General features: G+C 39.9%; 50 protein-coding genes and 2 tRNA genes. 16 read left to right on the forward strand and 36 right to left on the reverse strand.

Translation table 11 applies throughout. The features are described from left to right. Positions 1–38: 38 nt before the first annotated feature. The 3 genes from R5R67_RS12430 to tpiA all read right to left on the reverse strand — a co-directional run bounded on the left by R5R67_RS12430 (position 39) and on the right by tpiA (position 1,316). A tRNA-Leu gene (locus tag R5R67_RS12430) sits at positions 39–123 on the reverse strand. Positions 124–179: 56 nt separating this feature from the next. Further along, entirely contained in the window at positions 180–509 is a 330-nt protein-coding gene (gene secG, locus R5R67_RS12435) for a preprotein translocase subunit SecG (RefSeq protein WP_000555570.1), read from the reverse strand. Positions 510–521: 12 nt separating this feature from the next. Beyond that, a complete protein-coding gene (gene tpiA, locus R5R67_RS12440) occupies positions 522–1,316 on the reverse strand; it encodes a triose-phosphate isomerase (protein ID WP_318754865.1) in 795 nt (264 codons plus the stop codon). A 290-nt stretch (positions 1,317–1,606) separates the two neighbouring features. Between tpiA and pilB the strand changes: the two genes are divergently transcribed. The 4 genes from pilB to coaE are packed head-to-tail and all read left to right on the forward strand — an operon-like array spanning position 1,607 to position 6,033. After that, positions 1,607–3,319 carry a type IV-A pilus assembly ATPase PilB gene (pilB, locus tag R5R67_RS12445; RefSeq protein ID WP_001274980.1) on the forward strand — a complete coding sequence of 571 codons (1,713 nt, stop codon included), beginning with the start codon at positions 1,607–1,609 and terminating at the stop codon, positions 3,317–3,319. Positions 3,320–3,348: 29 nt separating this feature from the next. Beyond that, on the forward strand, positions 3,349–4,575 hold the full coding sequence (locus R5R67_RS12450) for a type II secretion system F family protein (protein ID WP_000279216.1): 1,227 nt from the start codon (positions 3,349–3,351) through the stop codon (positions 4,573–4,575). Continuing rightward, positions 4,575–5,435, forward strand: a complete 861-nt coding sequence (locus tag R5R67_RS12455) for a prepilin peptidase (RefSeq protein ID WP_001152282.1) — start codon at positions 4,575–4,577, stop codon at positions 5,433–5,435. Before R5R67_RS12450 ends, R5R67_RS12455 begins: the two co-directional genes overlap by 1 nt. A 1-nt stretch (position 5,436) precedes the next feature. Continuing rightward, complete coding sequence (gene coaE, locus R5R67_RS12460) at positions 5,437–6,033, forward strand: dephospho-CoA kinase (RefSeq protein ID WP_000874125.1); 597 nt, start codon at positions 5,437–5,439, stop codon at positions 6,031–6,033. Here coaE and R5R67_RS12465 read toward each other — a convergent pair. The 4 genes from R5R67_RS12465 to R5R67_RS12480 form a co-directional block, all read right to left on the reverse strand. Further along, on the reverse strand, positions 6,030–6,944 hold the full coding sequence (locus R5R67_RS12465; RefSeq protein ID WP_000075017.1) for a DMT family transporter: 915 nt from the start codon (positions 6,942–6,944) through the stop codon (positions 6,030–6,032). The genes coaE and R5R67_RS12465 overlap by 4 nt on opposite strands. 35 nt (positions 6,945–6,979) lie before the next feature. After that, positions 6,980–7,729, reverse strand: coding sequence for a 23S rRNA (guanosine(2251)-2'-O)-methyltransferase RlmB (gene rlmB / locus R5R67_RS12470; RefSeq protein ID WP_001118149.1), 750 nt, complete (start codon positions 7,727–7,729; stop codon positions 6,980–6,982). Positions 7,730–7,830: 101 nt separating this feature from the next. Continuing rightward, the gene (locus tag R5R67_RS12475; protein WP_000099685.1) at positions 7,831–8,157 is read right to left on the reverse strand and encodes a pyrimidine/purine nucleoside phosphorylase; all 327 of its coding nucleotides are present in this window, start codon (positions 8,155–8,157) and stop codon (positions 7,831–7,833) included. A gap of 76 nt (positions 8,158–8,233) precedes the next feature. Further along, positions 8,234–9,544 (reverse strand): tetratricopeptide repeat protein, encoded by a 1,311-nt coding sequence (locus R5R67_RS12480; RefSeq protein ID WP_000753288.1) that lies wholly within the window; start codon positions 9,542–9,544, stop codon positions 8,234–8,236. Positions 9,545–9,658: 114 nt separating this feature from the next. On the opposite strand from R5R67_RS12480, the gene recN reads away from it, so the two are divergent. From recN to ruvX, 3 genes are all read left to right on the forward strand, one after another. Continuing rightward, the gene (recN, locus tag R5R67_RS12485; RefSeq protein WP_000955429.1) at positions 9,659–11,326 is read left to right on the forward strand and encodes a DNA repair protein RecN; all 1,668 of its coding nucleotides are present in this window, start codon (positions 9,659–9,661) and stop codon (positions 11,324–11,326) included. Between the two features lie 126 nt (positions 11,327–11,452). Beyond that, positions 11,453–12,007: a YqgE/AlgH family protein gene (locus R5R67_RS12490; RefSeq protein ID WP_001979301.1), complete on the forward strand. Its 555-nt coding sequence runs from the start codon at positions 11,453–11,455 to the stop codon at positions 12,005–12,007. Beyond that, complete coding sequence (gene ruvX, locus R5R67_RS12495) at positions 12,007–12,447, forward strand: Holliday junction resolvase RuvX (RefSeq protein WP_000127527.1); 441 nt, start codon at positions 12,007–12,009, stop codon at positions 12,445–12,447. The genes R5R67_RS12490 and ruvX overlap by 1 nt, the downstream gene beginning before the upstream one ends. Before the next feature lie 57 nt (positions 12,448–12,504). Here the strand turns inward: ruvX and R5R67_RS12500 are convergent, their stop codons facing one another. Genes R5R67_RS12500 through R5R67_RS12510 form a run of 3 tightly spaced genes read right to left on the reverse strand, consistent with a single transcriptional unit; the run spans position 12,505 to position 15,844 of the window. Further along, positions 12,505–13,506 carry an HlyD family secretion protein gene (locus R5R67_RS12500; protein ID WP_001072475.1) on the reverse strand — a complete coding sequence of 334 codons (1,002 nt, stop codon included), beginning with the start codon at positions 13,504–13,506 and terminating at the stop codon, positions 12,505–12,507. Between the two features lie 39 nt (positions 13,507–13,545). Continuing rightward, a complete protein-coding gene (locus tag R5R67_RS12505) occupies positions 13,546–13,752 on the reverse strand; it encodes a DUF1656 domain-containing protein (protein WP_000503613.1) in 207 nt (68 codons plus the stop codon). Then, on the reverse strand, positions 13,745–15,844 hold the full coding sequence (locus tag R5R67_RS12510) for an FUSC family protein (protein WP_000925021.1): 2,100 nt from the start codon (positions 15,842–15,844) through the stop codon (positions 13,745–13,747). Before R5R67_RS12510 ends, R5R67_RS12505 begins: the two co-directional genes overlap by 8 nt. A gap of 495 nt (positions 15,845–16,339) precedes the next feature. Between R5R67_RS12510 and R5R67_RS12515 the strand changes: the two genes are divergently transcribed. Then, a complete protein-coding gene (locus R5R67_RS12515; RefSeq protein ID WP_001018361.1) occupies positions 16,340–17,113 on the forward strand; it encodes an IclR family transcriptional regulator in 774 nt (257 codons plus the stop codon). A gap of 194 nt (positions 17,114–17,307) precedes the next feature. On the opposite strand, the gene R5R67_RS12520 is transcribed toward R5R67_RS12515, so the two are convergent. The 7 genes from R5R67_RS12520 to lpxO all read right to left on the reverse strand — a co-directional run bounded on the left by R5R67_RS12520 (position 17,308) and on the right by lpxO (position 24,064). Further along, positions 17,308–17,919 (reverse strand): alpha-ketoglutarate-dependent dioxygenase AlkB family protein, encoded by a 612-nt coding sequence (locus tag R5R67_RS12520; RefSeq protein WP_000171254.1) that lies wholly within the window; start codon positions 17,917–17,919, stop codon positions 17,308–17,310. Further along, entirely contained in the window at positions 17,916–18,770 is an 855-nt protein-coding gene (locus R5R67_RS12525) for a methylated-DNA--[protein]-cysteine S-methyltransferase (protein WP_001178154.1), read from the reverse strand. Before R5R67_RS12525 ends, R5R67_RS12520 begins: the two co-directional genes overlap by 4 nt. A gap of 122 nt (positions 18,771–18,892) precedes the next feature. Next, entirely contained in the window at positions 18,893–19,480 is a 588-nt protein-coding gene (gene pgsA, locus R5R67_RS12530) for a CDP-diacylglycerol--glycerol-3-phosphate 3-phosphatidyltransferase (RefSeq protein ID WP_000206941.1), read from the reverse strand. A gap of 118 nt (positions 19,481–19,598) precedes the next feature. Further along, positions 19,599–20,393, reverse strand: a complete 795-nt coding sequence (locus R5R67_RS12535) for a thioesterase family protein (RefSeq protein WP_000054630.1) — start codon at positions 20,391–20,393, stop codon at positions 19,599–19,601. A 120-nt stretch (positions 20,394–20,513) separates the two neighbouring features. After that, positions 20,514–22,313, reverse strand: coding sequence for an excinuclease ABC subunit UvrC (uvrC, locus tag R5R67_RS12540; RefSeq protein ID WP_012300759.1), 1,800 nt, complete (start codon positions 22,311–22,313; stop codon positions 20,514–20,516). A 133-nt stretch (positions 22,314–22,446) separates the two neighbouring features. Continuing rightward, positions 22,447–22,977 (reverse strand): peptidoglycan hydrolase, encoded by a 531-nt coding sequence (locus R5R67_RS12545; protein WP_000929595.1) that lies wholly within the window; start codon positions 22,975–22,977, stop codon positions 22,447–22,449. Positions 22,978–23,149: 172 nt separating this feature from the next. Beyond that, on the reverse strand, positions 23,150–24,064 hold the full coding sequence (gene lpxO, locus R5R67_RS12550) for a lipid A hydroxylase LpxO (RefSeq protein WP_000598899.1): 915 nt from the start codon (positions 24,062–24,064) through the stop codon (positions 23,150–23,152). Between the two features lie 572 nt (positions 24,065–24,636). Between lpxO and fadB the strand changes: the two genes are divergently transcribed. Next, entirely contained in the window at positions 24,637–26,790 is a 2,154-nt protein-coding gene (gene fadB / locus R5R67_RS12555) for a fatty acid oxidation complex subunit alpha FadB (RefSeq protein WP_000580945.1), read from the forward strand. Positions 26,791–26,802: 12 nt separating this feature from the next. After that, entirely contained in the window at positions 26,803–27,975 is a 1,173-nt protein-coding gene (gene fadA / locus R5R67_RS12560) for an acetyl-CoA C-acyltransferase FadA (protein ID WP_000212712.1), read from the forward strand. Positions 27,976–28,018: 43 nt separating this feature from the next. On the opposite strand, the gene R5R67_RS12565 is transcribed toward fadA, so the two are convergent. Then, the gene (locus R5R67_RS12565; RefSeq protein ID WP_001010135.1) at positions 28,019–28,510 is read right to left on the reverse strand and encodes a hypothetical protein; all 492 of its coding nucleotides are present in this window, start codon (positions 28,508–28,510) and stop codon (positions 28,019–28,021) included. A gap of 275 nt (positions 28,511–28,785) precedes the next feature. Between R5R67_RS12565 and R5R67_RS12570 the strand changes: the two genes are divergently transcribed. Further along, positions 28,786–29,502, forward strand: a complete 717-nt coding sequence (locus R5R67_RS12570; RefSeq protein ID WP_001009587.1) for a hypothetical protein — start codon at positions 28,786–28,788, stop codon at positions 29,500–29,502. Between the two features lie 69 nt (positions 29,503–29,571). Here the strand turns inward: R5R67_RS12570 and R5R67_RS12575 are convergent, their stop codons facing one another. Beyond that, positions 29,572–30,216 (reverse strand): RBBP9/YdeN family alpha/beta hydrolase, encoded by a 645-nt coding sequence (locus tag R5R67_RS12575; protein WP_085943463.1) that lies wholly within the window; start codon positions 30,214–30,216, stop codon positions 29,572–29,574. Between the two features lie 71 nt (positions 30,217–30,287). On the opposite strand from R5R67_RS12575, the gene R5R67_RS12580 reads away from it, so the two are divergent. After that, a complete protein-coding gene (locus R5R67_RS12580) occupies positions 30,288–30,653 on the forward strand; it encodes a MerR family transcriptional regulator (RefSeq protein WP_001046657.1) in 366 nt (121 codons plus the stop codon). A 21-nt stretch (positions 30,654–30,674) separates the two neighbouring features. Here R5R67_RS12580 and R5R67_RS12585 read toward each other — a convergent pair whose 3' ends face one another. Next, on the reverse strand, positions 30,675–31,433 hold the full coding sequence (locus R5R67_RS12585; RefSeq protein WP_001255248.1) for a hypothetical protein: 759 nt from the start codon (positions 31,431–31,433) through the stop codon (positions 30,675–30,677). Positions 31,434–31,610: 177 nt separating this feature from the next. Here R5R67_RS12585 and R5R67_RS12590 point away from each other — a divergent pair, with 177 nt between their 5' ends. From R5R67_RS12590 to R5R67_RS12600, 3 genes are all read left to right on the forward strand, one after another. After that, positions 31,611–32,315 (forward strand): DsbA family oxidoreductase, encoded by a 705-nt coding sequence (locus tag R5R67_RS12590; RefSeq protein WP_001261850.1) that lies wholly within the window; start codon positions 31,611–31,613, stop codon positions 32,313–32,315. Positions 32,316–32,673: 358 nt separating this feature from the next. After that, entirely contained in the window at positions 32,674–33,813 is a 1,140-nt protein-coding gene (locus R5R67_RS12595) for a hypothetical protein (RefSeq protein ID WP_000846676.1), read from the forward strand. Positions 33,814–33,934: 121 nt separating this feature from the next. Then, positions 33,935–34,837, forward strand: a complete 903-nt coding sequence (locus R5R67_RS12600; RefSeq protein WP_002014580.1) for a hypothetical protein — start codon at positions 33,935–33,937, stop codon at positions 34,835–34,837. An 83-nt stretch (positions 34,838–34,920) separates the two neighbouring features. Here the strand turns inward: R5R67_RS12600 and htpG are convergent, their stop codons facing one another. The 5 genes from htpG to R5R67_RS12625 all read right to left on the reverse strand — a co-directional run bounded on the left by htpG (position 34,921) and on the right by R5R67_RS12625 (position 40,797). Further along, positions 34,921–36,840, reverse strand: a complete 1,920-nt coding sequence (gene htpG, locus R5R67_RS12605; protein ID WP_001294942.1) for a molecular chaperone HtpG — start codon at positions 36,838–36,840, stop codon at positions 34,921–34,923. 102 nt (positions 36,841–36,942) lie between these two features. Further along, a complete protein-coding gene (locus R5R67_RS12610; protein ID WP_001080205.1) occupies positions 36,943–37,296 on the reverse strand; it encodes a lysozyme inhibitor LprI family protein in 354 nt (117 codons plus the stop codon). Between the two features lie 184 nt (positions 37,297–37,480). After that, entirely contained in the window at positions 37,481–38,062 is a 582-nt protein-coding gene (locus R5R67_RS12615) for an OmpW/AlkL family protein (RefSeq protein ID WP_000472948.1), read from the reverse strand. 327 nt (positions 38,063–38,389) lie between these two features. Then, complete coding sequence (locus R5R67_RS12620) at positions 38,390–39,814, reverse strand: Na+/H+ antiporter family protein (RefSeq protein ID WP_000994938.1); 1,425 nt, start codon at positions 39,812–39,814, stop codon at positions 38,390–38,392. 104 nt (positions 39,815–39,918) lie between these two features. Then, entirely contained in the window at positions 39,919–40,797 is an 879-nt protein-coding gene (locus R5R67_RS12625) for an alpha/beta fold hydrolase (protein WP_160945177.1), read from the reverse strand. Positions 40,798–40,914: 117 nt separating this feature from the next. Here R5R67_RS12625 and R5R67_RS12630 point away from each other — a divergent pair, with 117 nt between their 5' ends. After that, positions 40,915–41,412 (forward strand): DUF4442 domain-containing protein, encoded by a 498-nt coding sequence (locus R5R67_RS12630; RefSeq protein ID WP_000996189.1) that lies wholly within the window; start codon positions 40,915–40,917, stop codon positions 41,410–41,412. A 28-nt stretch (positions 41,413–41,440) separates the two neighbouring features. Here the strand turns inward: R5R67_RS12630 and R5R67_RS12635 are convergent, their stop codons facing one another. The 11 genes from R5R67_RS12635 to R5R67_RS12685 all read right to left on the reverse strand — a co-directional run bounded on the left by R5R67_RS12635 (position 41,441) and on the right by R5R67_RS12685 (position 54,826). Next, on the reverse strand, positions 41,441–41,797 hold the full coding sequence (locus R5R67_RS12635; protein WP_001034851.1) for a YMGG-like glycine zipper-containing protein: 357 nt from the start codon (positions 41,795–41,797) through the stop codon (positions 41,441–41,443). A gap of 213 nt (positions 41,798–42,010) precedes the next feature. Beyond that, a complete protein-coding gene (locus tag R5R67_RS12640; protein ID WP_000738603.1) occupies positions 42,011–42,376 on the reverse strand; it encodes a hypothetical protein in 366 nt (121 codons plus the stop codon). 167 nt (positions 42,377–42,543) lie between these two features. Further along, complete coding sequence (gene rpoC, locus R5R67_RS12645; protein ID WP_000653927.1) at positions 42,544–46,737, reverse strand: DNA-directed RNA polymerase subunit beta'; 4,194 nt, start codon at positions 46,735–46,737, stop codon at positions 42,544–42,546. A gap of 86 nt (positions 46,738–46,823) precedes the next feature. Then, positions 46,824–50,912, reverse strand: coding sequence for a DNA-directed RNA polymerase subunit beta (gene rpoB, locus R5R67_RS12650; RefSeq protein ID WP_000331899.1), 4,089 nt, complete (start codon positions 50,910–50,912; stop codon positions 46,824–46,826). A 305-nt stretch (positions 50,913–51,217) separates the two neighbouring features. Further along, complete coding sequence (rplL, locus tag R5R67_RS12655) at positions 51,218–51,589, reverse strand: 50S ribosomal protein L7/L12 (RefSeq protein WP_001229360.1); 372 nt, start codon at positions 51,587–51,589, stop codon at positions 51,218–51,220. A 42-nt stretch (positions 51,590–51,631) separates the two neighbouring features. Continuing rightward, positions 51,632–52,138 (reverse strand): 50S ribosomal protein L10, encoded by a 507-nt coding sequence (gene rplJ / locus R5R67_RS12660; protein WP_001196213.1) that lies wholly within the window; start codon positions 52,136–52,138, stop codon positions 51,632–51,634. A gap of 319 nt (positions 52,139–52,457) precedes the next feature. Continuing rightward, positions 52,458–53,153, reverse strand: a complete 696-nt coding sequence (gene rplA, locus R5R67_RS12665) for a 50S ribosomal protein L1 (RefSeq protein WP_001096694.1) — start codon at positions 53,151–53,153, stop codon at positions 52,458–52,460. A gap of 3 nt (positions 53,154–53,156) precedes the next feature. After that, positions 53,157–53,585: a 50S ribosomal protein L11 gene (rplK, locus tag R5R67_RS12670; RefSeq protein WP_001074682.1), complete on the reverse strand. Its 429-nt coding sequence runs from the start codon at positions 53,583–53,585 to the stop codon at positions 53,157–53,159. Positions 53,586–53,693: 108 nt separating this feature from the next. After that, on the reverse strand, positions 53,694–54,227 hold the full coding sequence (gene nusG / locus R5R67_RS12675) for a transcription termination/antitermination protein NusG (protein ID WP_000832994.1): 534 nt from the start codon (positions 54,225–54,227) through the stop codon (positions 53,694–53,696). A gap of 7 nt (positions 54,228–54,234) precedes the next feature. Then, positions 54,235–54,675 carry a preprotein translocase subunit SecE gene (secE, locus tag R5R67_RS12680; RefSeq protein WP_032010126.1) on the reverse strand — a complete coding sequence of 147 codons (441 nt, stop codon included), beginning with the start codon at positions 54,673–54,675 and terminating at the stop codon, positions 54,235–54,237. Between the two features lie 75 nt (positions 54,676–54,750). Continuing rightward, positions 54,751–54,826, reverse strand: a tRNA-Trp gene (locus tag R5R67_RS12685). Positions 54,827–54,886 lie beyond the last annotated feature (60 nt).

Raw genomic sequence — 54,886 nt, forward strand, 5'->3', positions numbered from 1 at the left:
AAACAAAACTGCTTGCACTCAACTTTCTGGTTCAAAGTTGGTGCGGAAGGGGGGACTTGAACCCCCACGCCCGAAAGCACTACCACCTCAAGGTAGCGTGTCTACCAATTCCACCACCACCGCAGCTTGTGGGACGCATTCTAGTCCTTTCAATTCCAAAAGGAAAGTCTTATTTCCAATTATTGGCCAGTTTTTGGTGCATTTGGTGAAGTTTCAGGCGATGTAGTCTGCGCTGGCGCAGTCGTTTGTACAGTTTTCAAACTATATGCTTCAGTCGTTTGCTTTTTGGCAAAAACAGCCAGAGTCAAACTGGTCACAAAGAATAAAGCTGTCAAAATTGCAGTCACGCGAGTCAAGAAGTTACCTGAACCAGACGCACCAAATACTGTTGCTGCGCCACCTCCACCAAAAGAGGCACCTGCATCTGCGCCTTTACCATGTTGCACTAAAATTAATGCAATCATCAGTACTGCTAAAATAATATGTACAACAAGTACAAAAGAGTGCATACCCTATCCTCGTTATTTGCTTTGCGCGAAGGCTTGTACAATTTGATAAAAAGATGCTGCATTTAATGAAGCACCACCCACCAACGCACCATTGATATCTGGACATGCAGCTAACTCAACAGCATTTTCAGCTTTTACACTACCGCCATATAAAATAGCAATATTTGAGCCTGCTGGTGTAAGTTGGCATAAGCCTTCACGAATTTTAGCATGCATCGCTTGCGCATCTTGCGGAGAAGCTCTTTTTCCTGTACCAATTGCCCAAATAGGTTCATAGGCAATAACCACTTGGTTTTGCCATTGTTCTGCAGTCACTACAGGTGCAATATCACAAATTTGCTGTAAAACAACTTGCTCGGCCTGACCTTGCTCACGTTGTTCAAGGCTTTCGCCCACACAATAAATGACAGTCATACCCGCATTTAATGCATTTTGGAGTTTTGCCTTCAAAATTTCAACGTTGTCACCAAAAATATCACGACGTTCAGAGTGTCCTACCAGTACGAAATTAATTTGGCTATCTTTTAATAGTTCTGCACTGACTTCACCAGTATAAGCACCTGTACCAGCAACACGTGATACATCCTGTGCAACCGTATATACCGTTCTTGCAGCATCCTGTAATTGCGCTTGTACCGTTGTAAGGGCAATAGAAACAGGGGCAACGCCCACATGGCAGTTTTCATCTGCAATTTGGTTTTGTTGCAATAATTGTTTAAATTCTTCTATAAGTTGGTTGGCGTTGGCACGCATTGGATTCATTTTCCAGTTACCAACTACCCAAGGCGTAATCGTCGAACCCGACATACTGCTCACCTTTCATCAAAAATGCAGCACATTCTACACGCATTTATACAAATTTCAGATACTTTTCTTTAACGCGATTACTCATATCTTTTCTAGTGTTTGAAATTAAGAAAAAACTTTACTTTATTAAAAGTCCGACATTCTAAAAATTAATAAAGAAAAACTTCGACTGGTTCAAGCTTTAACAGGCTGAGTAGGACCCGAGCAACACTTTCTAAGGTAGTAATTTTACATAACAAAAGTATAATTTTTCATATACCAATTATAAACACATTAACATAGGCAGGCAGATGTCAGCATTACATACATCTCCAAAATTTACGGGGTTTTTTCGACGTTTAGTCGAAGAAAAGCATGTGTCGGCAGCGACCATGCAAACTGCATTAGATGCAGCAAAAAGAGCTAAGCAGGACACAGTCGCATATTTAATTGAAGAGGTTCATCTCTCCCCTTCATTATTGGCTGAAACAATTTCTGCTGAGTTTGCTGAACCATATTTCGATCTGGATGTTTATGACACTTCTCAGATTCCTAAAGATCTGGTCGATCAGAAACTGATTTTAAAACATCGAATTTTGCCGCTCATTCAAAGAGGGCAAATTTTATATGTTGCGACCAGTAATCCAAGCAATATCGAAGCGATTGATGCAATCCGTTTTAATAGTAAATTGCTGGTTGAGCCTGTAATTGTGGAGCACCATAAACTCGATAAAGTTTTAGGCCAGCATTTTGCAGAAGAAAGCAGCTTTGACTTCAATGATGAAGAGTTTGATCTCGATGTTAATCTTGATGGTCCTACCGCTCAAGAAGATGAAGAAGAAGCTCCTCAAGGCGATGAAGCCCCGATTGTTAAATATATTAATAAGTTATTAATTGATGCCATTCGTATGGGTGCTTCAGACTTACATTTTGAACCGTACGAAAAATCCTATCGGGTGCGCTATCGTGTCGATGGCGTGTTACGTCAAATTGCCAATCCCCCTCTACAGCTTGCAAACCGCTTGGCATCACGCTTAAAAGTAATGTCTCAAATGGACATTTCTGAAAAACGCGTCCCACAAGATGGTCGTATCAAGCTCAAGCTGTCAAAAAGCAAAGCGATTGATTTTCGTGTGAACTCCCTCCCGACTTTGTTTGGTGAAAAGTTAGTTCTACGTATTCTTGACCCATCAAGCGCAATGCTAGGAATTGATGCACTAGGATATGAAGAAGATCAAAAAGCTTTGTTTATGGAGGCATTAGATAAACCTCAAGGCATGCTTTTAATTACCGGACCAACAGGTTCTGGTAAAACCGTATCGTTATATACAGGTTTAAATATTTTAAATACTGAAAGCTCCAATATTTCTACTGCCGAAGACCCGGTAGAAATTAACCTTGAAGGAATTAATCAGGTTAACGTAAACCCCAAGGTAGGACTTACTTTTGCGGCCGCACTTAAATCATTTTTACGACAAGACCCTGACATTATTATGGTGGGTGAGATTCGTGACTTGGAAACAGCAGAAATTGCGATTAAGGCGGCTCAAACCGGCCACATGGTGATGTCAACACTACATACTAATAGTGCTCCGGAAACATTGACCCGTCTACGCAATATGGGGGTCCCTTCTTTTAATATTGCAACATCAGTAAACCTAGTTATTGCACAGCGTTTAGCACGTCGTCTTTGTTCTCAATGCAAAATACCTGCTGATATTCCTAAACAAAGCTTATTAGAAATGGGCTTTACCGAACAAGATTTAGCGCACCCAGATTTTCGGGTTTTTCAGCCCGTAGGTTGCCCTGAATGTCGTGAAGGCTATAAAGGCCGTGTCGGTATTTATGAGGTAATGAAAGTTACACCTGAAATTTCCAAGATTATTATGGAAGATGGCAACGCTTTAGAAATCGCAGCTGCTTCTGAAAAATTGGGGTTTAATAATCTACGTCGTTCAGGTTTAAAAAAGGTGATGCAAGGGGTGACCTCTTTACAAGAAGTCAACCGTGTCACCAGTGAATAAGACACTATTTAAAAAATAAGGATAATCTAATGGCTGTCAAAAAGGCACAAATGATGCCGACTTTTGCTTATGAAGGGGTTGACCGTAAGGGCGTAAAAATCAAAGGAGAACTTCCGGCTAAAAACATGGCTTTAGCCAAAGTAACCTTACGCAAACAAGGGGTGACTGTTCGAAATATACGTGAAAAACGTAAAAATATTCTTGAAGGTTTATTCAAGAAAAAAGTCACCACACTCGATATTACGATTTTTACTCGACAACTGGCGACTATGATGAAAGCTGGTGTACCACTCGTACAAGGCTTTGAAATTGTAGCTGAAGGTTTAGAAAACCCGGCCATGCGTGAGGTTGTACTCGGTATTAAAGGTGAAGTCGAAGGTGGTAGTACTTTTGCCTCAGCTTTAAGAAAATATCCTCAACATTTTGATAACTTGTTTTGTTCACTTGTTGAGTCTGGTGAACAATCAGGCGCACTCGAAACGATGCTGGACCGCGTTGCAATTTACAAAGAAAAAAGTGAATTGCTCAAGCAAAAAATCAAGAAAGCAATGAAATACCCGGCAACAGTTATTGTAGTAGCCATTGTGGTGACCATTATTTTGATGGTTAAAGTAGTTCCCGTTTTCCAAGATTTATTTGCGTCTTTTGGAGCAGATTTACCTGCATTTACGCAAATGGTTGTGAATATGTCGAAATGGATGCAGGAATACTGGTTCATTATGATTATTGCGATTGGCGCAGTCATTGCTGCCTTTCTGGAAGCAAAAAAACGCAGTAAAAAGTTTCGTGATGGCTTAGATAAACTGGCGCTTAAGTTACCTATTTTTGGGGACTTGGTTTATAAAGCAATTATTGCCCGCTATAGCCGCACGCTTGCTACAACATTTGCCGCAGGTGTTCCACTTATTGATGCATTAGAATCGACTGCTGGCGCAACCAATAACGTGATTTATGAAAAAGCTGTGATGAAAATTCGTGAAGATGTCGCAACGGGTCAACAGCTTCAGTTTGCTATGCGGGTCTCTAATCGTTTTCCATCTATGGCTATACAAATGGTGGCAATTGGTGAAGAATCGGGTGCACTAGACAGCATGCTCGATAAAGTTGCCACTTATTATGAAAATGAAGTGGATAATGCCGTTGATGGTTTAACTTCTATGATGGAACCTTTAATTATGGCAATTTTAGGGGTGCTCGTAGGCGGTCTGGTAATTGCTATGTATCTTCCAATTTTCCAAATGGGCTCAGTTGTATAATGCAAGACATCATTGCGTATTTTATTCAAAACTTAACTGCACTTTATATTGCTGTTGCACTCGTGAGCCTATGTATCGGTAGCTTTCTTAATGTAGTGATTTACCGCACGCCAAAAATGATGGAGCAAGTTTGGCAGCAAGAATGCCAAATGTTACTCAATCCTGAGCAACCGATTATTGATCATGAGAAGTTAACTTTAAGTAAGCCTGCTTCATCGTGCCCTGCATGTCAGCAACCGATCCGTTGGTATCAAAATATTCCTGTTATAAGCTGGCTTATGTTAAGAGGAAAGTGTGGCCATTGCCAGCACCCAATCAGTATTCGCTATCCAGCCATCGAACTACTCACCATGCTATGTTCATTAGTAGTCGTCATGGTGTTTGGTCCAACCATACAAATGCTTTTTGGACTCGTCCTCACATGGGTACTGATAACCCTTACCTTTATTGATTTCGATACACAATTATTGCCTGATCGCTTTACCCTACCTTTAGCTGCGCTCGGCTTAGGTATTAATACCTTTAATATTTATACCTCACCCAACTCAGCCATTTGGGGTTATCTCATTGGTTTTCTATGTCTTTGGATTGTCTATTACTTATTTAAAGTGATCACTGGCAAAGAAGGTATGGGCTACGGCGACTTTAAATTGCTTGCAGCATTAGGAGCATGGATGGGGCCATTGATGCTGCCGTTAATTGTGTTATTGTCATCGTTACTTGGCGCAATCATTGGCATCATTTTATTAAAATTAAGAAATGACAATCAGCCTTTTGCTTTTGGGCCATATATTGCCATTGCTGGTTGGGTTGCCTTTTTATGGGGTGATCAGATTATGAAAATTTATTTGGGAGGTTAAGATGGCTTTTATTCTGGGAATCACAGGTGGTATAGGCAGTGGTAAATCAGCTGCAACACAATGGTTTGAGTCCCAAGGAATCCAAGTCGTCGATGCCGATATTGTTGCTCGCGAAGTAGTTGAAAAAGGGCAACCTGCCCTTCAAAAAATTCAACAAACCTTTGGAGATTGGGTGCTTCAACCCGATGGCAGTTTGGACCGCCGTGCCTTACGTGAATATATTTTTCAAAATCCACAAGCGCGTCATACACTCGAGCAAATTACCCATCCCGCAATCCGTCAATCTATTATTCAACAGCTACAAAATCCTAAAAGTCCGTATGTGATTTTAGTTTCACCACTACTTTTTGAAACAAATCAACATGAACTAGTCAATCACACGCTACTGATTGATGCGAGTGAACAAACTCAAATTCAGCGTGCAAGCCAGCGCGATGGACAAAATCAAGAACAAATCCAGAAAATTATTGCTGCACAAATGCCACGCGAACGAAAACGTGAGCTTGCAAATGACATCGTGTTTAATGACGGATTACTCGAACATTTATATCAGCAATTAGAGCCTTTACATCAAAGTTATTTGAAGCGTGCAAACTAATTTCGTGTATTTTGCTGCTTAATCTTTTGTGTCAGGCTATCTTGTCTAAACCAGCGCCAAGGCTGTAAAGCGCCTATTCCCATACCTACTAAGCCCACTACAATTGATGGGCTTAATGACTCACCAAGTAAAGGTACAGCTAAAATAGCAGCAATAAACGGGGCCAAAGTTACAATACTTCCCGTTTTAAATGCGCCAAGACGCTGAATAGCAGCAACATAGGTTAATGTCGCAATAATAACGACAAACACGCCATGGAAAATACTTTGTACAGCTAAGTGCAAAGGATCTACATCCGTAAAGTGCTTAGGTAAGAACAACAGATAAATCGGCAAATAAATAATTGCAGACCAGATTGCGACGCTTGCCATAGAATGCCAAGCAGAGAGCTTCCACTGTTTAAGTAGTACAGTAAAAATCCCCCACCAAATCGCACTGATAAACAGAAGTAAATCTCCAATTCCAAAAGCAGAGGTACTACTTTGCAACATTAATGCGCTCATGAGGGCCAAGGCAGTAATCATAATTGCCAGACTCACCCATGTATGTTTATCAAATGGCTGTCTAAATAAAATATAAGCAGCTATAGCGGTACAGATAGGAATACAGCCATTTAAAAATATTGCAGCATGTGCAGCTGGTGCATAAAGAAAAGCTGTATAAACCGTAAGGCAGTAAATGACTCCACCAATCAATGCCAAAATAACCGCATGCTTACTCCATAAAAAAGCGAGATCTTTTTTATAAATTAAGATAGGCATCAAAATTAGGAAGGCTATAGCAAAGCGTAGTGCGGCAATATCCCAAGCACTGATGTGCCATTGTGCATTTAAGCGGGCAAAAAGCGTAAACCCGCCCCAAATACACATGGTCACCAATACAAAAAAATAACCTTGCGTACGGGGAGACATATCAAGACTGCATAAAAACTAGGAAGGCAGCTAAATTATACCTCAGAACGCTGACGACAAGCTTCATAAAGTGCCATACCCGTTGCCACACTTACATTTAAACTTTGTAAGTTACCTGACATTGGAATATAGGCTTTTTGGTCACACTGTGCTTGAGTAATTGGACGTAAACCTGTGTCTTCTGCACCCATTACAATCACTACAGCACCCGAGAAATCACACTTCTGAATAGGTAATGCATTTTCATCAAGCATCGTACCGATCACACGGACATGAGTTGTCTCTTTAAGATGCGCTAAAGTACGAGCCAAATTAGTCACTTGAATAAATTTAACTTTTTCGGCCCCACCCGCTGCGACTTTACGAGCAGTTGGAGTTAAGCTTGCTGAGCGATCGCGAGGCACAATCACTGCCTGAACACCCATTGCAGCGGCAGTACGGATACATGCCCCTAAGTTATGTGGATCTGTCACCTGATCTAATGCCAGCAATAAGGCATCTGGAGTTTCAGCCAAGAGCTGGTCTAGATCTTTTTCATTTAAAGTCGGGTGCGGACGTACTGCTGCAACTACGCCTTGGTGAAATGGCAAACCCGCAAGCTTTTCGAGGCTATCACGGCTTGCTTTTTGTACACTAATCCCAAAAGGCTCGGCCAATTGCAGAATCTTCTGCAAACGCTGATCGTCGCGACCTTTCAATGTAAACAGGGTCAGCACGCGCTCCGGCTCAAGTTCTAACAATGACTCCACTGAGTGAACGCCATAATAATATTCCGGTTTTGCCATGCATGACCTCTAACAACGTTTGAGCAAAAAATAAAAATCCTGTAAAGCCAACTTCACAGGATTTCTTTGGGCATAGTGTACCCGATTTAAACAGTAATTTCTTAGCCTTCTAAGTGGCAAACATAATCAAGCACTTCATCAGTCTCGATTTTGAAAACGCTATTGCCTGGTACATAAAAAGATTGCCCAGCGCGGAACAATTCACTTTCATTGCTGTCTGCAATTTTAACGCGACACTCACCTGAAATAATTTCCATACGCTCAGGAACATGGGTTTCAAATGTTAAAGGCTGTTCAGTCGGCAAAATAACACCTAATGTTTTTTTCGTTCCATCTTCAAATTGCACGGTATGGCTGATACATGCTCCACCAAAATAAACATTTGATTTTTTGATGACCGTTACATGATCAAATTGGGTTGAACTCATGCACACTCTCCAGATAATGCCGCATTTATATAAATTATGATGAATGTAGTTTAATTGTGCCTAAATAACTAATCAATCAGTTTTCATACGGATAGACTTGTAATTTCCACTGCTGTAACTGAATTTTTTTAGCAAAAGCGTGGGGTAAATTCACTTCAATATTTCGACTCTTCGACACAATTGCATCATATCTGCAAACTTCATCGTGATTTTCATCGAATAAAATCCAGTAAACTTTTTCTGCCGTTGGATGATTAACCGCAGTTGTAACGACTGGTGAACCATTATCCATCCCTACATGAAAATTGTCTTGGTCATTTTGCATTGAAGTTAGATCATAAACCGGAAAATCGGCCCTATTTTCATCAAATTGCTGGCTATCATGTACAAGCACACTTTGTTTTAAAGTCGGCCAAATACAATAACGCAGGTAATGTTGATCTATGACTCGATTGTCCGGATACCTTCCAGTGGCAACATAATCCCTGATATGTGCTTCAATATTATGAAAAATACCTGTGCAACCGCCCCACATACCTGCCAAAATTAATTCAGTATGAGAATAGCTATCTCTCATTAAATGGAACCATTGATCACTCTTAAGCCAAGCATCAACAGCGGCTTTTTCACGATAAGACACGATAGAGTCGGCATCACGTACTAAAAACCGTTTAACTACCGGATCATCCATAACTAAAAAGCGCCAAAATAAACCTGATAACTGTTTTTGAGTGGGACTAACATGTACAACTTGTGCGCCATTTGCTTGTAACCGCTGTTGTACAAGTTCGGGAACGCTCTCATCCACATAGAATCGACACGTCCATTCAGGATAGATTTCTTGAGCTAACTTAGTATTTAAAATGGAAGTTTCACAGTACCGCGGATTTGCTCCAAATAGAGAAAAAGCAATAATATTTTCTTGTGGATTTGGGCTAAATGGCGCGGGTTTATGAGTGGGTATATTTAAAGTAGGCTCATTCTTTGTGAGTTCTTTTTTTGTAGAAATAGCTAAACGCCCAAATTTAATCTTCTCTTCTTTTTTATTTAAATGATGGCAAACTTCAGTTAATCCATCGTATAGATTTGTATTAACGTTAGAACCACTTGCTTTAATGGCTTGCATATAATGTTGATATGCATCGTCATAACGGCGTAACCGTAGCTCAGTATAAGCTAAATCAGACAATGCTCCGGGATGTCCGGGAACCAGACTTACTGCTTTTTTTACATGTTGATATGCTTTGACATAATCACCTTGTGCAGCAGCCTGTTTAAATGCAGTAAAATGCTGATTTAAAATTTTATTCATTTCAGCAGGATTAATTTTTTTATGGCGGTTGATCATCCCTATTGGTGCTTTCGGTAAGCTTAATGTTTTTTTCATTGTAAAGATCCGCAATCTTGCTGTTCTATAATTTCAGTTAGAATAATAGATCACTTGTAGCAAATTCAAAACTTCTCTATCTTTAACCCATAATTTGGCGCGTTGGATGCGTTTATGCTCACACATTTAACTTTAATCAATTTTGCATTAGCTGATCATTTAGCTATTGATATAGAACAAGGATTTAATGTTCTAACAGGTGAGACAGGTGCAGGAAAATCATTATTACTGGATGCACTATCTGCCTGCTTAGGGGAACGTACAGATACAAATTATGTCCGCTATGGTTCGGACAAAGCGGATGTAACCGCAGTTTTTACTTATCAGGACAATAGCCCTGAAGCAAAATGGTTAAAAGAACATGAACTAGATGATGATTCAGGGGAAATTCATTTACGTCGGGTTATTTTCGCAACTGGCCGTAGCAAAGCATGGGTAAATGGCCGCCCAAGTAGTCTCTCTGAGCTTAAAGAATTAGGCCGCTTATTGGTTCAATTGTATAGCCAGCACAGCCAACAACAGCTACTTGAACCGCCTTATCCAAAGCATTGGCTAGACCGTTACAGTAATTTTTACGCCGAAGCAAATGATGTTCGTGAAGCATATAGTACATGGCAGCGTAATATCCGCCAGCATCAGGCTGCGCTCGACGCTCAAGCGACCCGTCTACAACGTATTGCGACCTTAGAGTTACAAATTGAAGAGCTTGAGGAAGTCATTCAAACCGATTACAAAGAAATCGAGCAAGAGTTCGATCGCCTTAGTCATCATGAACATATCATGCAAGACTGTAGCTATAGTCTAAATGCGCTTGATGAAGCTGAACAAAACATTACTCAAGAAATGTCGTCGATCATTCGCCGCCTAGAGTCTCATGCGGGGCGTAGTGAGCAGCTTTCCGAAATTTATAATTCGTTATTAAATGCGCAAAGTGAAATTGATGATGCCACATCAAATTTACGTCAATTTATTGACCGTCAGAGTTTCGATCCTGAACGGATGGAAGAACTGAACTCCAAGCTAGAGGTTTTCCATCGACTTGCTCGTAAATACCGTACTCAACCAGAAACACTTAAAGAAGAGTACGAAACTTGGCAAAGTGAGCTTGAGCAATTACATCAGTTAGAAGACCCTGAAACTCTGGCTGAACAAGTAGAAAAGTCACATCAAGAATTTTTAGAAAAAGCCCAGCATTTAGACAATATTCGTCGTGAAGCTGCTGCCCCACTTGCAAAACAATTAACTGAACAGGTTAAACCTTTAGCGCTGCCTGAGGCACATTTTGAGTTTAAGTTTGAACCATTAGAACAACCAAATGCAGAAGGTTTAAGTTTTATTCAACTTTTATTTACTGCCAATAAAGGCATACCTCCTCAACCATTGGCACGTGTAGCATCTGGTGGTGAGCTTTCTCGTATTGCACTCGTTATGCAAGTCATGAATGCTGAAAAGACCGAAGCAGAAGTTTTGGTATTTGACGAGATTGATGTCGGAATTAGTGGTGGTACAGCTGAAGTGGTTGGACGTTTATTGGCCGACTTGGCTCAGCATGTCCAACTTCTATGTATTACCCACCAAGCACAGGTGGCTGCACAATCCGATCAACATTTGTTAGTCAAAAAACAACAAACTGATCCGGCAAGTAGTACTATTGTACAACTTGATGAAAATCAAATTATTTCCGAGTTAGCGCGCATGTCAGGAGGTGTTGAAATTAATGAAACAACCTTGCAGCATGCTAAACAATTACGTCAACTTAAATTTCAGGCTTCTTCAACTTAATAAAGAAAATGAGAGAAAAAGATTGGCGAAATCCGATTAACTCTTGTATGTTGATAAAAAGAACCTATATAGATAAAAAGGGTCGAGAGACCCTATAGCGACATTTTTTGAGGGAGAACCGCTTAGGTGACCAAACAATATATGACTCACCGTTGTCTGATTGCCCCGCCAGAAATGGCAGATGACTTTTTTGCAAATACAGTAATTTATCTTGCCCGTCATGACGAAGAAGGTGCCCAAGGTATTATTATCAATCGCCCTGCCGGTATCCAAATTAAAGAGCTACTCAATGATTTAGACATTGATGCAGACAATGTAAATCCGCATGAGGTTTTACAAGGTGGTCCTTTACGCCCTGAGGCGGGCTTTGTTCTTCATACAGGCCAACCAACATGGCACTCTTCTATTGCTGTGGGTGAAAATGTCTGTATTACTACCAGTAAAGATATTCTCGATGCGATTGCGCATAACGAAGGTGTTGGCCGCTACCAAATCGCCCTTGGTTATGCGAGTTGGGGTAAAAACCAGCTAGAAGATGAAATCGCTCGTGGTGACTGGCTTATCTGTGATGCCGACATGGATCTGATTTTTAACTTGCCGTACGATGATCGTTGGGATGCAGCCTATAAAAAAATTGGTGTAGATCGTACATGGCTGGCTTCTGAAATCGGGCACGCCTAATGACCGCAACGCAATCAAAATCAATTATGGCTTTTGACTTTGGCACTCAGAAAATGGGAATGGCGATTGGTCAGTCTGCCATTGAAAGTGCTAACCCATTACCACTTTTTGTGATGAAAGATGGTATTCCCAACTGGGACCAACTTTTAAAAATTGTGAAAGAGTGGCAGCCTGATTTGTTTATTGTTGGTCTTCCATTGAATATGGATGATAGCGAGTCAGAACTTTCAACACGGGCACGTAAGTTTGCACGTCGCTTACGCCATCAAACCAATATTGAAACGTGGATGATCGATGAACGGCTCACCACTCGTGAGGCAAGAGAAGAACTTGGTTTTTATCAAGAACAAGGTCGTGCCAAGAAGTTGTCAGCCGATAGTTTTGCCGCGGCTTTGCTAATTCAGAGCTGGTATCGCAATCCTGTTGGTTTAACGCCATAAAATAAAAAAAGCATGTTTCAAACATGCTTTTTTATTGAGTTTAAAAACTTAAAGCTTTTATTTTTCAATAATATGTACTGTAGCAGTACGGCCAGACACAAAAGCCAACTCATTTTTTGGTGCTTCGTCTAACACAATTTTTACAGGTACACGCTGCGCTAAACGAACCCAGCTAAATGTCGGGTTTACATTTGCAAGCAGTTTCGAACTACTTGAACGCTCACGATCTTCAATACCCGATGCAATACCCTGCACATGGCCTTTAATTTTCTGTCTATCACCCATTAATTGCACAGTTGCTTCATCGCCAATATGAATACGGTCTAATTTTGTTTCTTCAAAATATCCCACAACATAAAGCTGCTTACGATCTAGCAATGCTGCAACCGCTTGTCCAACTTGAACATAATTACCCGGACGCAAATCAAAGTTAGATAATGTTCCATCTGCTGGCGCCACAACAGCCGCACGGTGCATATTGAGTTCTGCTAAATGTAAATTACTTGTTGCTGCTTCAACCAGTGCCTGTTGCTGTTTAATAGTGGCTTCAGCTTGTTGAATAGCAGCTTGGAGTTGCTCGTGTTCCGCGTGTGATTGATCGCGAGTTGCAAAGACCTGATCTTGTTCCTGCTTAGAAATTGCACCATCCATTAAGTTTGAATAACGGTTTGCGTTTTTCTCGGCTAACTTAATGTTAGTACTCGACTTAATCAAGTTTGCTTTAGCTTGGGCTAGACCTGCTTGTGCTTGAGCATAGGCCGCTTTTGCTTTTGCCAAATCAGATTTTGCTTGCTCTACATCTAAAGCTCGGCGAGAGACATCAATTTTAAAAAGCACCTGACCTTTTTTTACAGTCTGGTTATCTTGAACCAATACTTCCGTTACAAGTCCTGCTACATCTGAAGAGACCTGAATAACGTCACCACGAACTCGACCATCACGTGTCCACGGCGCTGCATTATAGTAGTTCCATAAATGCACAATGGTATAGACAGCAATCATTAATGCGACAATCAAAATCACTGGACGGATGACTTTTTTCAACTCCAATTGATTCATTTTACTCACCTAACTCAATCTTTAATCTGGCAATCATCTTTAAGCACCTAACCCAACAAAAATTTGGTGTATCACCAAAAGTAGTAAAAGGTAAAAACACAAATTGAAAATACTGGGTAATGCAATCCAGCCTTGTGCAATCCATTTGTTGGTTAAGGGACTTAACCAGCGAAAACATATATATGCAAAAATGGCTTGGACGAGCAAAGCAGGCACGTAAATACCATAGACATTAAACTCACCCATGCGCTGTGGCTCCTGTAAGCGTACGATCTGCATTCATTTGGTTTGATGAAACATGACACATGCTATAAGCAATATTATTTAGTGAAATAAATAATCTTTGACGCAGAGTCATATCTTCAATATTTGAAGCAAGTTGTTTAAGTTCAAATAAGGTTTGGTGAATGTGCTGTACCAATACATCACTTTCACCTTTTTCATTTTCTTTAGCTCTAAATAGCTCATCTAAATCTTGTTGCAAACGGCCAATGTGATGGGCCAATTCTGAAGATGTCGGAACTTGATTTGCTAGCTCTTGTAGTCGGCTTAAATCAATGATCGCACTTGATTCAACCAAAGCCTGTTGAATAGATTTTTTAATCTCTTCTGACTGAACCATTTTAGTATTTAAGACACCAACACGGTCTAACATCCCCCGTAAGTGAACTTTAAATTCAATACCATAAGGAATGTATATGGCTTGGCGCATCGCACGGTAATGTAAAGCCAAAATACGGTTTGCACTGGTATCGGGTGACATGGCACGCACAACATCAATAACGACTAACGACACCAATACGCCCATGACCATACCAAATGAACTGTCTAGGTAAGACACTGCATCCATGCTATAAGCATTGTGCAAGTTCAGGCCCATCATGGTATTAATACCCAGCACCATGCCCACTGGCATGAGTGCCTGATTCGCCATCATAGAAACCGCAAACAAGAACATTGGTAATAAAACGAGTCCCAGTTCCCAAAATGTGGTGACATGAGGAAAAATACCAAACGCGTAAATAAAAACTAAAACCGCCGAAGCCACACTGCCCCATATAAAAATACGTAAGACAGGAACAGGGTTATCTAGGGCTGTTAAGATACAGGCAGTGACTGCACCGATCTGTGCCATCATAAATCCAGCTTTCCAGCCAGAAAGAATCCACACACCAGTTACAATAAATGTAATCAGCACTGCACTAATACCCCCTCTGACTGCCACACCATGATCTCGGTGTAAACTTGGATAGGTCGTAGTCATTGGGGTAATGTTATCTGGAATCTCTTTATTACCTTGCTTGATGCGTTGCCATAAAACTTTTACAGCTAAAACATTACTAATGAAATGACGCACATCCATTTTCATGGCAGCCAATAACACTTGCTGATGTTCAGAAGCCGAATCATTTAAGTTCAAGAAATCATTTTCAAACTCGTCAGGTAACTGCAGAATATTTTCATCAGTCATCTGATCTTTTTGTTCTAGAAAATGAATCACATGCCCTGAAAGCTGCTTTAATTTATCTGAATGACTTTCAATAAAATTGAGTTCTTGCAGTTGTTTAATTCGTTCAGATAAGGCAACCAAGTTCGCAACCACCATCGACATTTGATGGAGCATTTCTTGCAAAGGTTTGGTCATGCCATGCAACTCACCTTTTTCATAGCTCAAGTGAACTGCCAGAGCATGAATATCGGTCGTATCACGAGTAATAGCAGCTAAAAGCTGTGTATTGTTTTGCTGTTGATCTGCATTTAACAAATTAGCAAACAGGTTTTCTGTATCTTTGAGAGTTTTCGTTACGCGCTGTTTGATTGCCGAACCAATATGCATGGGCAAAATAGTTGCAGACACAACCGCACTCGAAATCACACCAATAGAAATCTCAAGTACACGAGCCAAAGCAATATCAAAAATATTGTACTGATCAATATAAGTAATCGCGTTATACACAATCATTGCGGTTGAATAACCTGCCAACATAAATGCATAACTGCGAGGAGTACGGTCTAATAAAGACACATAAAGCGCAAAGCCCACCCATAGTGATAACACAACCGTAAAGATCCACGGCGTATTAATCAGATGCGGAGTAATGGTTAAGGCAATAATGGCCCCGCCTACCGTTCCCAATAAACGATAAACACACTTAGACGACACCATACCCGAATAAGGATTGGCGATAATCAGGACGGTACCGATCGACCACATTGGATTAATCAGGTCTAATTCGAACGATACAAATAATGCCAACATACCGGCAATAAATGTCTTTATTGCAAAAATTAGATCAAGCTTACTCGGGCGGAAAGCCAGTATTTGCTTTAATAACATGAACTCATCTCAAATATAGATTTGAACTGATGAGCATGCTCATCAGTGTCCGTTTGCTTTTAAAAAAAGACAATACGACTTTGTCATTTGCCTATAAGACAAATGAGTTAATGAGAGCATCCTTCAATACAATGATTTTTCCTACATCTCTGCATGATGTACCGAGATGATTTCAGTTTGACCGCTATTTATACGACCAAGCTTAGGAAAGAAGAGACATCGAGAAAGCCGGTAGAATAAACCAATTTCTCGATTAGATATTTTGTTGCACAATTTTTTCAAATTAAAGTGATTTAGTCAACTAAAATATCTTTATTTGATAATTTGATATGTTTTTAGTTAATCATATATGATGTGTGAATCAAGAGAACTTTTCTGATTCTGAGCGTAAAATATTTAAATCAGGTAGTTATCTTGGAATTGAGACAAAGCTTCAATTTTTCTGTTATAAGAACTCAAGTGTGACCCGTTTATTAAGGATACGAATAAGACATCATGGCAATTTCAAGTTTTGGCAAAATTTTAACCGTACTGGATTTATTTTCCGTTTCACGACCAGTGATTAATGTCGATATTATTTGCGAAGAACTTGGCTTGTCTAAACCGACCAGCTACCGTTATCTGAAAGAACTCGTATCAGCCGACTTATTAAAACGTATTAATGGTACTTCTGGCGATTACACTTTAGGCTCAAAAATAGCAGTTCTTGACTATGTATCTAGAACAACCGACCCATTGGTCCAAATCAGCACGCCATTTATGCGAAATATTGTAGAGCGTACTGAACTTTGCTGTTTACTCACCTATTTAAATGATGACTACTGCATTGATATTCATCATGAGATTTTTAAAGATACTGAATTACTTTCATATGGTCGAGGCTGCCCACGCCCAATTTATGTTGGGGCTTCACCAAAAACGATGGTTTCACATTTAAGCAAACAACGCATGCATGACTACTATGAACGTTTTCAACATGAGCTGTCTGAATCAGGTTTTGCTGTAGACGAACCTAGCTTTATTCAGCGTATGCGTAAAATAAAAAAACAAGGCTTCTATTTCTCGCAAGGTGAGATTGACCCCAATGTTTCAGGGCTTGCTGTACCCGTTCGTTTTTCGAGTAAAGAAGTTCCTTTGGCTTTAACGTTAGTCGCATCAAAGAACCGCTTTGATTTTTTAAATATTGAAAAGTTGATTGAAATTTTGCAAGAAAACGCGGCATTGATTGAGCAGCGCTTTATGGAACTTTCAGAAAAGGGCGAAATCTAAAATAATATTTTTGATAATTTAAAGTTTTCTTACACTTTGAAGCATTGAAAATATCCAAATATTCTCATATTATGATTTTAGCACCTATTGATGATTCTTTTCATCAGCAGCTCATCAATAGTAGGCTCTCCCTCAGAGGAATAAGCTCATGTTGCCATCATGGGCTTTTTTCTTGTCCAATTTTTAGAAAAAACTTATGAAAATTTGAACTGACGAAAAGTCAGATTAATGCGTGGTTGTAAAATCTTGGTTGAACGATTTAAACGGTGTTGCCAATATTGTTGAGTCTCACCACGCATCACAATAAGTTGACCCGGTTGTAACCACATCTCAACTTTTTCTTTAGTTTGAATATGCCTAAAAGAGAACTTTCGCGTTGCTCCAAAACTTAAAGAGGCAATTGTAGTGGTTCTGGCTAAAGACACATCCGAATCACTATGCCAAGCCATTCCTTGAGTTCCGTCTTCATAAAGATTTGCCAAGCAAGAATTAAATTTTTCTGAAAGGATCTTCTCTACTTGCTGTTTTAGCTGAGCAAGTGCTTTGTCCCACGGTAAAGAATCACGAAAGACACCAGAATATTTATATCGATAATGCTCATCTCCATACCAAGCAACTTTACGAGGTGTTATAAAGTGCTTGCCATATAGCTTCGCTTCATCATGTCGCCACGCCAAATGGTGGTACAAATAATGAAAATATTGTTCAGCTTCTTCGGCAGTTAAAATACATCCATAATCCTGAACCTCACCATCATAAGGCAATAAGTTTGAACAAGGTTCCGGAGAAAATAAATCTAATGTCATGCAATCTCCCCTTGCTGCTTAGCCATCTCCCAAGCTAACAATGCCAGTTTACGCCCTTTTTGCCAATGGTACTCACCGACCATTCCTGTTGCGCGAATGACCCGATGACATGGAATTAAATACGCAATCGGATTTTGGCCAATTGCTGTAGCCACTGCTCTGACTGCTTTAGGTTTTCCAATTTGCTCAGCAATATCTTGATAGGTTCGTAACTGCCCTTCGGGAATAGTAAGCAGTGCCTCCCATACTTGTAGCTGAAATGGTGTTCCTGCAAGATTAAGCGGTAATTTCTGCTGTAAATGTTCTGAGAAGTCTTGTCTAAACCACTGTGCAATCTGTTGATGCCAAATCGGAGAGTGATTTTTTAACTGAGCTTTCGGAAAATACTGTTTAACGATTTCTTGTATGTTCTCACTGTGATCAACAAAGCGAACAGAACAAATCCCTTTATCACTACTTACTACCAATAAGTCACCAAATGGACTCGTTTCAACTGAATAATTCAATTCAACGCCATCACCTTGCTGCTTGTATTCACCAGGGGTCATCCCTTCAAGCTGAATAAACAAATCATGTAAACGACCCGTACCCGACAGTCCAGTATTTAAAGCCGTATCTAATAAACTACGTTGCTGCATTAAATAATATTTTGCTTGCTGCAAGCTCATATATTGCACAAACTTCTTAGGGCTAATGCCTACCCATTCTTGGAACTGCCGCTGGATATAACTCGGGCTTAAATTCATATATGTAGCGACATCTTCTAAGCTTGGTTGCTGGTCTAGATGTTCATATAAATATTCAATAATTGTGGCAATCGCAGCAAATTGCCGAGAAGAAAGCATTTGCATCTGTCACCTCCTTAGTACTCAATCTTACTTTAAAGTAGCCAAGACCCCATGACGACCCGATTCTTGCACTTTCCAATAAAAAAGCCTTTCGCAAGGAAAGGCTTTTGAACATCTTTTTAATTTTATGGCTGCTTTAGGTATGGCCATGCAGCTTTTAAATAAATAAACATTGACCATAAAGTCAAAATAACGGCGGTATATAACAAAGCATAGGCCAATACTTCTAAAGGCTGCCAATTCAACAGGAACACGCTAATCGCAATCATTTGAAATGCAGTTTTATATTTACCCACTGTTGATACGGCTACACTGGTCCGCGCGCCAAGTTCTGCCATCCACTCACGTAAAGCAGACACAGTAATTTCCCGTGAAATAATAACAATTGCAGCGAAAGCCATCGCAATTGTCGGTTTCCACTGCACTAAAACAATAAGTGCAGCTGCGACCATAAGTTTATCTGCAACCGGGTCTAGGAAACGGCCAAATGCTGAAGTCTGGTTTAAAGTTCGTGCTAAATAGCCATCAAACCAGTCGGTTACGGCAGCCAGCACGAAAATAGCCGTTAAGATAATATGACGTGTCATACTTCCTACGTGCTCACCAATACCTATTGCAGGCGGCCAATATGCAATCACCAAAAATACAGGAATAAGCGCAATACGCGCCAAAGTTAGGATATTTGGGATATTCAGGATTCGCCCTGTGGTCATAAACACCGCCAATTTAGTCTTCACGCATCTTTTAACAGACAAAGACACATACTTCAATATTGTATCTATCTGTAACAGCCACTTTATACGAAATATGTGAATCGAGAAAGTAGATTACTTAGGTAAATACCGTAACAGTTTGCCGCAAGATTGCAATTAAATGATCATTTTGATCCCAAAGATATGCATATTCTGTGGAGTACCCCTCAGCTGCATATTCAGTAGTTACTTTATATTTAAACCAGTCACACAACTGGTGCCGAACTGGATGAACATACGTAATATGCCATGATAAAGAACTTGCAGGTGCAACTTGCTTAAACATAGGCAAAACACCCGGTGGCCAAATATCCATAAGAACAATCAAATCAGATAATGTCATTTGACGATTCGCATGCTGCTCTGGTGAGAACCTTGACCAGCCACCAAAGTCGGGTTGTTTACTTCCCGTTACCGGATAATTCCCCTCAGCCCAACAGACTTCAAAATGCTGAAAGCATTCAGGCATATGTTTCGCAAAAGGAATGACAGATAAATTTTCAGGTGGTACATAAGCAGGGACGACTGGCTCTTGCTTTACCTCAATACTCGATGCACGAGAAGCCCCAAAACTTGCAACCAAAATCGTTTGTACCGCATCATCTTGCCATAAACGCGCTTCAAGCGTAGTGACTGACTTTCCTTCTCTTAAAACTTCAATAGTCAATTGGGCAGCGCCTTGTTGTACAGGGCCTACAAAAGTAACACTACAACTTAATAATCTTTTATTTGAATCTTGAATATAGGAGCATGCCTTTTGCATTAATAACCCAGCAACAAGGCCACCAAAAACGGTGCGGCCCTGTAACCATCCTGCAGGTATATCAATCCATTCATTTTGTTTTACATCTTCCCATAGGTGCAATAATGACATTCATATCCCTAAATCATGCGCATGGTTAAGAAATATCTTTCATCATTTTGACCAATATGTGAATGATCATTCAGCTATTAATTTACGAGCGCTTTTGTCACTCATCTTCTCAAGACATGACTACTCATGCAAAATTTTATAAATCGTTCTTGCCATCACTTCACCTAAGCCCGGCACGACTGTCAGTTCTTTTTCAGATGCTTTTAACACACCTTGGATACCACCAAAATGTGTTAATAAATCTCGGCGGCGTTTAGGTCCTAAGCCCGGAATTGCTTCTAAAACTGAAGTACTGCGGCGTTTATCACGTTTAGCGCGGTGTTTAGTAATGGCAAAACGGTGAGCTTCATCACGCACCTGTTGAATCAAATGTAGCGCCTTACTATCTTCAGGTAACTGAATTTTTGTGCCATCGGTAAAATGAAGCGTTTCAAGCCCTGGTTTACGGCCTTCACCTTTTGATACACCTACCATAAAAGCTTCTAACCCAAGCTCTTGCATTACTTCCATGGCCATATGGAGCTGGCCTTTACCACCATCAATTAAAAGCAGATCTGGCAACATTGCCTTTTTATAGCGACGCGTTAAAGCTTGGCGCATTGCTGCATAATCGTCACCCGCAGTAATATCTTGAATGGCAAATTGGCGATAGTCCCGTTTACGTGCTCCACCTTGGTCAAACACTACGCATGATGCAATCGGTGCCTCACCCATGGTATGGCTAATATCAAAACATTCAATACGATCGATCGGACGGCCAACTACCTGCTCAAGCTGGTGGAAACGCTCATTGAGTTCTAAATGGTTACTCAACTGCCCTTTAATTGCATGTTGAACATTCATTTCGGCAAGTTCTAACCATTCAGCACGTGTTTCTCGTACACTGCTCTTAATCTGGACTTTCTTTCCAAACTGCTGTGCTAAGGCTTCTTCCAGCTCTTTACGGTCAGGTAAGGCAGTATTCACAATCAGTTCGCTTGGTACTTCATCGGCAACCTGAAAGTAAAAGTTTGCCATGAAGTCACTTAGCATTTGACCAAGGTCATCGCCTAACATATCAGGGAAATAGCTTTTACCTCCCAACATACGTCCGTTACGTACATGCATAATCTGCACACATGTCACGCCAGCCTGATAGGCAATTGCCAAAATATCAGCTTCACCTTTCACTTTGAAAACAGCTTGCTGTGCTTGTACTTCGCGAAGTAAAGACAACCGATCCCGATAAAAAACCGCTTTTTCAAATTCAAGATCTGCCGCCGCCTGTTCCATTTTCGCAATCAGTTCCTGGTTTAACTCTTTGGTATCACCTTGTAAGAAACGAATACTGTTATTCACATCTTCTTTGTAATCTTCTGGTGAGACCAAACCTACACAAGGGGCCGAACAACGCTTGATTTGATATTGCAAACACGGCCGCTTACGCTGTGAGAAATAACTATTTTCACACTGACGGACATTAAAAAGTTTTTGTAAAACCAGTAAGGTATCTCGCGCACTATAAGCACTTGGGTAAGGCCCAAAGAATTTACCGATTTGGTGCTTACCTTTGCCACGTCCACTGGCAATTCGCGGATAAGGTTTATCTGCCGATACAAAGATATAGACATATGACTTATCGTCACGCAGCATAATGTTATAAGGCGGACGATGTTGTTTAATTAAGTTTTGTTCTAAAAGCAGCGCTTCGGTTTCTGAACGCGTAACTAGCGTTTCAATATCATAAATTCGAGCGACTAAAGCTTGAGTTTTCGGATGCTCAATGGTTTTAACAAAATAACTCGACACCCGATTTTTTAAATTTTTAGCTTTACCAACATATAACAACTCCCCCTCTTTCCCTAGCATCTTATAAACGCCTGGAAGTTGGGTCAGATTAGCTAAAATTTTTTCAATATGGGGACGAGCGTTTTGATTCACTATTGGCATACATGGCTTAATATTGAATACCTAATGTGATGTTTTCACCTTTACTTTTCAAGTGCTTTACTGTGCCAGAAACTAAATTTGAAAAGGTATAAGAAACTAGCCCGACAAAGTGTGTCGTACTTCCTTAAGAATCGAGGCGATAGTAACTATATTTCACATCTTTTTCTTTATAGACCGCATAGGTTTTTTGACGGAAATCAGAGAACCAGCCATTACCCGTATAGCCCGCAATATGCCCGTAAGTATGTCCACTTGTACGTTCGATAATATAAATATCCCCTTCTTGAGGACGATTAAATGCCGGCTTGATTTTCTTATAACCATTCTTTTCTAAGGTGTGCCCCCAGTCAGATGCAGCTACAGGATGCTTTGATACATCTGCACCCGCAGCTTGTAAGGCAATGCGAATATTCTTGGCACATTTTTCTTTACTGTGCTTTGCAGACATACTTTCAAGCTTACTTGAGAACTTATGTAGATCAATATTTTGATCTTCCGATTTATGTCGTTTAGAAGCAGATCGATGAAGTTTTTTATTTCCCGAAGAAGCTTTGCTTAACATCGCTTTCGTTTTTAAGTCACCTTGAGAACTTTCTTCTTTTCTCACTTTGATATGGTGAACATATGCATGAGCTGCGTGATGAGCATGAGCCATTGTAAAACCTACTTCCGCTAACCAAGTCTTCGAAAAAACCGCGCCATTGTAGAATCAAAATTATCTGTTGGCTTTTAATAGTTGTAACAAATTGCCAGCACTGTGAAATGAGTCACAAAATTAATTTGTCGTTTTTAATACCTATAAAAAAACGCCCTTTCGGGCGCTTTCATTAAAACACGTATGGTCGAACAAAAATTAGGAAGAAAATTCCAAGCATGAGGAACCACTTCAAGAAGTAATACAATTTACGGTTTTTAGCTTTTAAAGCTTTAGCTTTAATACGAATTTGGTAAACATAACCAAAGGCTTTATTTAAGCCCCCTGTTTGGTCACCAGTTTCATTCGGTGAACTTGCCGCAGTCATCACATTACGACCAAACCAATGGTTGAAACGTTCCATCCATTTTACTTTCATTGGACGTTCAACATCGGCAAAGAAGATGATACGGTTTTGATCGGTCTTATTTTCAGCATAGTGAATATAAGTTTCGTCAAACACGACACTTTGTCCATCACGCCAAGAGTATCTTTCACCATCTACATCAATGAAACAACGGTCATCATTTGGAGTAATCAGGCCTAAATGATAACGGAGTGACCCCGCATATGGATCACGGTGTCTGACCAAACGGCTGTCAGGAGCAAGCTCTGTAAACATTGCCGCTTTAATGGTTGGTAATGTTTTGAGTAAAGCCGTTGTTTTTGGGCAAAGCTCAGCAGCAGAAGGATGGCTTGATTCATACCACTTGAGGTAAAAACGTTTCCACCCTGTTTTAAAGAACGAGTTAAAACCTAAGTCGTTATAGGTACTTGATGCTTTAATCCCACCTTGGTCATATAAAGCTTTCGCTTCATCTCGAATCATTTCCCAATTTTCATCTAACACTTTTAAATCTTTAAAGTGTTGAGTGTCGATATAGGGTTGATTCGGTACCTTTGAAAAGATGTACATTAAAAAGTTAATCGGTGCGAGCAAGGTTGAATGGTCAAAAAATTGACGATAAAACGAGTGACGCACTTTGCCGCGATGTTGGATATACAATGCAGATATCACAAAAATCGCTAATATGATCCACTTAATCATATTGCTACTCTTTCAAAGTTTAGGGCAACCTTACCTTAATTTTCTAAGGTAATAGCAACCGGAAGTTTATTTAATTGGCGCAAATTTTAACAAAATTGACTTATAAAAAGCGAATGTAAAAAATTAAACAGTGTATTTCGGAAAATTAAGAGGCCTTAATATAAAAAAAGTGCTTAATTTGTTATGGTGATCATTCATTAGAAAATTGTGTCTTTGTAGTCGACTTTTTTAGACATTACCCCAGAACAATTGACCTTTTTGACAAGAAGTGAATAGGATAAAATTCTCATTTTTTATATAAAAAATTAAAGATTTATACTTTTTATAAATAAAAACTTAAATTAAAACAAAAGCCTTTACTCAGCAGCTATCTCTATGATTTTCTTTATGCATTTAATTGGTATGAATTCAATTAAAAATAAGATGACCCTTGCGTCACGGCTTGATACAACTTGTCGGGTTCTTTTTAGATATAGTTATCGTAAGATTAGCGAAGCATAAATGTGTACCGGAGCTGTACACACGCTTCATAACATCAACTTAGAAATCCTCCAAAACTAAGGAGATCAGGCATGATCCACGCTGGCAATGCCATTACCGTCCAAATGCTTGCGGACGGAATTGCAGAATTCCGCTTTGACTTACAAGGTGAGTCGGTCAATAAATTCAACCGTGCAACAATTGAAGATTTCAAAGCTGCTATCGCGGCTGTAAAAGCTAATAACGATATTAAAGGCTTAGTTGTTACCTCGGGCAAATCTACATTCATTGTTGGTGCAGATATTACCGAATTTGGTCAAAACTTTGCACAAGGCGAAAAAGCGATTGTTGACTGGCTTATGCCTGTTCACGAAATCTTCAATAGCTTTGAAGATTTAGACCTTCCAAAAGTTGCTGCTATTAACGGCATGGCTTTGGGTGGTGGTTTTGAAATGTGTTTAGTTTGTGACTATCGCGTGATGTCAGAAGCTGCACAAGTCGGTTTACCAGAAATCAAACTCGGTATTTACCCTGGTTTCGGTGGTAGTGTTCGTTTAAGCCGTCTCATTGGTATTGATAATGCAGTTGAATGGATGGCAATGGCTACTCCAAAGAAACCGGCTGCTGCACTTAAAGATGGCGCTGTAGATGCTGTGGTTGCTGCGGACAAATTACTTGACGCTGCTACTGATCTGGTTAAGCAAGCGATTTCTGGTCGTTTAAACTGGAAAGCAAAACGCCAAGAAAAACTTGAAGCTGTAAAATTGAACCCACTTGAACAAATGATGGCGTTCAACACAGCAAAAGGTGCGGTACTTGCTAAAGCAAATCCTGCTCAATACCCTGCTCCAAAATTATTACTTGATTCATTACAAGCTGGTGCAAGCCTTACACGTGATGAAGCGTTAAAAGCTGAGGCTGAAGGCTTTGCCAAAGCAGCCGTAACTCCTCAAGCTGAAGCATTAATTGGTTTATTCATTAATGACCAAGTTGTTAAAAAAGCATCTAAGCAACATGAAAAGGGTGCTCATCCTGTAAACCAAGCTGCTGTACTTGGCGCGGGTATCATGGGTGGTGGTATTGCTTACCAAGCGGCAAGCAAAGGCACTCCAATCATCATGAAAGATATTGGTAACCCACAACTTGCATTAGGTATGAAAGAAGCAAACAACTTGTTAACCAAGCAAGTTGAACGCAAGAAAATGAAACCTGCGCAAATGGGTGAAACACTTGCTCGCATCCGTCCTACTTTAAGCTACGAAGAGTTTAAAGAAGTTGACATCGTGATCGAAGCGGTAACTGAAAATCCAAAAGTAAAAGAAATCGTACTTGCTGAAACTGAGAAAAATGTTCGTGAAAACACGATCATTGCTTCTAACACCTCTACTATTTCAATTACACGTTTAGCAAAAGCATTACAACGTCCTGAAAACTTCGTTGGTATGCACTTCTTCAACCCAGTTCACATGATGCCACTTGTTGAAGTTATTCGTGGTGAGAAAACTTCTGAAGAAGCAATTGCAACTACGGTCGTGCTTGCTCAAAAAATGGGTAAAACACCAATCGTTGTAAATGACTGCCCAGGATTCTTGGTTAACCGTGTATTGTTCCCTTATTTCGGAGCATTTGACCTTCTTGTAAAAGACGGCGCAGATTTCCAGCAAATCGACAATGTAATGTCTAAGTTCGGTTGGCCAATGGGTCCTGCTTATCTGATCGATGTTGTAGGTATCGATACAGGTGTACATGGTGCTGAAGTGATGGCTGAAGGTTTCCCTGACCGTATGAAGCCAGAGTACAAAGGCGCGATCGAAGCAATGTACGAAGCGAAACGTCTTGGTCAAAAGAATGATGTAGGTTTCTACAAATACGAACTCGACAAGAAAGGCAAGAAAGCAAAAACTGTTGATCCAACAGCGTATGAAGTAATTGCTCCATTCGTAACTGGCGAAAAACGCGAATTTGATAACCAAGAAATTATTGACCGTATGATGCTTGCTCTTTGCAATGAAACTGTTCGTTGCTTAGAAGACAACATTGTAGCGACTGCATCTGAGGCAGACATGGCAATGATTATGGGTATTGGTTTCCCTCCATTCCGTGGTGGTCCATGCCGTTACATCGACCAAACAGGTGTTGCTGAATACGTTGCACTTTGCGACAAATATGCGCACTTAGGTAAGGCTTATGAAGCGCCACAAATGTTGCGCGACATGGCTGCTAACAACAAAAAATTCTACGGTTAAGGAGCGACGTGAATGGCTACTTTAAATCCACGTGACGTTGTGATTGTTGATGGCGTTCGTTCTGCCATGGGCAAATCTAAAAACGGTATGTTCCGTAATGTACGTGCCGACAGTTTATCTGCTGAACTTGTGCGTGCGCTCGTTGCCCGTAACCAGTTTGATGTAAATGAAGTTGAAGACCTGATTTGGGGCTGTGTAAACCAGACCCTAGAACAAGGTATGAACATTGGCCGTAACATCGGTTTATTGGCTGGCTTGCCTAAAACTGTGGCTGGTCAAACAGTTAACCGTCTTTGTGGTTCTTCTATGCAGGCAATCCACACTGCGGCTGCACAAATTGCAACAAACCAAGGTGATATCTTCATTATTGGTGGTGTAGAGCACATGGGCCACGTAGGCATGATGCACGGCATCGACCTTAACCCTGAAGCATCTAAACACTACGCTAAAGCATCTAACATGATGGGCTTAACTGCTGAAATGTTAGGTCGCATGAACGGCATTACCCGTGAAGAACAAGATGCGTTCGGTGTTGAATCTCACCGTCGTGCTTGGGCTGCAACTCAAGAAGGCCGTTTCAAAAATGAAATCATTGGTGTTGAAGGCCACGATGCAAATGGCTTTAAAATCCTTTGCGACATCGATGAAGTGATTCGTCCAGATGCAAACCTTGAAGCGTTCAAAGCATTAAAACCTGTATTTGACCCTAAAGGTGGTTCAGTAACAGCAGCAACATCTTCTGCTCTTTCTGATGGCGCTTCTGCAATGTTGCTTATGTCTGCTGAACGTGCACAAGCATTAGGTTTAAAACCACGTGCCGTGATCCGTTCTATGGCGGTTGCTGGTTGTGATGCAGCAATCATGGGTTATGGTCCAGTTCCAGCAACTCAAAAAGCGCTTAAACGTGCTGGCTTATCAATTGCTGATATCCAGACTGTTGAGTTAAATGAAGCATTTGCTGCACAGGGCTTGTCTGTTCTTAAAGGCTTAGGTCTGTATGACAAACAAGACATCGTGAACTTAAATGGTGGTGCAATCGCTCTTGGTCACCCACTAGGCTGTTCAGGTGCTCGTATCACCACTACGTTGTTAAACGTAATGGAACAACAAGATACTCAAATCGGTCTTGCAACGATGTGTATCGGCCTTGGTCAAGGTATCGCAACAGTAATCGAACGTGTTTAATTAACACCAAGATAAAAAAATCCCCGCTCAATGCGGGGATTTTTTATCGGCCTTTTAAACCATCTTGGATTTGTTGCTGTAATCTCAAAATATCATCTAAATTTACTTTCATCGTACCTTCACGATAAGCATCGACATTACTTCGGTTAATTTGCAGAGGCTTTAACATTTCAAAAAGACCATTGGTTGGGTCAGAAGACTGGATTCCACCCGCTACAGCTAGAATATATTCTCGTAAAAATGGAGAAAGCTGAGACAAGTCTGGCTGTGCCATGACAGGTTGATAGTCTACTGTCGTCATACCTTCAGGGACTAAAGCATTCTGTATATCGTTATGAGTTTTATACTCACGATGTTGTAGAGCCTGACGCACTTTTTTATCTTCTTGAAATGGGACAAAGCCTACTTCTTCACGTAGCTCAGATTCGGCCATAACGCGAATTGTAGGTAAAGTAGCCACTTCTTCTGCTTGAACAGTTGGTAAACCCATAAAAGCAAATACAGCAATGAAGGCTGATTGTTTTAGAAAGTTCATAACTTGCTCCCAAAATCAGTCACCCTACGCGAACTCAAAATGATGACTAAATAAAATGTTCTATAAATAGGCTACAACAAAGTCATTTTTGATTCAGTAATGCTCAGATAAACGGTAAATAACGTTAGATTTTTAAACTTATTAAAAAGAAATTCATAAAAGATTTTAGAAATTAATCTGAATATGGCTAAGTCATATTATATTGCCAGATTTAAATATTACGATTTTTTGTTTATAGTCAGCTTTTTATAAATCTATTGAATTCGACAGAAATAATGAACTTTAAAATATTAAATCAGAATATTCTTATGAGCTGCTTACTAGCCAGTTTCTTTCTCACTGGTTGTGTGAGTAATCGAATTATTGGTGAAAACACGCGAGAGCTATTTACAAAATACGACTCAGGCTATGAATGGATCACTTTAACAGAAGATGATGTAATTGCATTCGGTAAACCATCAGTATCTCTCCCAAATGAACCAGAGGACAGTATTGTTATCGCAGGGAAAAAATATAGTTATGTCATTAGTAAAGGCGGTAACGATTTCATTCAATTAATTAGTCAATTAAATCCACAATATATTCAAATAAGTAATGAGCTAGATTTTAATGCTCCAGCTTCGAATAGTAACCATTTTTACGGACATATTAGATTTTCTTACACCCCACCTAATGGGAAATTGAACGAGAAAGAATCAGCTTTATTCAAACAATATGGTGTAATTCCATGTGACTATGAAAAGACATTAGAACTACATAAATTTGAGTTAAATCTTAGAGGAACTGTTTATCCTCCTGTAAACAATCTTAAAAAAATAACCCCTTTATCCAAGCCATATCACGTTAGAATCCAATATCTTCATGATAAAAGCGGAAAAGTACCCTTATCAACTAAGGAGAAGCTAGCAAGTTTACCACTGCTTCCGTTTACCTTAACTTTCGATATTATTGCTTTACCTGCGAAAGTCATGGGTATCATTTACCAGCCTTAATAGATTAGGAATAAAAATTACAAATTTCAGTAAAGATAAAAAATCCCCGCTCAATGCGGGGATTTTTTATCAATTTTCTAACATTTCTTTTAAAGAATCGACTAATTGCGGAAATTCCGTATAACCTTCCCGACCTAAAAAGTGCCCACCATTAGGAACGGTAATATAAGGCGCATCAATATCCTTAGCCAATTGAATCGTTAGTTGTGGTGGAACCAAATCATCATTATCAGATAAATAAACCAGCTTTTTCTTTATGTCACGGAAATAGTTGGTGTCGACTTTACTCTTTGTTATATAAGGGCTAAGAGGTGAAGAGTCTGAAATTGGACCAGAGAATCCAGATACTAAAATCATTCCTCCAATATTTTGATAATCATGTCTTTGTAAAAAGTGTAGCAAGGTAATCACCCCTAAACTGTGGGCAACAAAATAAGTATTTTCATTAACTGCAGGAATCTGCTCATCTAATACTTTCTGCCAAGCATCGACGTCCGGATGCTCAGAATCTGGAAATGGTATTAAAGTAACAGTTGTATTTTCATCTTCTATTTGATGTTTTAAGTCCAAAAACCAATGATCGTTAATAGAAGCTGAGTAACCGTGAAGCACAAATATTTGACGCATGTTCTTCTCCTGAAATTCAAGGGTTTTGGCATTTGTAACAAATGACATTAATCCGAATATCACCAATAAAATGAGTTTTCTAATCATGGAACAAGTACCATTTTGAAATATAAAAACATGCTAAACTATGACACCACTGTTAAGGTCAACCCCATTTTATGAACTTAGCTAAAGTTTCCGAGCTCACAAAAGTAAGCCCACGTATGCTGCGGTATTATGAAAATTTAGGGCTTATACAGCCTCATCGAGCGAGTAATAATTATCGAAGTTATACGCAAAAAGATATTGAAAATATTAAGAAAATTAAAATATTAAATGACGCAGGTATGAACCTGAAAGACATTCATGTTTTATTGCCATGTTTTGATTTAGATGAACGGGTATTTACGCTGTGTCCAGTGGTTCAAGAAAAACTGCAAACAGAACTTAAGCATGTGTCCGATCAGTTAAACAAACTGCAAACTTCTCAAAGTTTATTACAATCTTTCTTGGCAAAAGGAAAAGCTGAGAGCACCAATATTTAAAAAGTGATGCTCCTCCTGTCGCTATTCTTTTAACTCCCCTTCTAAGGCAGCTACATTCTTTTTCTTAATTTTTTCAATTTTTGCATTAAGTTTTAAAACGTCTTGATACAGTGTATTAAACTTTTTGACCTGAGCATTTTCATGGAAAAGTATCATCTGATCTTTCTTTTGCCATGGATAAGTTTTTAAAAGCTTAAACATTTCTTCTGCTTTATCTAAAATTTGTAGCTCAATCATAAAAATTGCATGGTCCTGATCGGCTTTTTGCTGAGCTCCTAATTTTATTTCGAGGATTTGTCTCATCTCTTTATCAACAGACAGTTCCTGAATTTTTGACAAGAAAGTTTTATGAATTTTTTCATATTCGGATTGATACTTATCTGAAGCTCTGCGAACATCGGCTAACATTTTTTCGGTTTCAGCATATTTTTGTTTTTTATCATGATCTAAACGGTCAACATTTAAGAACGTATCCCATTTCGCCGCTTTTAATTCTCTTAAATATTCATTACGTGCGTTCACATTTTGGACCCAATAACTCAAAAGAAACTCTGAGACTTGTTTGTAGTGTCCTGCCAGCCGTTTATCGTGAATATCAAGTTGTACAGGTTTAGTCCAGTCTTGAGCCTGATCATAAAGCTGATTCATTTTTTCAGTCATTACTACATCAAACATTTGACTGCTATCTTTGGCTTGCTGCTGTTTTATATGTTGATAGGTAAAAAAAACAATACTCGTAATAACAACCAGACTTGCAATTGCAATCAAAACTCGGCGCATAAACACCTCCTATTTCCATTCTTATAGTTTTGCTCTTTATAGTTATAAAATAGAGCTTATAGTTCTTTATATGCCATTTATTTCACAATACGCAACACTCTATTCTCCATTCAATGCTTTAAATCCGTGTACATCATCCCTATTATGATGAGTAAATTATATTTATGAGATTCTCCCATGCGTGTTGATGTCTGGTCTGATGTAGTATGCCCTTTCTGCTATATCGGCAAAAAACGCCTAGAACATGTCGCTGCCGAGGCAGGTATCGAGCTTGATATTCACTGGCATAGTTTCGAACTAGATCCTGATGCTCCTGCAAAACATGACACTTCAAATACTGAGCGTTTAGCTAAAAAATATGGCCGTACCTATGAAGAGATGGAAGAAATGGAACGCAACATTGCGGCCATGGCTGCTTCTGAAGGTATTGACTTCCAATGGCAAAAAGCCAACTCAGGCAATAGCTTTAATGCACACCGTATTATCCACCTTGCACAAAGTAAAGGTTTAGGAAACGAAGCAAAAGAAGCCTTTTTCCATGCTTATATGACTGAAGGTTTAGCTATTGGCGAACGCGAAGTTGTAGAAGAAATTGCTTCTCGTATTGGCCTTGATAATGCCGAAGTTGAATATGTACTCGATACAAATGAGTTGGCTGACTTTGTTCGTCATGATGAAAAAATTGCACATGAGCAACTCAATGTAACTGGCGTACCTTTCTTTGTATTTGACCAAAGAATCGCACTTGCAGGAGCACAACCTCGTGAAGTGTTTTTACAAGTACTAGAACAAGCACAACTCAAGGCAAATGCTGAAAATATCGAGCAAGATGACGCAGCTGTTTGTAATGATGAAACATGCGATATTCCACAAAATAAATAGGCTTAACGATAAAGTGTGAACGAGTCGTATGTTTTATCACCATTTTAGCAATAGAGCGTTCTAAAAAAAGAACTATTCAATTGTTTAAAATCGGTTTATGATTGCGGCTTAGAATATTCGCGCTGTAATGTTCTGTTTTTTATGTGTTTAATGATCGGAATTTGAAGTTTCCTTGATCAAAAACTCCCCCTAGTTTGGGGGATTTTTTTTGCTTAAAAATTATCGCTAATAGCTTAAACTTTTTAATTAATTTCAAATATGTAAGAAAAGTTAAATTTACTTAAGTTTTGTGTCGTCCTCTTGATTTTATTAGAAAAATCTACAAAAGTGACAATAACAACAAAACATAAAGATAGATATGAAAACATTTCACATCATTACATATCGGCAGCTTTTTGCCCTTTTGACCTTAGGATTTGGTTCAGTATGTATGGCTCATGCAGAAGTAAATTCTTCCTCAACCCAACAAGTAAACGGTTTATCATCTGGAGCACAAGCCGAAGAAAATAAAGATGAAAATCTTTTAGACCAAATTCCGAGATGGATTGATGCAACCCCAACGATTTTCCCGGAGCAGTCCAACGAACCAATTGTTCCACCAACCGAGCAAACCGAAGATCAGACTTGGTTTGACCGTAAACAAAAGAAAATTCGTAATTGGGCCGATCGTACATCTGGAAAAATTGATAATTGGTTTGGTGAAGTTGACCCACAAAAACCCGCGTCAGCCACCATTCGGGTCATGATCGATAACTATTGGAATGAATATGATAATTATGAAATCAAGCCCAGAATTCGCGGTAAGATTAAATTACCTACTCTAGAGAAGCGTTTAAGTGTGGTATTTGGTGATGACTCTTTAGATGACGAATTTAATAATAGCCCAGCCAATATCAATCAAAACCCAAATCAAGATCCAAATAAAAAGTTAGATGGTAAAAGAACTCGAGATGACAACAGCTCAATCGCATTACGTTGGTCAAATTTCTCGAAAAAGCTACCTTTTGAAACAGACGCTGACTTAGGTATCCGTTCTGGCGATGATATTTATGTCCGTTTAAAAGCATCGAGAGACTGGCAACTCCGTAATGATTTTAAATTTTATGCAGAACAAATTTATCGTTATGGCATAGATAGTGAAAACTACTTACGTACTAATCTTGAACTCACTCATGCTCGTCCAAATCAGCCGATCTTATCAAACCAGTTCAGCTTAACTTATGCCGATGATCAAGACGATGATTTGACATGGGAAAACCGTCTTTTCCGAGAACATAGCTTCTTTGCAAATAACCGTTTTAACTATGGCATTTATACAGGTGGCTACTACAATGACAACGATTTACGTTTAAACAGTTGGGGACCATTTGTATCATGGCGTCAGCCTGTTTTACGTGAATGGTTCTTTGTACAAGGCGACCTCAATTACTTTAATGACCATCGTGAAGATCGCAACCATTATGTGAGCACATTCTTACGATTAGAAGCCCTTTTCTAAGCTTAAAAATCACCTTGGATTCCCCATCCAAGGTGATGAATAATAAAATACTTTTAAATAAAAATTTAAGCTTTTCTTCTTACAATAACGAGCTAATTTTTGATTCCTGATCTTCAGAAAAATGAATCAATTCTCTTCTTTTTCATTTGAATACAGATCTACTGCCTTACTTTGCATTTATAGCTTAGGTATGCTGGTTTTAATTCCTCATATACAGCTTTTTCCTACTTCTTTGAAACACTCACGCTCTACAAGGCGAACCCTGTATTCGTCTGTGGTTACTCTCAAAACAAAAAGTCAGTCTGTATCTTTTTTACATTCACCATGCGAAGTAGAACCAAGTCATAGTTCAGATACCGCACTTATTCAAGACCTGATGGCTGTATTTGGAAATGATACGTTGTGGAGTCGCGCAGCCCAACATAAACATCCTTATAAAACCTTTGGCAAGATCAAGAAGAAAGCTTCAACTCCTCATGTTTCAGAAAATAATCCGCTCACAGCAAGTTGGAATACCATTTCAACCTGGATGCCATTTGAAAATGATCTTGATCTAGGCTCAAACTCGGAAAGTGATGTTTATGTACAATTTCTTGCCAAGAAAAAATGGAATTTACGACATAACATTAGTCTAGATACTGAACAAATTTTCCGATATGGTTCGACTAGCCGGAATTACACTGAAACGACGCTGAACTTAACGCAGAAAATGCAAGATAACACATTATTTTCCAATACATTTAATGTAAATAAGAGTGGAAAAGAAGATTACAACTGGGGGAATTGGACTTTCCAACAATTTGAATTTATAAAAGATAATCGTCTGACTTACGGTATTTATAGCGGTGGTGTATATGCCAATAATGATATCCGCCTAAATAGTTGGGGACCTTATATTTCATGGCGTCAACCGATATGGAGAGATTGGATTTTTATGCAAAATGATCTTAATTTCTTTAACCATCTTGATGATGACCCCAAGCATCAGCTCAGTGTCCAAATGAATCTGGAAGCTAATTTTTAGACAAAAACCATCAAATTGTGGATAACTCTTTCTTTATCCACAAAAAAGCCCCTGATAATTCAGAGGCTTTTTCTATTGCAAAATTATTTTAGCAACAAGCTATTAATGCGCTTCACATAAGCTGCCGGATCTTCAGGTAATCCACCTTCTGCAATCACTGCCTGATCAAAAATCACATTCGCCAAATCATCAAATTGTTCTGAACCTTCAAGTTTTTTCACTAAAGGATGCTCAGGGTTAATTTCTAAAATTGGCTTGATTTCAGGTACGGCTTGCCCCGCTTGTTTGAGCATACGAATAAGTTGAGGAGACAACTCGCCTTCACTAGTCACTAAACATGCCGGAGAATCTACCAAACGAGTCGTTACACGGACTTCTTTGGTTTTAGCCTTCAATGAATCACTTAATTTCTCAACAACAGGCTTAAACTGTTCAGCCGCTTGCTCAAGTGCCTTTTTCTCTTCAGCATCTTGCAAGTCACCTAAATCAACTGCACCTTTAGATACATTCTTCAATGGCGTACCGTCAAACTCGTGAACAAAGTTCATTGCCCACTCGTCAACACGCTCTGCCATTAATAATACTTCAATGCCTTTTTTCTTAAACAACTCCAACTGTGGAGAGTTCTTAGCAGCAGCTAAACTTTCAGCAGTCACATAATAGATAGCTTTTTGGCCTTCTTTCATGCGTGCCTTATAGTCCGCAAAAGAAGTTGTTACTTCATCATTTGTGGAAGTTGCATAACGTAATAATTTTAAAATACGTTCGCGGTTACCGAAGTCCTCACCCAAACCTTCTTTAAGAACTGAGCCAAACTCAGTGTAGAACGTTTTAAATTTTTCTTGGTCTTTCTCATCTTCAGATTTAGCTAAGCCATCAAGCAAAGTGAGTACACGGCGTGCGTTACCTTCACGGATTGTCTTAACATCACGGCTTTCTTGCAACAACTCACGGCTGACATTAAGCGGTAAATCAGCGCTGTCCACGACACCTTGTACAAAGCGTAAATAGTTTGGAATTAGATTGTCCGCATCATCCATAATAAATACGCGTTTTACATACAGCTTAATTCCTGCTTTTGCTTCACGTGTAAAAATGTCATGAGGTGCTTTACTTGGAATATAAAGTAACTGGGTATATTCCGTACTACCTTCTACACGGTTATGTGCCCATGCAAGCGGAGCTTCAAAATCGTGAGTTAAGTTTTTATAGAACTCAACATATTGCTCTTCAGTCACTTCACTCTTGTTACGTGTCCATAGGGCACTTGCCGAGTTAATTGCTTCCCACTCATCTGTTTTGACCATTTGGCCGCCTTTAGGCTCCTCACCTTCAGCAACCTCTTCTTCTTGCCAAACTTCTTTTTGCATTTCAATTGGCAAGCTAATGTGGTCAGAATATTTATTAACGATTTGCTTAACTTTATAAGACTCTAAATAATCAAGCGCGTCATCACGCAAGTGAAGAATAATGTCAGTACCGCGTGAAGCTTTATCAATTTGCTGAACTTCAAACTCACCTGTACCACCACTGATCCAACGCACCCCTTCAGAAGCATCTAGACCTGCGCGGCGTGATTCAACCGTAATTTTATCGGCAACAATAAAACCTGAGTAGAAACCAACACCAAACTGACCAATTAACTGAGCATCCGCTTTCTGGTCACCCGTCAATTTTGACATGAAATCTTTAGTACCTGATTTTGCAATGGTACCCAAGTTATCAATGGCTTCTTGTTGGCTTAAACCAATACCGTTATCAGAAATCGTTAAAGTTTTATCTTCTTTATTTAAGCTGATTCGTACATGTAAATTAGGGTCATTTTCATAATATTCAGGATGATTAATTCCTTCGAAACGTAATTTATCACATGCATCTGATGCATTAGAGATAAGTTCACGTAAGAAAATTTCAGGGTTTGAATAGAGAGAATGCGTCACTAAATGTAAAAGCTGTGCTACTTCCGCTTGGAAACTATAATTTTGTGATGCTTGTTCACTCATAAATCACTCCTTAAATTTTGAAGTCTGTTTGTTCTCGAATGCTTTATGAATGGAGTACTTCTAGAATTTTTCAATCCTGAATATTAAAAAATTTTTCTCTAATTAAAATGGGCCATGGCTTAAGACCCTATCTTGTAAAATAGTGTCTAGTTGTTTTTGTCTTTGTTGATATGCCTTAGAAATACAACTCACATTAGCTGCACAAGCATTTCTTTTTTTCAGCCATTGCTGCTGTGTATCTTTTTGATTATCACGTCCACCCATTGGTAGTGCATGTAAAACAATTTGATACGTCGTTGCCATTTTGACATCGGCATCATTTAAAGATCGGTTCTTACAAATACTGAGTTCAGTCTTTGTTTTTGCAGCACTGCAAGAGAAACTAGCGGCTTGCAAACTATGCGTAAAAGCTAAACCACTAAAAAGTGCTAGCCCCATGGCAAATTTTCTATTCATCATATTATTCCTTTAAAAATGTATAAAAAATAGTTTAGAAACAAAGAACGATAAAATATGTATAAAACTGTCTATTTTATGCGTTTTTTAGTGAGAACCATGAAATAAAAAACCTCACATAAAAAACTATGTGAGGTGCCTGAATCTAGGTTTATTATTATATTCTTTCTATTTATTATTATGCTTAGAATTTATAGCTATAACCTAAAGTGTAAACAAACGGGTTAATATCTAAGTCAAATTTAGCACCATTTGTTAAAGTAACTTCTGGACTAATATCTGCATAACGAACATCTACAAATACTCCCCAATTTTTAGCATCAGCAGGTTGGAAGTTAAAACCAACTTGGCCAGCGACACCAAAATCTTCTTTTACTTTGTCAGCTACGCCTTGTTCATCCCAAGGAATAAATGCTGTTGCCCCGATACCAATATACGGTGTAAAACGAGTCGAGTTTTTAAAATGATATTTTGCTGTAATTGTTGGTGGCAATTGTTTAATACGCGCTACTTTCTGACCATTTAATAAAACATCGTGATTAATAGGTGTTGCTAATAATAATTCTGCCGAAAATGGAGTTTGACCAAAAAAGTATTCTACTGATGGAGTAAATGCATATTCATGGTCTGCCTTTACCACACCTAAAGCAGTTGTTGTGTCTTCAGATGGAGCAATAACGCTACCCCCAAATTTTACTTGCCAATTACCAGCAAAAGTAAATGAAGACACCCCCATTAATGCAATAACTAATGCTTTTTTGAACACTTTAATATCTCCAACCTTATTTATATTTATAATAAACATTTATTTTAAATTGATGCAACACCCATTATAAAATTATTTTTATATTTATTTTTAAATAACTGTTTTAAATAAAATTATATATTAACCGACTATTTTAATTGGTTTTTTATTCCAACCTAATTAATCAGAATTATTTTATATAACCAACCTTTTTAATAAACTTTAAATCCCGAGTATTTTAATATAGTTTATTCTAAATACATGTTTTGTTTATACCACAAAAAAACCTCCTTAATCATTATCTCTAGATAAAAACTAAGGAGGTCTTTATTTAATATTTTATAAAAATTATAAAACCATGGCTGCAATCCAACCAAAAATTAATAGCGGAATATTAAAGTGAATAAATGTTGGTATCACAGTATCCCAAATATGGTCATGTTGCCCATCTACACCTAAACCTGCTGTTGGTCCTAAGGTAGAATCAGAAGCCGGAGATCCAGCATCACCTAAAGCAGCAGCTGTCCCGATAAGTGCAATTGTCGCTAACGGTGAGAAACCGAACTGGACACATAAAGGTACATAAATAACAGCTAATACAGGAACACTTGAGAAAGATGAACCTATACCAATCGTGACAAATAGGCCAATACAAAGCATTAAAAATGCAGCAAGCGCACGGTTATCACCAATGATTTCTACCACACCTTTAACCAACTGGTTAATATCTCCGGTATGAGTCATAACTGAAGCAAAACCAGCAGCAGAGATCATAATAAAACCGACTAGAGCCATCATTCTCATGCCTTGTACAAAGACATCATCTGCATCTTGCCATTTAAAAATGCCTGCCGTAGAAAGCACTGCAAAGCCCACTAAACCACCCAAGATCATTGAGCCGGAATAAAGCTGCGCAACTAAAGTCAGTCCAATAGCCAGTAAAGCCATAAAAATTGTTTTTTTAGCAATAACAGGGCCTTGCTCTGCCTCATGTTTAAGTTCTTCTGCGTCTGCTTTTAAGTCTGCTGTTTCATCTTGTGCAGTTGCACGAAGAGGTTTATCTAAATCAATTGTAGTTACAGGGCTTATCGAACGGTCAGCATAAATTCGTGGCTTACGGTAACTGATAAATACCGCAACCAAGGTGCCTAGAACCATTCCCAAAACTGGAATTGCCATACCAATAGGCATCATGCCACGTTCTACATGTAAGCCATAAGCAGCACCAATCTTGTTGATATTTCCCATCAAAATCTGTTCAAGGAAAATCGCACCAAAGCCAACAGGTAAGAAAATATATGTCCCAACTAAGCCTAGCGTAAGTACACAGGCTGCGGCGCGGCGGTCTAGTTTTAAATGGTTCATGACTCGTAATAATGGCGGTACAAGTACAGGAATAAATGCAATATGAACTGGAATAAGGTTTTGAGAGAAAATAGCTGCGATCAGTAAAATACCTAAGAGTAAATATTTCACTTTAGTTTCTCGGCTTTTCCCCGCTTCCATTCCCAATAAACCAATCAGTTTATGGGCAAGTAAATCGGGTAATCCAGATTTTGAAAGTGCCAGAGCAAATGCCCCTAACACTGCATAGGCAAGTGCAACCTCAGCACCATCACCAAGACCAGCGTTAAAGGCTTCAACAGTTTGAGAAAGGCTTAAACCCGCTACGAGGCCGCCCACAATGGCAGAAACCACTAAAGTCAGTACGACAGAAACGCGCGCCAGTGATAATAAGAACATCACTGCAATCGCAATAACGACAGCATTCATGAATAAGTTCAGAGCAAAACAAAAGGCGATATTCTACCAGATTCACCTCAATGAAGCCGAAAATATCGCCGAATTACCAGTTTTGTATATTAAACAGTCACTTATTAGCTCTGCGAGTTAATAAACTGGCGAATATGAGCTGCCACTTTTTCAGCCTGACTCAAAATCGCCCAATGATTTGCTTCAAGCTCAACATATTCGAAGTTTTCAACCCATTTTGGCATCGCTTCTGTAATATATTCTGGGCTGACAAAAGTGTCATATTTTAAAATAATTGCTTTAACTGGACATTGCGCATAACGCTGACGAGGGCTAGTTAAACGTGGAATAAAATTCGCACGATATAAGTTAATACCGTATTTCCCATCTGAGGAAATATTACTATTTAAAGGCAAATTATCTTTTCGCTCTAAATCTTTTAAGATCTTACCCCACTTTTCTGGACTAAACAGCGACCATACAGTTGGAGCAATTAGCGGTAAATGGAATGCTCCGATATACCATGATTTTGTGAGTATTTTTAGGATCTGTGCAGGTGATGTTTTGAACTTCTCTCTTAAGAAAAGTGCCGCATGATCCAAACATGGACCGGAAATTGTTGTATAAGAGAGTAAACGGCCTTTAAATTTAGGTTCTGTTGCAGATTCCCAAGACTGAATTGAACCCCAATCATGCGCAGCCATATGGAACTGTCGATTTGGGATTACCTCATCTATGACTTCCTGCAAATCTAAAGATAAACGTTCTAAACGGTAATCCCGTATCCGTTTAGGAATAGATGATAAGCCTGCCCCACGGACATCATAAGTCACAATATAAAAATCATTGATTAAATGCTCAATGACCGATTCCCATACTTCCTGATTATCTGGATAACCATGCACTAACACTAATGGAATATTTTTCTCATCACCCCAAGCCTTGGCACACAGGGTTTGTTGATCACTTGTCGTTACGGCATAAATCTTTGGCTGCATAATCATTTCCTATTTTGTTTTTCAATCGATCATGTCGTTAATCGGATAAAGCATTGCCATCAATATAAAAAAGATGATACTTATCTAGTATGACCAGTGTTGCAATAAAAAAAATTGACTATTATGGCTATTTTAAAAAAACTTCAGAACATTCCTTCAATTTCCAAATTCTTATTTAACCATTACCCACCTTACCGTGGAGCTGGAATTCATATTGAAGTCATGAATTTAGAGCTCTGTCATGTTCGGGTAAAAATGCCACTTACTTGGAAAAATCAAAATCTGGTAGGCACTCACTTTGGCGGAAGCCTTTATTCAATGGTTGACCCCTTTTATATGTTGATTCTTATGCATCATCTCGGATCAAAATATATTGTTTGGGATAAAGCAGCTGAAATTAATTTTTTATCACCTGGCCGAAGTACCGTTTATGCTGACATTCGCGTTGATTTAGCAGAAATTGAACAAATTCGTGAACTTGCCGAAAACTATGCTCCTGTTCTTAGAACATATCATTTAAATATTTTCGATGAATCAGGTGTGAGAATTGCTGAAGTCCAAAAGACACTTTATATCCGACGTAAAAAAGCAAAACCTTCTACTAATAAAATAAGCGCCTGAAGGCGCTTATTTTTCATTTCACTTATTTTTATTTCTTTTCTTCAATCGCAGCACCAGCACCGCCACCGATTGCGCCACCAATTGCAGCACCTGTATCACCACCTATGATAGCTTTACCAACGACCGAACCAATACCTGCACCAATCGCACTCTTGGTTGTAGTTTGTTTACTGCCACCTTGAGTATTAGAACCCACACCTGCACCTACCGCAGCACCTAAGCCTGCACCGATACCACCACCAACATGGTTACCAAGACCACCGCCCAATGCACCACCCGCTGCTGCTGCACCAATACGCTGGTCAGACGGACTCATATTTTGACAGCCGGTGAACATAACTGTTGATAATATGACAGTAGATATTAAACCAATTTTTTTATTCATGACCGTACTCACTCCTTTGGGCTTTAATCAAAGCATAGTCTTCTTTTATGGGGAATTTGATCAGTTTGTGTTATTGCACTGTCGTAATTAATAGATATTTTGTAAAGCCAATTTATGTGCAGTGATGAGTTAAATTTACATCTTTTAAAAGCAGATAAAAAAGAAGCTCTTAATGAAATAAGAGCTTCTTTTTTAATATAGTTAGAGGTAGTTTTAGTACTTACCTTTTTTCTCTTCATAGGCTGCACCAGCACTACCACCGAGTGCTCCACCTGCAGCAGCACCAGCGTCACCACCAATCACTGCACCGCCTAAGATTGCCCCAACACCTGCACCAATGGCACTATTTCGTACTGTTTTACTGCTAGAGCCTTTGGCATTAGCGGCAACACCAGCACCAAGTGCTGCTCCTAAACCTGCACCAATATTACCGCCTATATGTTTACCTACAGCACCGCCTGCACCACCACCGATAGCTGCCGAACCAATACGTTTGCTTTCTGGGCTAGCATTTTGGCAACCTACAAATAGAGTAGTTGACATTAAACCAACACCTGCAATCATCATCATTTTTTTCATTAAAAGCTACTCCTCTACTCAGTTGCGCCTAGAATAGTATGCTTTCATGGAGGGTTTTCCCCCATTAAGTAATAAATTAAGAGTGCTTTAATAGACTTTTTGTAAAAATGGCTTATTTTTTCCACAAAAAAGGCGCCCTAAGGCGCCTTTTTAATGCAAGTTTAAGCTTAGAATTGTTCTGAGTTTAAAGCTTGGCTAAATGCTTGGTCTACTTCGCTGAAGTCATTGTGAAGAGCATGTTCTGCTGCTTCCGCTTCTTGACGACGACGCTCTAAGTGGTATGCAAGACCAGTACCAGCTGGAATCAAGCGACCCACTACAACGTTTTCTTTCAAGCCACGTAAATCATCTTCTTTACCTGTTACAGCCGCTTCAGTTAACACACGAGTTGTTTCCTGGAACGATGCAGCAGAGATGAATGAGTCAGTAGAAAGCGATGCTTTCGTAATACCCATCAATTGACGTTCAAACTTCGCAGGGAACTTGTTCTGAGCCAAGACAGCTTGGTTCTCTTGAACAACACGGATGTAATCCACTTGTTCACCTTTGATGAAGCTTGTATCACCACCATCGATGATATCAACTTTACGCAACATTTGACGTACGATAACTTCAATATGCTTATCGTTGATTTTTACACCTTGGAGACGGTAAACGTCTTGAACTTCGTTCACGATGTAGTTAGTTAAAGCAACTTCACCTTTCAAGCGTAAGATGTCATGTGGATTTTGTGGACCATCAGAAATGGTTTCACCACGGTTCACATGTTCGCCTTCAAACACGTTGATTTGACGCCATTTTGGAATCAACTCTTCGTAAATTTCAGAACCGTCATCTGGAGTAATCACTAAACGGTTCTTACCTTTGGTCTCTTTACCGAAGCTTACGATACCAGACACTTCTGCCAAGATCGCATGTTCTTTCGGCTTACGTGCTTCGAACAAGTCAGCAACACGCGGAAGACCACCGGTAATATCACGAGTACGTGAAGATTCTTGTGGTACACGACCGATAACGTCACCCACACCAATTGTTTCGCCGTCGCGAACAGTCACAATTGTGTTTTGTGGTAAGAAGTAGAACTGTTCACCGCCATCAGTTGTATCTAATACGATTGCTGGACGTAAATCTTTACCAGAAGCAGGACGTGCTGTTACAGGCAAGATTTCAACAGTTGTCATACCAGTTGCATCATCAGTTTTAGATGTTGCAGTTACACCATCAGCAATTTGGCTGAAACGTGCTTTACCAGCAACTTCTGTTACCAATGGATGCGTATGCGGATCCCATGTCGCAACGATACCGCCAGCCTCAACAAGCTCACCATCTTTCAACAAGATGCTCGCACCGTAAGGAAGTTTGTAGCGTTCACGCTCACGACCTAACTCATCGGCAATACCAATTTCACCTGAACGTGAAACTGAAACCAAGTGGCCTTTCGCATGTTGTACAGTTTTTACGTTATGGAAACGTACAGTACCTTTGTTACGTACTTGAACACTGTTTGCAGCAGAAGTTCGGCTTGCAGCACCACCCACGTGGAACGTACGCATTGTTAACTGTGTACCTGGTTCACCGATTGATTGTGCAGCCATTACACCTACTGACTCACCTGGGTTTACCAAGTGACCACGAGCAAGGTCACGACCATAACATTTCGCACATACACCGAATGTTGATTCACATGCGATTACAGAGCGTACTTTAACTTCATCGACACCAGCCTCTTCAAGCTGAGCTGCGATTTTCTCGTCAATTAACGTACCACGAGGTAATACAACTTCATCATCAGATGCACGACGTACATCTTCAGCAGTTACACGACCTAATACGCGGTCACGTAATGGCTCGATGACATCACCACCCTGAATGAATGGAGTCATCACTAGACCACCACTTGTACCACAATCTGGCTCAGTAATTACTAAGTCTTGTGCTACGTCTACAAGACGACGAGTCAAGTAACCAGAGTTCGCAGTTTTCAATGCAGTATCGGCCAAACCTTTACGCGCACCGTGTGTTGAAATGAAGTACTGGAGTACTGTCAAACCTTCACGGAAGTTCGCTTTAATTGGAGTCTCAATAATCGAGCCATCCGGTTTTGCCATCAAACCACGCATACCTGCAAGCTGACGAATCTGAGCCGCACTACCACGGGCACCAGAGTCAGACATCATATAGATACTGTTGAATGATTTTTGCTTCTCGTCTTCACCTTGTTTGTTTTTCACAAGTGTATAAGACAAGTTATCCATCATTGCTTTAGCAACTTGGTCGTTTGTACGCGCCCAAATATCGACAACTTTGTTATAACGTTCACCAGCAGTTACGAAACCTTGTTCGAACTGTTGTTCGATTTCACGAACTTCTGTTTCCGCTTTGTCAATAATTGTGTGTTTCGTAGGTGGAATTAACATGTCTTCCATACCTACAGATACACCTGAACGAGTCGCTTGACGGAAACCCAAGTACATTAATTGGTCAGCGAAGATAACTGTATCTTTCAAACCAAGTTTACGGTAGCAAGAGTTGATTAACTTAGAGATGTTCTTTTTAGTCATCTCAAGGTTGATCATGTCAAAGCTTAAACCTTCTGGAACAACTTCCCAAAGTAAGCAACGACCTGGTGTTGTATCAACAATAATAGTTTGCTGTTCACGCTCACCATTTTCATTGATAACCGTTTGATGCACACGTACTTTAACACGAGCATGGATCGCAACTTGACCAGTTGCAAGTGCACGGTTTACTTCGTGAGTATCCGCAAACACCATGCCTTCACCTTTCGCGTTTACTGCATCACGAGTGATGTAGTAAAGACCCAAGACAACGTCCTGAGAAGGAACGATGATTGGCTCACCGTTTGCTGGTGACAAGATGTTGTTTGTTGACATCATCAATGCACGAGCTTCTAACTGTGCTTCAAGTGTCAATGGAACGTGTACCGCCATTTGGTCACCGTCGAAGTCGGCGTTGAACGCAGCACAGACGAGCGGGTGAAGACGGATTGCCTTACCTTCAATAAGAATAGGTTCAAATGCTTGAAGACCTAAACGGTGAAGTGTTGGCGCACGGTTCAACATTACTGGATGTTGACGAATTACAGATGCAAGAACGTCCCAAACTTCCGGAGTCTCACGCTCAACCATTTTCTTCGCAGCTTTAATGGTTGTTGCCTGACCTGAAGCTTGTAATTTCGCGAAAATGAATGGCTTGAATAATTCAAGTGCCATTTTCTTCGGAAGACCACATTGGTGAAGACGTAAAGTAGGACCTACAGTAATTACCGAACGACCAGAGTAGTCAACACGCTTACCTAACAAGTTCTGACGGAAACGACCTTGTTTACCTTTGATCATATCTGCCAAAGATTTTAATGGGCGTTTGTTAGAACCAGTAATTGCACGACCACGACGACCGTTATCAAGCAACGCATCTACAGACTCTTGTAACATACGTTTTTCGTTACGTACGATGATATCCGGCGCTGCAAGGTCAAGAAGACGCTTCAAACGGTTGTTACGGTTAATTACACGACGATATAAGTCGTTCAAGTCAGAAGTCGCGAAACGACCACCTTCAAGTGGAACTAATGGACGTAAATCTGGTGGAAGTACCGGAAGTACGTTCATTACCATCCATTCTGGCTTGTTGTTTGAGTCTTTGAATGCTTCCATCAATTTCAAGCGCTTAGACGCTTTTTTCAACTTCGTTTCAGAAGTTGTTTGAGGAATTTCTTCACGTAAACGTGAAATTTCAGCTTCAAGGTCGATGTCTTTCAACAAGTCTTGAACTGCTTCTGCACCCATTTTTGCAACAAATTCGTCGCCGTGCTCTTCTAGAGCAGTAAAGTATTCTTCATCATTAAGAAGTTGATACTTTTCAAATGGTGTCATACCAGGATCAGTAACAACGTATGATTCGAAATACAATACACGTTCGATATCACGAAGTGTCATATCAAGTAATAAACCGATACGGGATGGTAACGATTTTAAGAACCAGATATGTGCAACTGGAGAAGCAAGCTCAATGTGACCCATACGTTCACGACGAACTTTTGCTGTAGTTACTTCAACGCCACATTTTTCACAAATGACGCCTTTGTATTTCATACGCTTGTATTTACCACACAAGCATTCGTAATCTTTTACTGGACCAAAGATTTTGGCACAGAACAAACCATCACGTTCTGGTTTGAACGTACGATAGTTGATTGTCTCAGGTTTTTTAACTTCACCATGAGACCATGACTTAATCATTTCTGGTGACGCAAGACCAATACGGATACGGTCGAACTCAACTGGCGCATGACCATCTGAGTCCGTTTTCTTACGCATGATATCGAGCAAGTCTTTCAATTTTTTTCTCCGTGTGTCGGGAAGCCTCGCTTACCCGACTGGGTCACAAATATTGTTTTTACCTAAAAAATCGTGAGTCTTACGACTTAGTCACCATTTTTTAGTTCAATGTTGATACCTAAAGAACGGATCTCTTTGGTCAATACGTTGAACGATTCAGGCATACCCGGATCCATATAATGGTTACCATCTACAATATTCTTATAGATGCGAGTACGGCCTTCAACGTCATCCGACTTCACTGTAAGCATTTCTTGGAGTGTATATGCTGCACCGTATGCTTCAAGTGCCCATACTTCCATCTCACCGAAACGCTGACCACCGAATTGTGCTTTACCACCAAGCGGTTGTTGTGTAACAAGTGAGTAAGAACCAGTTGAACGCGCATGCATCTTGTCATCAACCAAGTGGTTCAATTTAAGCATGTACATGTAACCAACAGTTACTGGACGGTCAAACTGTTCACCTGTACGTCCGTCAAACAATACTGTTTGACCCGTACGTGAAATGTCAGCCAATTCAAGTAAGTCTTTAATTTGACTTTCTTCAGCACCATCAAATACAGGAGTAGCTAAAGGCACACCCGCACGCAAGTTACCTGCAAGCGCTAGAATTTCTTCATCAGTCAAGCTATCAAGATCTTCTTGCTCACCGCCGACTTTGTTATAAATCTTGTCTAAGAATTCGCGCAGTTCTAAAACTGTACGTTGTTCTTTCAACATTTTTTCGATTTTGTCACCAAGCCCTTTAGCCGCCATACCCAAGTGAGTCTCTAGAATCTGACCCACGTTCATACGAGATGGTACACCCAGCGGGTTCAATACGATATCTACCGGCACACCGTTAGCATCATGTGGCATGTCTTCAACAGGTAAGATGTTAGATACAACACCTTTGTTACCGTGACGACCAGCCATCTTATCACCAGGCTGAATACGACGTTTAACAGCTAAGTAAACTTTAACAACTTTCAATACACCAGTTGTTAATTCATCACCTGTTGCAAGCTTACGTTTCTTCTCAGCGAATTTCTCATCGATTTCTGCGCTCTTCTCTTTTAAGAACACTTGAATTTGAGTTAAACGCTCAGCGATTGCTTCATCTGCTGGTTGAATTTCAAGTAAGTCAACAAGCTCTAAACCAGATAATAAATCTTCAGAAAGTTTATCACCACGTTTAGTTGAACCACCGCCATTAGACTCTTGGCCTTTAAGCAAACGAATTACACGCTCACGAGCCGCTTCTTCGAAGATCTTGTATTCTTCTTTCAAGTCTTTACGATAAGAATCAAGCTGTGCTTTTTCAATTGCTAAAGCACGGTCATCTTTCTCTAAGCCATCACGAGTGAAGACTTGAACGTCAATAACTGTACCTTTAGTACCAGATGGAACACGTAAAGATGAGTCTTTAACGTCAGCTGCTTTCTCACCAAAAATTGCACGAAGCAGTTTTTCTTCAGGAGTTAACTGAGTTTCACCTTTAGGCGTTACTTTACCAACTAAGATGTCACCAGCAGTAACTTCAGCACCGATATAAACGATACCTGATTCATCAAGTTTAGAAAGCGCAGCTTCACCTACGTTAGGAATATCGGCAGTAATTTCTTCTGCACCTAACTTAGTATCACGTGCTACACATGACAATTCTTGAATGTGAATAGAGGTTAAACGGTCTTCTTGAAGTACACGCTCAGATAACAAGATCGAGTCTTCGTAGTTGTAACCATTCCATGTCATGAACGCTACACGCATGTTTTGACCAAGCGCAAGTTCACCCATGTCTGTTGACGGACCGTCTGCCAAGATGTCACCACGAGCAACTTTGTCGCCCAAGTTCACGATAACATTTTGGTTAATACAAGTATTTTGGTTTGAACGCGTATATTTGATGAGGTTATAGATATCTACACCTGCCTCACCTGCAACCATTTCATCTTCGTTTACACGAATAACGATACGAGAAGCATCTACATATTCAATTACACCGCCACGGTTTGCGATTACACACACACCAGAGTCACGTGCAACGTTCGCTTCCATACCTGTACCTACAAGCGGTTTATCCGCACGTAAAGTAGGAACTGCCTGACGTTGCATGTTTGAACCCATGAGCGCACGGTTTGCGTCATCGTGTTCAAGGAATGGAATAAGTGATGCAGCAACAGATACTACCTGCTGTGCAGAAACGTCCATATGCGTTACTTTTTCAGGCGGCATACGTACGAATTCACCTTGATGACGAACAGAAACGAATTCTTCTGTTAAGTTGCCATCTTTATCTACTGCAGAGTCGGCCTGTGCAATAACAGTACCTACTTCTTCAATTGCAGATAAATATTCAACATCATCAGTTACACGACCATCTACAACTTTGCGGTATGGTGTTTCCAAGAAACCGAAGTCATTCGCTTTTGCGTATACAGAAAGCGAGTTGATCAAACCAATGTTTGGACCTTCAGGAGTTTCAATTGGACAAACACGACCATAGTGAGTTTGGTGTACGTCACGTACTTCGAAGCCTGCACGTTCACGTGTTAAACCACCAGGACCAAGCGCAGATACACGACGTTTATGTGTAATCTCAGATAATGGGTTGTTTTGGTCCATAAACTGAGATAACTGGCTTGAACCAAAGAATTCTTTGATTGCAGCAGCAACTGGTTTTGCATTAATCAAATCTTGTGGAGACAAGTTATCTGTTTCTGCTTGGCTTAAACGCTCTTTAACAGCACGCTCAACACGAACTAAACCTACACGGAATTGGTTCTCTGTCATTTCACCAACAGAACGTACACGACGGTTACCTAAGTGGTCGATATCGTCGACTTCACCTTTACCGTTACGGATTTCAACCAATGTACGTAATACATCGATAATATCTTCGTGCGATAAAATACCTTCAACTTCGCGTGACTTCTGATCAGTACCAACTTCGTAAGGACGACCTAAACGACGGTTGAACTTCATACGACCTACTGGAGATAAGTCATAGCGTTCAGAAGAGAAGAACAAGTTATTGAATAAGTTTTCAGCCGCTTCTTTTGTTGGTGGCTCGCCTGGACGCATTACTTTGTAGATTTCTACTAATGCTTCTTCACGATCACGCGTCAAGTCAGCACGTAATGTATCAGCTACGAATGAACCACGGTCAATATCGTTAGTGAACAAGATATTAAATTGCTTAACACCGCCTTCTGCCAACTTCACCATTACTTCATGGCTTAACAGAGTATTTGCAGCAATTACTTCACCATCACGTAAAGTAATATCTTCAGCAGTGATACGCTCATATAAGTATTCATCAGGAACTGAAAGCTTAGTTAAACCTGCAGCTTCCATTTGACGTACATGACGAGCATTAATACGTTTACCTTGCTCAACAATGACTTTACCTTCATTGTCAGTAATATCAAATTGAGCCATTTCACCACGTAAACGCTCAGGTACGAGGTCAATTTGATAGCTACCCATGTCAAGATACACTGGTACTTTTTCATAGAACAAATTCAAGATCTGTTCATTGTTATAACCTAGTGCACGTAACACAACTGTAGCAAGTAATTTACGACGACGGTCGATACGTACGTAAACTAAGTCTTTTGCATCAAATTCGAAGTCTAACCATGAACCACGGTAAGGAATGATACGTGCTGAATACAACACTTTACCACTTGAGTGGGTCTTCCCTTTATCATGGTCAAAGAATACGCCTGGCGAACGGTGTAATTGAGATACGATTACACGCTCAGTACCGTTGATAACAAAGGTACCATTTTCAGTCATGAGTGGAATTTCACCCATATAGACTTCTTGTTCGCGTACGTCTTTAATTGATTTAGTTTCGCGATCTTTAATAATCAAACGAATTTTAACGCGCATTGGTGCCGCATAAGTCGAGCCACGAAGGATACATTCGCGTACATCGAACTCAGGTTTACCAAGGCTATACTCAACAAATTCTAAAGCAGCATTGCCAGAATAACTTTCGATAGGAAAAACTGAACGAAATGCGGCTTGGAGACCGATATCTTCGCGGTTTTTTGGTGATTTGCCATCTTGCAAGAATGTTCTGTACGAATCGACCTGAATCGATAATAAGTACGGTGCATCCATTACTTGGGGCAATTTACCAAAATTCTTACGGATCCGTTTCTTTTCGGTATATGAGTATGCCATCTGGAGTCCTCGGAAAGTAAACCAAGCCCGCCTGCAGAACGGGCTCAGAAGGAATTACGCAGGCCGATATGGCCACCACTGTTTACAAATGCTGCAATTTTTAGTGGTATAAAAACGCTTAACAATATTTTTAAAAATGAAAAATATTGGTAAGCATTTGAATTTATTTATTTTATTTAGGCTTTCTCTAAAAACCAAACAAAACTAACAAAAATCGAGCCGATTATTGTAACGCAAAAAGGCTGATGACCCAAGAGCCATCAGCCATTTTATGGAGCCGATTTAAAAACCGACTCCTTTTACAATTACTTAAGTGTAACTGTAGCACCAGCTTCTTCAAGTTTCTTCTTAAGTTCTTCGCCTTCTTCTTTAGAAACGCCTTCTTTAAGAACTTGAGGAGCGCCTTCAACTAAGTCTTTAGCTTCTTTAAGACCAAGACCAGTTGCTTCACGAACAGCTTTAATTACAGCTACTTTGTTAGCACCGAAAGAAGTCAACTCAACGTTGAATTCAGATTGTTCTTCAGCAGCAGCAGCAGCGCCACCAGCTGGAGCAGCAACAGCTACAGCAGCTGCAGATACGTTGAATTTCTCTTCGAAAGCAGAAATTAATTCAACAAGTTCAAGAACAGTTTTTTCAGCAACTGCATTTAAGATTTCTTCGTTAGTTAAAGCCATGAGAATAACTCCAAATGGATATTGAATGGTGTGTAAAATTGATTAAGCAGCTTCTGACTCGTTTTTCTCTTTGAGTGCTGTAATGAGGCGACCCAATTTCGAAATAGGAGCTTGAAGGACAGAGGCAAGCATAGTAAGCGCTTTCTCTTGGTTCGGAAGATTAGCAATAACGCTAACATCAGCACCTTGATAAACTTTGCCGTCAAATGCAGCAGCTTTTAATTCAAATGCTTTGTTAGTTTTAGCAAATTCTTCGAACAAGCGTGCAGCTGCACCCATGTCATCTTCAGAAGTTGAAAAACCTAGAATTGTTGGACCAACAAGGTTGTCGTTCAAGATATCAAACTGAGTACCTTGAAATGCGCGTTTAGCCAAAGTGTTACGTACAATACGTGTAGTTACACCTAGCTTACGAGCTTCAACACGAAGTGTTGTTAATTGCTCTACGCTTAAACCTTGATAGTCAGCAACAACGGCTGCAAACGCTTTAGAAGCAACTTCACTTACTTCTGCAACGATCTGTTTTTTGTCTTCAATAAGAAGAGCCATTGTAAAACCTCCTAAGGTGATTTATGTACCCAATGGGCACACTCCCAGTTCGTAAGTCTTTCGACTTACACGCGGAGGAGGAACAAATCACACCACCGCGTCTACGCAGGCTGGTTTATTAAGAAAATCGCTATTCGAAAATAACGTCTTTTCGCCTGAGGTCTTTGACGCTGATAAATTCTCATTTATCAATTCAAAGTCCGCCTGATAAGTAATAGATAAAGCTTTACTCTACCGAAGCAAAAGCAGAAATAACTTTTCTGTTTTATGCTTAATCCTCATCAGGACTTTAAAATTCTTTACTTAACCAAGTTAAAACTTAGTTAGAAACGTTGTTTACATCAACAGTAAGACCAGGACCCATAGTTGAGCTCAAAGTGATCTTCTTGATGTATACACCTTTAGAAGTTGCAGGTTTTAACTTTTTCAAGTCAGCAACTAAAGTTTCAACGTTTTGACGGATTGCAGCAGCATCAAAGCCAACTTGACCAATCGCAGCGTGAATAATACCCGCTTTGTCTACACGGTAACGTGCCTGACCAGATTTAGCGTTTTTAACAGCGCCAGCAACGTCAGGAGTTACAGTACCAACTTTAGGGTTTGGCATTAAACCACGTGGACCAAGAATTGTACCGAGCTTACCAACAACACGCATAGCGTCAGGAGCAGCGATTACAACATCAAAGTCAAGGTTTCCACCTTGGATGCTTTCAGCAAGGTCATCAAAACCTACAACATCAGCACCAGCTTCTTTCGCAGCTTCTGCTTGCGCGCCTTGAGCAAATACAGCTACACGTACAGTTTTACCAGTACCTGCAGGTAATGTAGTCGCACCACGAACAACCTGATCAGATTTACGTGGATCTACGCCAAGGTTTACAGAGATGTCTAAAGATTCTTTGAACTTTGCAGCAGGCAAGCTGTTAAGAACCTGTACTGCTTCTTCCAAAGTGTAAACTTTGTTCGCTTCAACAGCAGCAGCAATGGCTTTTTGACGTTTAGTTAACTTTGCCATGTCTTATAGCTCCACTTCCAAGCCCATAGAACGTGCAGAACCAGCGATGGTACGAACACGCGCGTCTAAGTCAGCACCAGTTAAGTCTGGTTCTTTAGTAGTCGCGATTTCTTCTAATTGAGCACGAGTCAACTTACCAACTTTAGTTTTGTTAGGTACAGATGAACCCTTTTGGATACCAGCAGCTTTCTTAAGAAGAATAGAAGCTGGAGGAGTTTTCATGATGAATGTGAACGACTTGTCGTTGTACACAGTAATCACTACAGGGATTGGAAGACCTGGTTCAACTTTTTGTGTAGCAGCATTGAATTCTTTACAGAATGCCATGATGTTTACACCACGTTGACCTAGTGCAGGACCAATCGGTGGAGATGGATTTGCTTTACCAGCTGGAACTTGCAGCTTGATATAGCCGTCAATCTTCTTAGCCATTTTAAATACCTCTGGGTACAAACGCCGTTAGGCTCCCCAATTTCTACGTAACAATACTGTTACAACAACAATGCCCGATAAAATCGGGCGCTTTTCAACCAATTAAGATTAAATCGTTTTTTCGACTTGGCGAAATTCGAGTTCAACCTGAGTTGGTCGATTAAACACGTTAATCGTCAACGTTAAACGTGACTTATCGTATTGAACCTCTTCCACCACACCTTTAAAGTCTGTGAATGGACCGTCAATAACAAGTAATTCTTCACCTGGCTCAAACATCGTCTTAGGACGTGGGGCTTCACCAGTATTACGTACACGCGCAAGAATCGCATCTGCTTCACGTTGAGTGATTGGCGCAGGTTTTTCAGGTGTACCACCAATAAAACCTAATACTTTTGGACACTCTTTAACAATGTGCCAAGTATCGTCATTCATTTCCATTTCAACTAACACATAGCCAGGAAAGAATTTACGCTCAGATTTACGCTTCTTACCATCCTTCATTTCTACCACTTCTTCGGTAGGAACAAGGACATCACCAAAGCTATCGGCAACAGCGCTACGCTGGATTCGTTCTTTAAGTGAACGCATCACTTGTTTTTCATAACCAGAATAGGCATGAATAATGTACCAACGTTTCATAGCTCTTTTACCCGATAATCAACTTAATTAACCAACCCAAACCATAGTCAAAACACCATAAAACTAATGATGCAACAACTACAACCAATAGAACCTGCCACGATGTTGTGACTGTTTCTTGTTTTGTTGGCCAAGTTACTCGACGCAATTCGACTCGTGCATCTTTCAGCAAACGAACGAAGCCTTTACCTTGATGGGTGGCGTATAATAAACCTAAAGCCACAACGATACAAGCAAAAATTACCCCAACGCGCACCCAAACATCATTTGCAGGGGCCCAATATGCTGGTAAATGCTGATTCACCATGGTAGCCGAGAGCAATAATACAATTGCTATCACCCATAGAACGATATCTAAAGGCGAACCAGAACGAACAACTTCAGCAGAATTATTTCTTTGAGGAATTGGCGCGTCGCTCAATGCGTCACGCGATTTATCATTCGACATTTTTGTACTCGTCGTAGAACTCGCGACTTATTATATGAACAACTAAGCCAGCATCAAGCTTTTTATTTCAAAATATGGCAGGTCAGGAGGGACTCGAACCCCCAACATTCGGTTTTGGAGACCGACGCTCTACCAATTGAACTACTGACCTATAAAGCAAGTTGAGAGCCAAAGCTCTCAACTTGAGACGTAATTCGTCACTATATTATGC

The organism is Acinetobacter sp. OYA S30, from assembly GCF_033599315.1.
In the GTDB taxonomy this organism is placed as follows: Bacteria; Pseudomonadota; Gammaproteobacteria; order Pseudomonadales; family Moraxellaceae; genus Acinetobacter; species Acinetobacter baumannii.

Excerpts from the sequence above, each read along its gene's own strand:
- secG (WP_000555570.1), bottom strand. The coding sequence starts at position 509 with ATGCACTCTTTTGTACTTGTTGTACATATTATTTTAGCAGTACTGATG.
- tpiA (WP_318754865.1), bottom strand. The coding sequence starts at position 1,316 with ATGTCGGGTTCGACGATTACGCCTTGGGTAGTTGGTAACTGGAAAATG.
- pilB (WP_001274980.1), top strand. The coding sequence starts at position 1,607 with ATGTCAGCATTACATACATCTCCAAAATTTACGGGGTTTTTTCGACGT.
- R5R67_RS12450 (WP_000279216.1), top strand. The coding sequence starts at position 3,349 with ATGGCTGTCAAAAAGGCACAAATGATGCCGACTTTTGCTTATGAAGGG.
- R5R67_RS12455 (WP_001152282.1), top strand. The coding sequence starts at position 4,575 with ATGCAAGACATCATTGCGTATTTTATTCAAAACTTAACTGCACTTTAT.
- coaE (WP_000874125.1), top strand. The coding sequence starts at position 5,437 with ATGGCTTTTATTCTGGGAATCACAGGTGGTATAGGCAGTGGTAAATCA.
- R5R67_RS12465 (WP_000075017.1), bottom strand. The coding sequence starts at position 6,944 with ATGTCTCCCCGTACGCAAGGTTATTTTTTTGTATTGGTGACCATGTGT.
- rlmB (WP_001118149.1), bottom strand. The coding sequence starts at position 7,729 with ATGGCAAAACCGGAATATTATTATGGCGTTCACTCAGTGGAGTCATTG.
- R5R67_RS12475 (WP_000099685.1), bottom strand. The coding sequence starts at position 8,157 with ATGAGTTCAACCCAATTTGATCATGTAACGGTCATCAAAAAATCAAAT.
- R5R67_RS12480 (WP_000753288.1), bottom strand. The coding sequence starts at position 9,544 with ATGAAAAAAACATTAAGCTTACCGAAAGCACCAATAGGGATGATCAAC.
- recN (WP_000955429.1), top strand. The coding sequence starts at position 9,659 with ATGCTCACACATTTAACTTTAATCAATTTTGCATTAGCTGATCATTTA.
- ruvX (WP_000127527.1), top strand. The coding sequence starts at position 12,007 with ATGACCGCAACGCAATCAAAATCAATTATGGCTTTTGACTTTGGCACT.
- R5R67_RS12500 (WP_001072475.1), bottom strand. The coding sequence starts at position 13,506 with ATGAATCAATTGGAGTTGAAAAAAGTCATCCGTCCAGTGATTTTGATT.
- R5R67_RS12505 (WP_000503613.1), bottom strand. The coding sequence starts at position 13,752 with ATGGGTGAGTTTAATGTCTATGGTATTTACGTGCCTGCTTTGCTCGTC.
- R5R67_RS12510 (WP_000925021.1), bottom strand. The coding sequence starts at position 15,844 with ATGTTATTAAAGCAAATACTGGCTTTCCGCCCGAGTAAGCTTGATCTA.
- R5R67_RS12515 (WP_001018361.1), top strand. The coding sequence starts at position 16,340 with ATGGCAATTTCAAGTTTTGGCAAAATTTTAACCGTACTGGATTTATTT.
- R5R67_RS12520 (WP_000171254.1), bottom strand. The coding sequence starts at position 17,919 with ATGACATTAGATTTATTTTCTCCGGAACCTTGTTCAAACTTATTGCCT.
- R5R67_RS12525 (WP_001178154.1), bottom strand. The coding sequence starts at position 18,770 with ATGCAAATGCTTTCTTCTCGGCAATTTGCTGCGATTGCCACAATTATT.
- pgsA (WP_000206941.1), bottom strand. The coding sequence starts at position 19,480 with ATGACCACAGGGCGAATCCTGAATATCCCAAATATCCTAACTTTGGCG.
- R5R67_RS12535 (WP_000054630.1), bottom strand. The coding sequence starts at position 20,393 with ATGTCATTATTGCACCTATGGGAAGATGTAAAACAAAATGAATGGATT.
- R5R67_RS12545 (WP_000929595.1), bottom strand. The coding sequence starts at position 22,977 with ATGGCTCATGCTCATCACGCAGCTCATGCATATGTTCACCATATCAAA.
- lpxO (WP_000598899.1), bottom strand. The coding sequence starts at position 24,064 with ATGATTAAGTGGATCATATTAGCGATTTTTGTGATATCTGCATTGTAT.
- fadB (WP_000580945.1), top strand. The coding sequence starts at position 24,637 with ATGATCCACGCTGGCAATGCCATTACCGTCCAAATGCTTGCGGACGGA.
- fadA (WP_000212712.1), top strand. The coding sequence starts at position 26,803 with ATGGCTACTTTAAATCCACGTGACGTTGTGATTGTTGATGGCGTTCGT.
- R5R67_RS12565 (WP_001010135.1), bottom strand. The coding sequence starts at position 28,510 with ATGAACTTTCTAAAACAATCAGCCTTCATTGCTGTATTTGCTTTTATG.
- R5R67_RS12570 (WP_001009587.1), top strand. The coding sequence starts at position 28,786 with ATGAACTTTAAAATATTAAATCAGAATATTCTTATGAGCTGCTTACTA.
- R5R67_RS12575 (WP_085943463.1), bottom strand. The coding sequence starts at position 30,216 with ATGATTAGAAAACTCATTTTATTGGTGATATTCGGATTAATGTCATTT.
- R5R67_RS12580 (WP_001046657.1), top strand. The coding sequence starts at position 30,288 with ATGAACTTAGCTAAAGTTTCCGAGCTCACAAAAGTAAGCCCACGTATG.
- R5R67_RS12585 (WP_001255248.1), bottom strand. The coding sequence starts at position 31,433 with ATGCGCCGAGTTTTGATTGCAATTGCAAGTCTGGTTGTTATTACGAGT.
- R5R67_RS12590 (WP_001261850.1), top strand. The coding sequence starts at position 31,611 with ATGCGTGTTGATGTCTGGTCTGATGTAGTATGCCCTTTCTGCTATATC.
- R5R67_RS12595 (WP_000846676.1), top strand. The coding sequence starts at position 32,674 with ATGAAAACATTTCACATCATTACATATCGGCAGCTTTTTGCCCTTTTG.
- R5R67_RS12600 (WP_002014580.1), top strand. The coding sequence starts at position 33,935 with ATGAATCAATTCTCTTCTTTTTCATTTGAATACAGATCTACTGCCTTA.
- htpG (WP_001294942.1), bottom strand. The coding sequence starts at position 36,840 with ATGAGTGAACAAGCATCACAAAATTATAGTTTCCAAGCGGAAGTAGCA.
- R5R67_RS12610 (WP_001080205.1), bottom strand. The coding sequence starts at position 37,296 with ATGAATAGAAAATTTGCCATGGGGCTAGCACTTTTTAGTGGTTTAGCT.
- R5R67_RS12620 (WP_000994938.1), bottom strand. The coding sequence starts at position 39,814 with ATGAATGCTGTCGTTATTGCGATTGCAGTGATGTTCTTATTATCACTG.
- R5R67_RS12625 (WP_160945177.1), bottom strand. The coding sequence starts at position 40,797 with ATGATTATGCAGCCAAAGATTTATGCCGTAACGACAAGTGATCAACAA.
- R5R67_RS12630 (WP_000996189.1), top strand. The coding sequence starts at position 40,915 with ATGGCTATTTTAAAAAAACTTCAGAACATTCCTTCAATTTCCAAATTC.
- R5R67_RS12635 (WP_001034851.1), bottom strand. The coding sequence starts at position 41,797 with ATGAATAAAAAAATTGGTTTAATATCTACTGTCATATTATCAACAGTT.
- R5R67_RS12640 (WP_000738603.1), bottom strand. The coding sequence starts at position 42,376 with ATGAAAAAAATGATGATGATTGCAGGTGTTGGTTTAATGTCAACTACT.
- rpoB (WP_000331899.1), bottom strand. The coding sequence starts at position 50,912 with ATGGCATACTCATATACCGAAAAGAAACGGATCCGTAAGAATTTTGGT.
- rplL (WP_001229360.1), bottom strand. The coding sequence starts at position 51,589 with ATGGCTTTAACTAACGAAGAAATCTTAAATGCAGTTGCTGAAAAAACT.
- rplJ (WP_001196213.1), bottom strand. The coding sequence starts at position 52,138 with ATGGCTCTTCTTATTGAAGACAAAAAACAGATCGTTGCAGAAGTAAGT.
- rplA (WP_001096694.1), bottom strand. The coding sequence starts at position 53,153 with ATGGCAAAGTTAACTAAACGTCAAAAAGCCATTGCTGCTGCTGTTGAA.
- rplK (WP_001074682.1), bottom strand. The coding sequence starts at position 53,585 with ATGGCTAAGAAGATTGACGGCTATATCAAGCTGCAAGTTCCAGCTGGT.
- nusG (WP_000832994.1), bottom strand. The coding sequence starts at position 54,227 with ATGAAACGTTGGTACATTATTCATGCCTATTCTGGTTATGAAAAACAA.
- secE (WP_032010126.1), bottom strand. The coding sequence starts at position 54,675 with ATGTCGAATGATAAATCGCGTGACGCATTGAGCGACGCGCCAATTCCT.